Source organism: Streptomyces sp. NPDC000941 (genome assembly GCF_053599555.1).
Map to the genome: position 1 here is coordinate 1 of NZ_JBSFMM010000049.1, position 56139 is coordinate 56139.

A 56139-nucleotide genomic window follows, 5' to 3' on the forward strand; every position below is an offset into this window, starting at 1 on the left:
GCCAGCATCGCGCCGCGCTGGCTGACGCACCTGTGCGGGCCCGTTCTCGTTTCCAGGGACGGATCCCCCGCCCTCCCCAGCTGCCACCGCACTCCGGACGGTTGACGCGGGCTTTCGGTCTGACCTTTGATATGTTTCACGCATCAGCAGCCGGCAGAGGGGTTCCCCGCCGTGGACTTTGAGCTGACCGAGGATCAGGAGACCATCCGCAAGGCCGTCGCCGGTCTCCTGCGTGACTTCGATGACCGCTACTGGATGGAGAAGGATCGCGACCACGCCTTTCCCGAGGAGTTCTACGCGACCGTCGCGGGCGGCGGCTGGCTAGGCATCACGATCCCGGAGGCCTACGGCGGTCATGGCCTCGGCATCACCGAGGCCACGCTCCTGCTGGAGGAGGTGGCCCGCTCGGGCGGCGGCATGAACGCCGCGAGCGCGATCCATCTGTCGATCTTCGGTATGCACCCGGTCGTGGTGCACGGATCCGAGGAGCTCAAGCGCCGTACGCTCCCCCGGATCGCGGGCGGCGACCTGCACGTCTGCTTCGGGGTGACGGAACCCGGCGCCGGACTGGACACCACCAGCATCACGACGTACGCGCGCCGGGACGGCGACCACTACGTCGTCAGCGGCCGCAAGGTGTGGATCTCCAAGGCGGTGGAGTCGGAGAAGATCCTGCTGCTGACCCGGACTTCGAAGGTCGACGAGGTCGAGAAGCGCACGGACGGCATGACGCTGTTCCTCACCGACCTGGACCGCGACCACGTGGACATCCGTCCCATCCCGAAGATGGGACGCAACGCCGTCACCTCGAACGAGCTGTACATCGACGAGTTGCGCGTCCCCGTCGAGGACCGGGTCGGCGAGGAGGGCGAGGGGTTCCGCTATCTGCTCGACGGCCTGAACCCCGAGCGGATGCTGATCGCCGCCGAGGCACTGGGCATCGGCCGGGTGGCACTCGACCGGGCGGTGCGGTACGGCCGGGAACGCGAGGTCTTCGGCCGGCCGATCGGTATGAACCAGGGCATCCAGTTCCCGCTGGCCGACTCGCTCGCCCGGCTCGACGCGGCGGAGCTGGTGCTGCGCAAGGCGACCTGGCTGTACGACCAGGGCCGCCCGTGCGGGCGGGAGGCGAACACCGCCAAGTACCTGTGTGCGGACGCGGGGTTCACCGCCGCCGACCGGGCGCTGCAGACCCACGGCGGCATGGGCTACTCCGAGGAGTACCCCGTGGCCCGCTTCTTCCGCGAGGCCCGGCTGATGCGGATCGCGCCGGTCAGCCAGGAGATGGTCCTGAACTACCTGGGGTCCCACACCCTGGGGCTGCCGCGGAGTTACTGATGAGCCAGGTGACGAAGACGAGGAGTCAGGGATGGAGGGGTCAGGGATGACCGACCGTACGGGACTGTTCGACCTCACGGGCCGCTCGGCGCTGGTGACCGGCGCCGCGGGCGGTATCGGCTCGGCGGTCGCGGGGGCGCTGGCCCGCGCCGGGGCGGCCGTGCTCGTGACCGATGTCGACGGGGCGGCGGCCGCCGCCGTCGCCGGGAAGCTCTCCGCCTCGGGCCTGACCGCCGAGGGCGCAGCCCTCGACGTACGGGACCGGGCCGCGGCCGACAGCGCGGTGGCGCGCGCCGCCGCACTGGCCGACGGCCGTCTGCACATCCTGGTCAACAACGCCGGGGTCACCGCCCCGGCCATGTTCGACAAGCTCGAGGAGGAGTCCTTCCGGCGGGTGGTCGACATCCATGTGATGGGCGCCTTCCACTGCACCCAGGCCGCGCTGCCCTTCCTGCCGACGGACGGCACCGGGCGCGTCATCAACGTCACCTCGTCGGCCGGCCTCACCGGCACCCTGGGCCAGGTGAACTACTCCGCGGCCAAGGCGGGCATCATCGGCCTCACCAAGTCGCTCGCCCGGGAGCTGGCCAGGAAGCGGATCCTGGTCAACGCCCTGGCGCCGCTGGCCGCGACGCCGATGACGGAGACCATTCGCACCGACCCGAAGTTCGCGGAGCGGATGCTCGCCCGGATCCCGCTGGGCCGGTGGGCCGAGCCGGAGGAGGTCGCGGGGGCGTTTGTGTTCCTCGCCTCGGACGCCGCTTCCTTCGTCACCGGCCAGGTCCTGCCGGTGGACGGAGGCATGGTCATGTGACAGTCCGCGCCCCCGCTGTGTTCAATGGTTCAGCCAAAACGGTTGCCCGACGAGAGGCCTGAACCCGTGCCCAGCGCCGAACCCACCTCGCCCTTCCCCCGCTTCGGAACGCTCACCGTGCCGAAGGCGTCGGACGTGCTGGCCGCCGAGGTGCGCGAACGGATCCTGTCCGGGGAGTTCAGCGAGGGTACGGCGCTGCCGCCGGAGCGGCAGCTCGTGGAGCAGACCGGGCTGAGCCGTGCGACCGTACGGGAGGCGCTGCGCATCCTCGAGGTCGAGCGGCTGGTCCGGATCCGCCCGGGGCGCGGGGGCGGGGCCTTCGTACACCGGCCGGGGCGCGAGTCCCTGGCCAGCACGGTGCAGTTGGTCATCCGGGGGCAGCAGATCCGGCTGGAGGCGCTGCACGAGACCCGCGAGGCGATCGAGCCGGCGTGCGCCGCACTGGCGGCCCGGCGCCGCGGCGAGCAGGACCTGGCGGACCTGGACGCCGCCCATACGGAGCTGGTCGAGGCCGGCGACGACGTACAGCGGTTCCTGCGGGCCAACATCCGCTGGCACCACGCGGTGGCCAAAGCGGGGGACAACGAACTGCTCATCGGGTTCCTGAGCGCGCTCTCGGAGTCGATCCACGCGGCCACCAACCTTGAGCAGTTCATGGACGCCCGGATCCGCGAGCTCACGGCCCGCGCGCACACGCGGATCACCGAGGCGATCCGGGCGGGCGACGAGGCGGCGGCGCGGCGGCGGATGAGCCGCCATGTGTGCGGGTTCGCGCGCGCCGCGGCCGAGGTGGACCGGCGGGACCGGGTGGAGCTGACCGAGCCCCAGGGCTGACCCCCCGCGGCCCCGAGAACGCTCGAGAATGTGATTCTCCAATTCGCGCAACACCATTGACACTATCGGTCTGACCTTTAATACCATCGCGGCATGAGCGACGACGTGAGCCCCGTCCTGACCGTGGCCGCCGACGGCGACGTCCGTATCGTCACGCTGAACCGACCCGATCGACTCAACGGCGTCTCCGAAGCACTCCACCGCCGGCTGTCGGAGGTGTGGCGGGAGCTGGCCGAGGACACCAAGGCCCGGGCGGTCGTGCTCACCGGTGCGGGGCGGGCGTTCAGCGCGGGGGGCGACTTCGACCATCTGCGCCGCCACCACCACGACCCGGAGCTGCGGGAGCGGTCGATCCGGCTCGACCGGACCATCCAGACGGAGATGATCCGCTTCCCGCTTCCGGTGGTCGCGGCCGTCAACGGCCCGGCGGTCGGGCTCGGTTGCAGCCTCGCCCTGGGCTGCGACCTGGTCCTGATGGCCGAGGACGGCTATCTCGCCGACCCCCATGTGTCGGTCGGTCTGGTGGCGGGCGACGGCGGGGTCACCCTGTGGCCCCTGCTGACGAGTCTGCTGCGGGTGAAGGAGTACCTGTTCACCGGGGACCGGATCCCGGCGGCCACGGCGGTCGAGCTGGGCCTGGCCAACCGGGTCGTACCCACCGCGGACCTGATGCCCGAAGCGCTCGCGCTCGCCCACCGGCTCGCCGCCCAGCCCGCGGAGGCGCTGCGCGCCACCAAGGCGGCGCTGGCCGCGGTGGTCGAGCAGGTGACGCGCGGCGGCATGGAGGCGGCCCTGCTGGCCGAGCGGTCCACGATGACCAGCCCGGACCACATCCGCATCATCGACGAGCTCGCCTCCCGCGCGCACCGCCGACCGCCCGCCCCTGAGGAGGACTGAGCGTGGAGCCTGAGGAGTTCGCCCTGGTCCGCGCCATGCTGCGGTCTTTCGCGACCCGGTACCGCGTGGGCTCCGCCGACGAGGTGAAGCCGCGGACCCGCGCGGCCGCGCAGCAGGCGCTCGACGAACTCGGCCTCGCGGAGCTGCGCCGCACCGCCCCGCCGGCCGCCACCGTGCAGGAGTGCGCGCTGCTCGCCGAAGAACACGGCAGACAGCCCCTGACCACGTCCCTGCTCGGCACGAATCTGCTCGCTCCGGAGCTGCTGCGGCTGCTCGGGGAACCACCCCCGCCGGCACGGCCGACGATCGCCCTCGCCCAAGACCTGCGCTTCCCAGGGCCCACCACGTCCGCCCTCGTCGCCTGGGACTGCGAGGGCGCCGACTGCGCGCTGGCCGTCGCCCCCGGCGGAACCGTACGGAAAGTCGGTCTTGGCCCGCCCGCGCCGACCGCCGACCTGTTGCGCGGCGTACGGACCGCCTCCGCGGGCGGGGAGGTCGTCGGACGGCTCGCTCCCGAGGCACGGCAGCGCTGGCAGGCGTACGCCCTGGTCGTCGTCACCGCGGAACTCGTCGGCACGGCGGCCTCGTTCGTCGAGCTGAGCGTGGGCTACGCCCGCGACCGGCACCAGTACGGCAGGCCGATCGGCTCCTTCCAGTCGGTGCGGCACCTGCTCGCGGACGCGACCGTGCAGGTGGAGTCCTGTACCAGCGCTGCCCGGTACGCCGCCTGGTGTCTGGACCACGAGCCGCCGGACCGGGCGCTCGCGGCGGCCCGCGTGGCCAAGGCGGAGGTCAACACCTCTGCGGTCGAGGCGGTGTACGCCGGGATGCAGGTGTTCGGGGGCATCGCCCAGACCTGGGAGCACATCGCCCATCTGTATCTGCGCAGGGTCCTGGTGGGCGCGCGGCTGCTCGCGACCACGGCCGACCTGCTGCCCGCCCTGGCCACCTCGGAGGCCACCCGATGACGGACACCGTGACGGACACCCTCCTGGACTTCGGCGACCCGGCGGACCTGGACCGCCTGCGCCGCGACTTCCGCACCTGGCTGGCCGACCATCCGCTGCCCGAGCGGCGCGCGGACGAGCCGGCCCCCGTCTTCCTGCACCGCTGGCACCGTCTGCTGCACTCCGGTGGCTGGGTCGGTCTCGACGTACCGCGGGAGTACGGCGGACGGGGGCTTACCGCCCTCCATCAAGTCGCGATCAGTGACGAGCTGGGGGTACGGGGCGCGCCCGGGGTCCCGCGTATCGGCTATCTCGCCCACGCGCTGCTGGAGTTCGGCTCCGAGGAGCAGCGCGCCCGCCTGCTGCCGCGGATGCTCTCCGGCGACGACGTCTGGTGCCAGGGCTTCAGCGAGCCGGGCGCCGGCTCGGACCTGGCCGCCATGGCCACGTACGCCGAACGCGGCCCGGACGGCCGCTACACCGTCACCGGCCAGAAACTGTGGACGAGTTACGCGCAGTACTCGGACTTCTGCCTGCTCCTGGCCCGCACCGAGCGAACCGGTGCCCCGCACGCCTCGATCTCGGCGTTCGCCCTGCCCCTCGACCGCCCCGGGGTGACCGTACGGCCGCTGCGGGCCGCGAACGGCGACGACGAGTTCTGCGAGCTGTTCCTCGACGGCGTACGCCTTGAGGAGTCCGAGCGGATCGGCGCCGAGGGCGACGGCTGGCCGCTGGCCATGACGACGGTGTCGTACGAGCGCAACGCCCTGGACACCGGGCATCTGTCGAAGTACGGCCTGCTGATCGAACGGCTGCGCCGCCGCGCCCACGAGCACCGCGAAAGCCTCCCGGACGGGCTGCTGTCGGAGATCGGGCGGTGCGTCGTCGACTACCAGGTCCTCGTCGCCCACGCCCGCCGCCGCACCGCCGAACGGCTCGCCGGGCAGGCCGCGGGCCCCAAGTCGTCCGTCGACAAGCTGCTGATGACCCGGACCGAGCAGAGGCTGTACGAGACGGCGCTGAAGGTGTTCCCCGAGGAGCTGTACGGGGACGGGGAGGGCGGCGAGGTCTTCGGGGACTACCTCTACTCCAGGGCCGCGTCCGTGTACGGCGGGACGTCCCAGATCCAGCGGAACATCATCGCCAAGCGGCTGCTGGGCCTGCCCGGCGACGGCCGCCGTTGAACGGAGTCCCGATATGCGACACGACCAGGAGTTCCAGAGCATCCCGAACGTGGTGGCAGTGGCCGCGCGGCGGTTCGCGGACGCCCCGGCTCTCGTCGACGGCGAGCTGCGGCTGAGCTTCCGGGAGCTGGAAGCCCTGATGGTGCGATCCGTGAAGGCGGCGCTCGCGCTGGGCATCGGGCCGGGTGACCGGGTCGGCCTGTGCGGCCCGAACTCGGCCGAGTGGATCGTGGCGGCCCTCGGCATCCAGGGTGCCGGGGGTGTCGTCGTACCGCTCAACACGCGCTTCAAGGCGCGGGAGCTCTCCTACATCCTGCGCAGGTCCGGTGCGAAGGCCCTGTTCGCGGCCGGCTCCTTCCTCGGCACCGACTACCTCGCCGAGCTGAGGCGGGCCGACCCCGAGCTGCCCGCCCTGCGCACCACCGTGTCACTCCCCCAACCGGGGCGACCATGGGATTTTCTGTTGCTCGGGGACGAACTGCCGGCCGCGGCGGCCCACGAGTCCATCGACCGCCTCACCCCGGACCACATCAGCGACGTGATGTTCACCTCCGGCACCACCGGCCATCCCAAGGGCGTGATCCTCACCCACGGACAGTCGCTGCGCGCCTACGGCTGGATGTCCACGGAGTACACCTTCGACGCCTCCGACAGCTTCCTGGTCATCCCGCCGTTCTTCCACTGCTTCGGCTACAAGGCGGGCTGGCTGGCCTCCTTCCTGCACGGGGTGACCGTGATCCCGATGGCCGTCTTCGACGCCGGACGTGCGCTGGAGATCATCGCGAAGGAACGGGTCAGCATTCTGCTCGGCCCGCCCACCATCTTTCACGACCTGCTGAACCACCCCGACCGGCAGGCGTACGACCTGTCGTCCCTGCGCGTGTCCATGACGGGCGGTGCCACCATCCCCGAATCCCTCATCCACGCCATGAAGAAGGACCTGTCCTTCGACATCGTGCTGAGCGCCTACGGCCTGACCGAGTCGACCGCGCTGGTGACCACCACCCGCGTCGGCGATACGGAGGCGGCGGTGGCCCGGACCACCGGGCGCCCGATCCCGGACGTCGAGGTCCGTATCGCCGACGACTCGGGACGCGAGGTGCCACCGGGGCAGGACGGGGAGATCCTGGTGCGCGGCTACAACGTGACCCGGGGCTACTGGGACGACCCCGAGGCCACCGCCGGGACGATCGACGCCGACGGCCGGCTGCACACCGGCGACATCGGGCACCTCGACGCGGACGGCAACCTCGTCATCGTCGACCGCAAGAAGGAGATGTTCATTGTCGGCGGGTTCAACGCCTATCCGGCCGAGATCGAAAAGCTGCTGCTCGGCCACGAGTCCGTCGCCCAGGTCGCCGTGATCGGCGTACCGGACGCGCGGCTCGGCGAGGTGGGCTGCGCCTTCGTCGTACCGGGACCGGGCGCCGACCTCACCGAGGAGGGCGTCATCGCCTGGGCACGGGAGCACATGGCCAACTTCAAGGTGCCACGGCATGTGCGATTCGTGGCCGAACTCCCGCGCAACGCGAGCCAGAAGGTCCTCAAGCACGAGTTGCGCGCGCGGTTCGCGCCCGGGGCGCGCTGAGATGGGCGGCCCGCTGAGCGGGGTCACGGTGGTAGCGCTGGAACAGGCCGTATCGGCTCCCATGTGCACCCGTACGCTCGGTGACTTCGGCGCCCGGGTGATCAAGGTGGAGAACCCGGAGGGCGGCGACTTCGCCCGGCACTACGACGATGTCGTAGGCGGCCTCGCGGCGCACTTCGTATGGGTCAACCGGGGCAAGGAGTCGGTCGCCCTGGACCTCAAAGCCCCGGCCGGGTCGGCGGTGCTGCACCGGCTGCTGGACCGCGCCGACGTCCTGGTCTCCAACCTCACGCCCGGCACCACGGTCAAGCTGGGTCTCTCCCCCGCCGACCTGGAGGTGAGCCACCCCGGCCTGATCGCCGTCGAGATCGACGGGTACGGGCCCGGTGGCCCGCTGTCCCATAAGCGCGCCTACGATCTGCTCGTCCAGGCCGAGTCGGGGGCGTGTGCGGTGACCGGCGGCCCCGGGGCGCCGGCCAAGCCGGGCCCGCCGGTCGCGGATGTGTGCGGTGGCCTGTACGCCGCCCTGTCGGTCATGGCGCTGCTGTACGGCAAGGGGCGCGGACACCCGACCGCCTCCGTGGCGGTCAGCCTGTTCGACACCATGACGGAACTCATGGGGTATCCCCTGACGTACACCCGGCACTCCGGCGTCGAGCAGCAGCCGCTGGGCATGAGCTCGCCTGCCGTATCGCCGTACGGTGCCTACCGCACCGCCGACGGGCAGACGGTCGTGCTCGGCACCACCAACGACCGCGAGTGGCAGCGGCTGGCGCGGGAACTGCTCGACCGGCCCGATCTTGCGGACGACGAGCGGTTCCGCACCAACGCCCGCCGGGTGGAGCACCGGTCCGTCCTGGACGCCGAGATCGCGGCCTGGTGCGCGCGGCACGATCTGGCGTACGTCCAGGCCCGCGCGGATGCCGCCGGAATCGGCAACGCCCGCTACAACACCCAGCGCGATGTCCTGGCCCACCCCCAGCTGACCGCCCGGGACCGCTGGCGGCAGATCGACACACCCAGCGGGCCGGTGCCCGCGTTGCTGCCGCCTCCGGTCATCGCCGGTCATGAGCCGCCGATGGGCGCCGTACCCGCACTCGGGGAGCACACGGACGCCGTGCTCGCCGAACTGGGCTTCCCGGCCGAGGAGATCGCCGACCTGCGCGAACAGGGGGCGGTGCGGTGACCGTTCTGCTGACGAGTGACGCCGACGGCGTCCGGACCCTGACGCTGAACCGGCCGCACCGCAAGAACGCGATCGACGCCGAGCTGTGGGAGGCGCTGCGCGCGGCGCTTGTCGCGGCGGGCGAGGACCGCTCGGTGCGGGCGCTCGTGCTCACCGGCGCGGGCGGCGCCTTCTGCTCGGGCGCCGATATCTCCCAGGGGGTCAGCGGTGCCCATCCCCTGTATCGCATGCGGACGTTGACCGAGGTGACGCTGGCGCTGCACGAGCTTCCGGTGCCGACGGTCGCCAAGGTGACGGGAGTCGCGGTGGGCGCGGGCTGGAACCTGGCGCTCGGCTGCGATCTGGTGGTGGCCACCGAGGAGGCGAGGTTCGCGCAGATCTTCACGCGGCGGGGGCTCTCCCCGGACTGCGGCGGCTCCTGGCTGCTGCCGAGACTCGTCGGACTCCAGCAGGCCAAACGGCTCGCGCTGCTCGCGGAGACGATCGACGCCGAGGAGGCCCGCGCGCTGAACCTGGTGACCTGGGTGGTGGACGCCGGCACGGTGGACGCCTTCGTCGACGGCCTCACCGCACGTCTGGTGGCCGGCGCCCCGGTCGCGCTCGCCCAGACCAAGGCGCTGCTGAACGAGGGCGCCGACCACACCCTGCGTGAGGCGCTGGCGAGCGAGGCCCGGGCGCAGGCGGTGAACTTCGCCACCGCCGACGTCCCGGAGGCGTACGCGGCGTTCGCCGAGAAGCGCGACGCCCATTTCACCGGCCGCTGGGCGGGGCCGGGACGGACAGCCGGACGATCGGAGGACAAGACGTGACGCGGGAAGCGGTGATCGTGGGTGCGGTCCGCACCGCCGTCGGAAAACGCGACGGCGGACTGGCCGGCACGCATGCGGCGGACCTGTCGGCGGCCGTGCTGGGCGCGCTCGCCGAGCGGACGGGGATCGACCCGGACGTGGTCGACGATGTGATCTGGGGCTGTGTGTCCCAGGTGGGCGACCAGTCGAGCAACATCGGCCGCTACTCGGTGCTGGCGGCGGGCTGGCCGGAGACCATCCCGGGGACGACGGTCAACCGGGCCTGCGGATCCAGCCAGCAGGCGCTCGACTTCGCCGTGCAGGCGGTCCTGTCGGGCCAGCAGGACGTGGTCGTGGCGGGCGGGGTCGAGGTCATGAGCCGGGTGCCGCTGGGGGCCGCCAAGGCGGGCGGAATTCCGTACGGCCCGCGGGTCCTCGCCCGGTACCAGGACTTCTCCTTCAACCAGGGGGTCTCGGCGGAGAAGATCGCGCAGAAGTGGGGCTTCTCGCGGGAACGGCTCGACGCGTACGCCGCGCTCTCGCACGAGCGGGCGGCCGCCGCGCAGGACGCCGGGGCGTTCGAGGCACAGATCGTGCCCGTGGCGGGGGTCTCCGCCGACGAGGGGATACGGCGGGGCACAAGCGTCCAGACGCTGGCGAAGCTCAAGCCCTCGTTCCAGGAGGACGGGGTGATCCACGCGGGCAACGCCTCGCAGATCTCCGACGGAGCGGCGGCCCTGCTGGTCACCAGCGCCGAGAAGGCACGCGGGCTGGGGCTCACCCCGCTGGTCCGGTACCGCGCGGGCGCGGTCGTCGGATCCGACCCGGTGCTGATGCTCACCGGCCCTGTCCCGGCGACCGAGAAGGTGCTGCGGAAGGCAGGAATCGCGCTTTCGGAGGTCGGGGTCTTCGAGGTGAACGAGGCCTTCGCCCCGATACCGCTGGCCTGGCTCGCCGAGACCGGGGCCGACCCGAAGCGGCTCAACCCGCTCGGCGGCGCCATCGCGCTCGGCCATCCGCTCGGCGCCTCGGGGGCGGTCCTGGTGACGCGCATGATCCACCACATGCGCGCGCACGGCATCCGCTACGGCTTGCAGACCATGTGCGAGGGCGGCGGCACCGCGAACGCCACCCTCGTCGAACTCGCGGACTGAGGGGGTGGCTGACGTGCGACGCGATGTCTTCACCGCCGACCACGAGGCGTTCCGGGAGCTGGTGCGGGACGTGGTGGCGAAGGAGGTGGTGCCGCACTACGCGGAGTGGGAGAAGGCCGGGCGGCTGCCCCGCTCGTTCTTCGAACAGCTCGGCTCGCTGGGCCTGCTGGGCATGGCCGTCCCCGAGGAGTACGGCGGGGGCGGCCGGCCCGACTACCGCTACAACGTCGTGCTCCAGGAGGAAGCGGCCCGCGCACTGGTCACCCTGGGCACCGTACGCACCCAACTCGATGTCATCCTCCCCTACTTCCTCGCCTACGCCGACGCCGGACAGCGCGAGCGCTGGTTCCCCGGGCTCGCCTCCGGCAAGCTGCTCACCGCCATCGCGATGACCGAGCCCGGCACCGGCTCCGATCTGGCGGGGATCCGTACGACCGCCGTACGCGACGGGGACACCTACGTCCTCAACGGGGCCAAGACCTTCATCACCGGAGGACTGCTGGCCGACCTGGTGATCGTGGTGGCGCGCACATCGGCCGACCCCGGCGACCGGCGGGCGGGGCTGACGCTGCTGGTGGTGGAGGACGGTATGCCCGGGTTCACCCGCGGGCGGGTCCTGGACAAGATGGGCATCAAGGTGCAGGACACCGTGGAGCTGGCCTTCGACGACGTGCGCGTGCCGGTGGCCAACCGGCTCGGCGAGGAAGGCAGGGCGTTCGAGTATCTGGGGCGCAATCTGCCGCAGGAGCGGATGACGGTCGCGGTCGGCTCGGTGGCGCAGGCCCGGGCGGCGCTCGATGCCACGATCGCGTATGTCAAGGAGCGCACGGTGTTCGGGACGCAGGTCGCGTCCTTCCAGAACACGAAGTTCGAACTCGCCGCCGTGGCCACCGAGGTCGAGGCCGCGCAGGCCATGCTCGACCGTGCCGTGCTCGACCTGGTCGACGGTCGGCTCCGCGGCGCCGACGCCGCGAAGGTCAAGCTGTTCTGCACGGAAGTGCAAGCCCGTGCCGTCGACCGATGTCTTCAACTCTTCGGCGGATACGGCTACATGCTGGAGTACCCGATCGCGCGGCTGTACGCGGACGCGCGCATCACCCGTATCTACGCCGGGACCAGTGAGGTCATGAAGGTCATCATCGCCAAGTCCCTGGGGTTGTGAGCCATGTCCGTGCACGACTTGCACGACTTCGCCGACCGGCCGGGTGTCGCCCTCGTCGCGGGCGGCACCGGCGGCATCGGAGCGGCCGTCGTCCGGCTCCTCGCGGAGCGCGGCAGCGGCGTCGCCTTCACCTACCGGTCGAACAAGGAAGCGGCGGACGCCCTCGTCGGCGAGGTGACGGCGTACGGCCGCCACGCAGGCTCCGTGCGCGTGGACCTCACCGATGAGGCGGCCACCGCGCGGGCCGTCGCCGAAACCGCCGCGGCGGGCGGCGGTCTGCACACGCTGGTGTACGCGGCCGGGCCGCACGTCCCGATGAGGCATCTGAGCAGGGTCACGCCCGCTGAGTACCGTGCCCAACTGGAGGCCGACGCGGTGGGGTTCTTCAACCTCGTCCATCCCGCGCTGCCGCTGCTGCGGAAGAGCCGGGGCAGCGTCGTCGCCGTGACGACGGTCGCCACCCGCCGCTTCCCGGTCCGCGACGGGCTGTCGTCGGGCGCCAAGGGAGCGGTCGAGGCGGTGGCGCGCGCCCTCGCCGCCGAGGAGGGGCGGTACGGCGTCCGCGTCAACTGCGTCGCCCCCGGCATGCTCACGGACGGCATCGCGGCCCGGCTGATCGACTCCGGCGAACTCGACGAGGACGCACTCGCCGTCACCCGGCGCAATATCCCGCTGCGCCGGTTCGGCCGGGCGGAGGACATCGCGGAGGCGGTCGCGTTCCTCGCCTCGGAGCGCGCCGGGTTCATCACCGGCCAGGCGCTGGGCGTGGACGGCGGGTACAGCGTCTGAGGCGACGGCTCATGGGGTGATCTCTTGCCCGCCGATGTACGCGGCCCGTACGACATCGGCGGACAGCGCGTCCAGCGCCTCGCGCAGGGGTGCGCGGAGCAGACACAGGTCGGCCGCCGCGCCCACCCTCAACTTCCGTACGTGGGCGGGGTATTGCGCGCGACCGAGGAAGAGCCGCAGCGCGTTTTGAGGCTCGGTGCCCTCCCCGTCCTCCCGGGTGACCGCGGCCCGCATCACCGCCCACGGGTCGTGGGTGCCGTACGGCGCGTCGGTGCCGGCGGCGAGCGGGACGCCCGCCTCGGCCAGGGTGCGGCAGCGGTAGAGGTGGGCCCGGTCGTCGGCGTGGACATCGGCGGCGTACTCGCGGCCGCGCTCCACCGGGAAGTGCGGCTGGGTCACCACCGTCACGCCCAGCCGCCGGATCCAGGGGATCGTCTCCACCGGGATCACCGATCCATGCTCGATACGGTCGCCCGCGACCGGGTCCGCCTCGTCGAGGGCGAGCAGGGTCACAAGCAGCTGTACGCGGGTGACGCAGTGCACGGCGACCGGCCGGGGGCGTATCCCGGCCACCGTGGCCGCCAGGTCGGCGGGGGCCGGCAGGGTCGGGTCGTCGAGCACGATCTTCACCGGGGCGTCGACACCCGTATTCGCCGGGGCTTCGACGCCCATGACGACGAGCCGCTGCGGCAGCACCGACAGCGTCCGGGCCAGTCCGGGGGCGGGGTTCGGGTCGGCGTTGGTGAACCCGGTGACGCCGAGACGCGCGGCCCGTCGGCCCACGCGCTCCAGATCGAGCCGAACGGGCGGTACGGAGTCTCGCAGCCGCTCGTCCTCCCGCCACAACCGCCCGTCGCCGGCGTCGTCCAGCCCCGCCGCCCGCAGTGCCGGGCTGTTGAGGAACCACATGGCCCCGCTGCGGTGCTGCACCCGGACCGGCCGGTCGGGAACGAGGGCGTCCAGCGTCCGGCGGTCGAGCTCTCCCGCGACGCTCTCGTGGTAGCCGACGGCCCGCACCCACTGTCCGGGCGCCCCGCCCCGCAGCGCCTGGGCAAGCCTGTCGCGTCCGCGTACGTCGGCGGGGCCGACGCGGACGGAGGCGGCGTCGGCGGCCAGGGCGGCCAGGTGGACATGGTGGTCGTGCAGGCCCGGCAGCAGTGCCCCGCCCCGCCCGGCCACGCACTCCTCCCCCGCCAGCCGGTGCCCGATCTCGGCGATCCGCCCGTCCGCGCCGACGCGGACGTCCACTCCGGTGCGGCCCTCGACCTCGACGTCCCGGATCAGCACGGCCGTACGCGGGAGTCGGCGAGCGCGGCGGCGCAGGCCGCCATGGACACGCACAGCAACTCCCCGCCCCCGGCGGCGAGGGAGCGGGCGACGGCGTGGGCGGCGTACAGTCCGGTCACGGGATCGGCGAGCGCGTCGCCGAGGAACACGGGGTTGCCCCGTGCGTCCAGGCCGGTCAGGGCGCCCGCGACCGCCGCGTCGTCGCCGAAGGCGATCCGGCCGTCATCGCGGCCGTATCCGGTGATCCCCACCCAGACCCGGCCGGGACGCGCGGCCAGGAACTCCTCGGCGTGCACCCCGAGCCGTCTGAGGGCCCTCGGCCGCGAGGCTTCGATGACGATGTCGGCCTCGGAGACGACTTCGGCGAGCGCGCCGGAGGCGAAGTCCAGCACCAGGTGCCCGTGCCCGTCGTGCAGCCGGCAGTAGAACTCCGGCTGTCCGGACCGTGCCCCGTCAGGCCGTCCCGTACTCTCCACCTTCGTCACATGCGCCCCGGCCAGCCCCAGCAGCTGCGCGCACAGCGGCCCGGCCCACAGCGCGGACAGGTCGACGACGCGCAGGCCCGCGAGCGGGCGCGGCCGTCGCTCCCCGTGGAGCCGGGTGCGTACGGGGGCACGGTTGTCGCTGCCGTCCGATCCGAGTGCGGCCGCCGCGATGCCCACCGTCTGTGCGCTGCGGGCGAGTTGGCGGGCCGTGGTCTTCCGGGCGGCCGTGGGCAGGTCGGTGTCCGGTGCCGTCCGCTGCCGGTCGCCGAGGAGGGCGAGCAGGGCCGGGAGGGCGGTGTGGTCGTCCGGGCGGGCCAGGTTGACGGCGGCCCAGCCGTCGGCGGTTTCGAGGAGCCGACAGGTGCCGTTCGCCGACGTACGGCCCGGCGGCGTGAATCCGGCCAGGTGTGCACGGAGGAAGAGCGCGGTGGGCAGGTCGACGGGGACGCCGGTGCGGTCGGTCAGGTCCGCCACGACCGCGCGGAGCGGGCCGAGAAAGGGGTCCGCGTCGGCCATCCAGCGGCTGATGTGGCCGATCGTGACGTCGAGAGCGGCGTTCTTCATTCAGAAAACCCTCTTCTCTTCCAGCGTGACGCAAGATTACACTCCGGTGGTCATGGAATCGCCGTTCCGCCTGGTCGACCTCGACCTCAACCGCTCGACATCGCCACCACCCGGCCGGGACCGGGTACTGGTGGGCATGGCGGCACAGCCGAAGGCCGTCACCGGGGAGTTCGACGTCCTGCTGACCGCCGCCCCCGGCGCGCCACGGCCCTGGGTGTCGTGCCCGGATCCCCACGCCACCGCCCGGCGCCTCCGAGACAACGTCACCCGGCAACCCGCCGCCTGTATCGCCCTGGTCCAGGTGCTCCGCATGGGCGCCGTACTCCCGCCACCCGACCGGCTGCTGGTCGAATCCCTCGCCTACTCGACCCTCCAGGGCGGCGCCGGCTTCCGCGCCTGGCTCGCCTCAGCCCGCCGCCGCCCTCCCCGTCCCGCCACCGAGCCGGTCCGACTCCGGCGGGACGGCGACCGTCTGGCCGTCGCACTGGACCGCCCCTGGGTACGCAACGCCGTCGACGCGGCCACGCGTGACGCCCTGTGCGAGGCCCTGGAGGTCGCGGTGGCCGACCCGTCGATCGCCGGGGTCGATCTGCATGGCCGCGGGCCTGCGTTCTGCGGCGGGGGCGACCTCGCCGAGTTCGGCACCGCACGGGATCCCGCCGAGGCACACCGGGTGCGCGTACACCGCAGCCCGGCGGCTCTGCTCCAGCGGTGCGGGCCCAAGGTGACCGCCCATCTGCACGGCGCGTGCGTGGGAGCGGGCATCGAGCTGGCGGCGTTCGCGGGGCGTGTCCTGGCGGCTCCGGACACCGTGATCCGCCTGCCAGAAACGGGCATGGGCCTGATCCCGGGCGCCGGGGGAACAGCGAGCCTCCCGCCCCGTATCGGCCGGGAACGCACCGCCTACCTCGCCCTGTCCCGCACCCCTCTCACGGCCGTCGAGGCACTGCGCTGGGGCCTGGTCGACGAGACCATCGACGCCTCTCCGGCTGGACCGCGGGCCTCAGGTGCCCTTCGCTGACGGAGGCTCGGACTCGGGTTCAGGCTCAGGCTCGGCGAAGGCGCCCGCGGCTGCGGCGAGGACGGCGGTTCTGGCCGCGTGGCGGGGCAGTTGCGGGTCGTGTGGTGTGCGGAGGAGCACCAGCTGGTGGTACAGCGGCGCGGTGGCGGCGATGAGCAGCCGCCGGGCGTCGGTTCCCGGCGGGATGTCGCCGCGCCGGACGGCACGGCTGACGACGATCTCGCAGCGGGCGTACCGGTCCTCCCAGAGCCGCTGTTGGGCCTCGGCGGCTTTCTCCGAGCGGAACGAGGCGGCGATCAGCGCCGCCATGATCGGCGGCTGTGCGGCCATGGCTGTCTGGATCTCCTGGTTCAGCGCTGTCAGGTCGCCTTCCAGTGACCCGGTGTCCGGTGGCCGCCAGTCGTCGTCGCTCGCCGCGTCCAGAACGTCGGCGAGCAGGCCGCCGACATCCCCCCAGCGCCGGTACACCGTGGTGCGGTGCACGCCGGAGCGGGCGGCGACGGCGTCCATGGTGAGCCCGTCATAACCGTGTTCGCCGAGCTCCGCGCGGACCGCGTCGAGCACCTGCGTACGGACACGGGCGGTGCGGCCCCCGGGACGGCGTCGGGTCGGCGGCGGCCGGGTGTCTTCCGGTTCTGGTTCTGGTTCTGGTTCTGAGTCTGTGGGAGTGATCACTGGAAGTCCGTTTGCTCAGGGGACAGCCTTGTGGCAGCATCTTAATGCATCAGTTGTCGCACTAGTGGAGTGATCAATGCTCTTCCAAAGCGTTCGCCCGGCCGCGCGGCCCTCGACAGCCGCCTCCTCGTTCTCGAATGCTTTGGAGTCTCCGTATGCCTACACAGATCACCGCGCTCGCCGTCAGCAAGTCCTTCAACGGCAGGCTCGTTCTTGACTCGGTGACCTGCTCGCTCGCCGCGGGCGAGCGCACCGGGATCATCGGTGAGAACGGGTCAGGCAAGACCACCTTGCTGCGCCTGCTCGCCGGGCGTGAACGGCCCGATCAGGGCGAAGTCGTCGTCCAGGCCACCGGCGGCGTCGGCTATCTCGCCCAGAACGAGCGGATGGAGCCGCAGACCACCGTCCAGCAGATCATCGACCGGGCCCTGAGCGAGCTACGCACCGTCGAGCGGCGAATGCGCCGTCTGGAGGCCGCGATGGCCGACGGCGACGAGTCGGGCATGGCCGAATACGGCGAGCTGATGACGGTCTTCGAACTGCGCGGCGGCTACGACGCCGACGCCCGGGTGGAACGCGCTCTGCACGGTCTCGGCCTGGGTCTTGTGGGCCGTGACCGTACGGTGGGCAGCCTGTCCGGCGGAGAGCGGGTCAGATTGCGGCTGGCCGCCGTACTGGCGGCCGCGCCGGAGGTGCTGCTGCTCGACGAGCCGACCAACCATCTCGACGACGCCGCCCTGAGCTGGCTGGAAGAACACCTGCGCACCCGGCGGGGCACCACGGTGACGGTCTCCCACGACCGGGTCTTCCTCGAACGTGTCGCCACCAGCCTGCTGGAGGTGGACGCCGACCGGCGCCGCGTCGTCCGATACGGCAACGGCTACACCGGCTACCTCGCCGAGAAGGCCGCCGCCCGGCAGCGCTGGGCCCAGGCGTACGACCAGTGGCGGGCCGACATCGACCGGCTCCGCGAGGCCGCCGCGACCACCGCCCGCCAGGTGGCCCCCGGCCGACCGATGAAGGACGGCAACAAGATGGCCTACGACCGGGCGGCCGGCCGGGTGCAGCAGTCGCTGGCCGGCCGGGTGCGCAACGCCGAGGAACGGCTGCGCCGCCTCCTCGCCGACCCGGTCCCGCCCCCGCCGGAGCCGCTGCGCTTCACCCCCGTACTGCGGGCCCGCCGTCTGCAGGGCGCCGTACTCGACGCCGTCGACATCGCCGTCACGGACCGGCTCGACCGCACGAGCGTCACCGTCAAGGCGGGCGAGCGCCTGCTGGTCACGGGGCCGAACGGAGCGGGCAAGAGCACCCTGCTCCGCGTACTGGCCGGGGACGTCACCCCCGACAGCGGAAGCGTCACCCGCCGCGCCAGGGTCGGCTACCTCCCCCAGGAGCCGCGGCCCGGGAAGCCGGACGAGACCGTGCTGGCCGCCTTCGCCCGTGGACGGGCGGGAGAGCCCGCCGGACATGCCGAACGGCTGCTGTCCCTCGGCCTGTTCGACCGCGAACAGCTCACGGTGCCGGTCGGCCGGCTGTCCACCGGGCAGCTGCAGCGTCTCGCCCTGGCGCGACTGCTCAGTGAGCCGTCAGACGTCCTGTTGCTCGACGAACCCACCAACCATTTGTCGCCCGCCCTCGTCGAGGAGCTGGAAACCGCTCTGACCGGGTACGACGGCACCCTCGTCATCGTCAGCCACGATCGTCGGCTGCGCCGGCGCTGGCAGGGCACCCACCTGGCCATGCGGCCGACTCCGACGTCCGCCGCCAGGGCCTGAGGTCCACCGGACCCGCGGACACCCCTTCGGAAAGGAAGCGATTCGTCATGCCATCTGTCCCCGCCGACCCGACCGTCGTACATCCGATGCCCGAGCAGCCGCGGGTGGTGCTGTTGAAGCCGCTGATCACCTCGCCGCTGATCGAGGTCGGAGAGTTCTCCTACTACGACGATCCCGATGACCCGACCGCCTTCGAGACCCGCAACGTGCTGTACCACTACGGGCCGGAAAAGCTGGTCATCGGGAAGTTCTGCGCGCTGGGCGAGGGCGTGCGGTTCATCATGAACGGCGCCAACCACCGCATGGACGGCCCCTCGACGTTCCCCTTCCCCATCATGGGCGGCTCCTGGGCCGAGCACTTCGACCTCATCGCCGACCTGCCCGGACGGGGTGACACCGTGGTGGGCCATGACGTCTGGTTCGGGTACCGGGCCATGGTGATGCCCGGCGTCCGTATCGGCCACGGAGCGATCATCGCTTCCGGCTCGGTCGTCGTCGACGACGTCCCCGACTACGGGATCGTCGGCGGCAACCCCGCCCGTCTCATCCGCCGCCGCCACAGCGACGAGGACATCAACCGCCTCCTGACCGTGGCCTGGTGGGACTGGCCGCGCCAGCACATCACCGAACACATCCGCACGATCATGTCCGGCAGCGTCGACGACCTGGAGAACGCGGCGCCCGGGCACACACCGCCCGACAGGTCGACGGACCGCTGAACCGTCGCACGACCGGCTCCGCGGACGACCGGCCCTGCGGACGTCGGCATCGGCATCGGCAATCCATCCACGCTCCTGCGCCAAGAATCGAGCTGTCAGCATGCCTGCTTCGCCCCACCACAACCCGTTCGCCGACTGGCTTCGCGCCCATGCCGTCCCCCTCACCCACCTCGACCCCGATGCGCCGCTCGACGACCTGGAGCCGCTGCGCGCCATCATCGGCGAGGCCCGCGTCGTCGCGATCGGCGAAAGCTCCCACTTCATCAACGAGTTCGCCGTCCTGCGCGAGCGCATCCTGCGGTTCCTGGTCGAACGCTGCGGCTTCACCGTCCTGGCCTTCGAATACGGCTTCGGCGAAGGGTTCCTCCTCGACGCATGGGCCCAGGGCGAGGGGACGGACGACGACCTGACGGCCCACCTCGCCGCAACGATCCCCGTCGGAGTCGATGAGCCACTGCGCTGGATGCGCCGGCACAACCGCACACCCTCACCACCGGTGCGTTTCGCCGGTATCGACATCCCGGCGGCCGGTGGGTCCCTGCTTCCCGCCCTGGCCCCGGTCGCCGACTACCTATGCCACATCGATCCCGAAGCCCTGCCGATGGTCCAGACGGCGATGCGGATCGCCGAAACGTTCGCCGGTGGCTCCGCGGCCGACGCCGCGCCCGCGTGGGCCCGCCTCGCCACCGCCGAACAGGACACCCTCAGCGCGACCCTGATGCGCCTGCTCATCCGCTTCCGCTCCGTAGAACCGCTGTACGTCTCCCGCGGCGACCAGCAGAGCTACGACATCGCTTTGCGACGCCTCGAAGGCGCCTGCCGCGGCGACTACACCTTCCGCGCCATGGCCGGCCTCTTCGCCGGCAAGGGGCTGACCGCCGACACCTCGGCCCGGGACGTCTACATGGCCGAGTCGGTCCTCTGGCACCTGGAGCGCTTCGAGCCCGGCACGCGCGTGGTGCTGGCGGCTCACAACGCCCATATCCAGAAGACATCGGTCTCCTTCGACGGCCACCTCACGGGGCTCCCGATGGGACAGCACCTGCACCGAGCGCTCGGCGACGAGTACGTCGCCCTCGGCCTGACAAGCACCACCGGAGACACCGCGGACATGCGCCGCGACGAGAACGCACGCTTCGGTTTCGCCATCGACGCCACCGCGCTTGAGCCGCCCGAGCCGGGAAGCATCGAGGCCGCCTTCGCCGATGCCGAACTCGGGCTCAGCATCGCCGACCTCCACCAGGCACGCCCGGAAGCCCACGACAGCGCCGCCGTTGCCCAGGGCCCCGACCGCATCCGGATACAGAGCGCCTACCTGCACACCCCCATCCTCGAGGCGTTCGACGCCATCCTCAACACCCCGACCTCCACGGTGGCCGGGGGGTGATCGTTGGACTCTCCCACCGTGGGAGAGTCCACCATGGTGGCGTACAAAACGAAGGACCCGGCTGATCATCCCCACCCAGGAAAGCACGGCATGACCACGGTGATAGACATTGATGCCCGCCGTACGCAGCACTGCGAGACGACGGCTCTCGGGGTGCTGTTGCGGCACCAGGGACTCGATCTGTCCGAGCCCATGCTCTTCGGCCTCGGTTCCGGTCTGTCCTTCATCTACTGGGACAGCAAGAACATGGGCTTCCCCTTCCTCGGAGGACGGGTCAGGCCCTTCGACCTCACCACAAACCTGGCCACCCGGCTCGGGCTGGAACTCCTGGTCCAGGAGACCGCCTCCCCCCGCAAGGCATGGCAGAACGTGGTGTCCTCCATCGACGCCGGCCACCCCGTCGGACTTCAGCTCGACAGCTACCACCTGGACTATTTCGCCTCGAAGGTGCACTTCGGCGGTCATGTCGTCGCCATGTACGGCTACGACGACCGCGACGCCTATCTGATGGACACCGACCAGCAGGGCGGAACGGTATCCACCGGCCTGACCAGCCTTGCCCAGGCCAGGGCCGCGCGCGGCCCGATGACCGCCAAACACCGGTCCTTCACCCTCACCGTCCCGAGCGACCTGCCCTCCCCACAGAGCCAGATCATTCCCGCCATCACCGCCTGCGCCGACGCCTTCCTCCACCCGCCCATCGCCAACCTCGGCCACCGAGGCATCGAAAAGACCGGCAAGCTGGTACGCACATGGCTCCAGCGGACCGACAACCCACAGCGGGACCTGCCGCAGGCCGCCCTCTTGATGGAGAAGGCGGGCACGGGCGGCGCCCTGTTCCGTAACCTCTACCGCGACTTCCTCGCCGAATGCGCCCAACACCTCGACAGCAGCCACCTGCGCACCGGCCACGAGCTGTACGCCGAGGCAGCCACCCTGTGGACGGAAGTCGCAGCACTGATCACAAAAGCCGGTGAATCAGGCGATGCGCAGTGCCTCGTACAGGCGGGCACCGTCCTCCGCGATCTTTCACGCATCGAGCGCGAGGCCATGCATACGCTGAGCCGCCTGGGGCAGTAAGAGTGCCTCGGGCGGGACGTGGGTCACTATCCGCCCGAGCAGGACCGCCGTCGCCGACTCCCCCAAGGCCGGTCAGGTGACCGCCGCTCGTGCCCGGTGCCTGCGGACGGCGTCACGGTTGGCGCAGCGCTGTGAGCAGTAGCGCTGTCGTCCGGTGCGCGAGGTGTCGGCGAAGGCCGTATCGCACTCGGTCACCTCGCAGCGCCGCAGCCGCTGCATGCCCCGGCCCGCCAGATGCAGTGCGGTGCCGACCGCGAACAGCGTGAACAGTACGGAGCCGAGCGGCTGTTCCGCATCCCGGTAGTGCAGATGCCAGCCCGTACCGGAGTGGGAGGTCAGCCGGGGGTAGGCGGCGGCCTCGGCCAGCATCCGGTTCAGCAGCTCGGCGCGCTCCTGCTCCCCGGCGGCGTCGACGACCCGCTCCCAGGCGTTCAGTGCGGTCTGGGCGCGGTCGAGGTCGTCCTCCGTCACCGGGCACTCCAGTGTGAGCCCGGCGGCGCGGCAGCGGTCTGCCAGCTCATCCGCGCTCTCGGGCCGGCGGTTGGCAAGGTCCGCGGCCAGGTTCACCGCGTCCTCGCCGTAAGGGTTGAGCCGCATCAGACCATTACAGCAGTGTGGCCGGCATGACACAAGAAACCGCCGGACGCGCCAGATCCCAGGCCCCCGACCCGTGGCGTTATCGCTGGATCGTGCTGGGCATCGCCACCTTCACCCAGGCCGCGTCCGGCTTCTTCGTGGGCGGCATCGGAGCGCTCGGCGTCCACCTTCAGCGCGCCCTGGACCTGAGCACGGCGCAGCTGGGTCTGCTGGTCTCGGCGGCCCAACTCGTGCCGCTGGCCGGGCTGCTGGTGGCCGGCGAACTGCTGGACCGCTACAACGAGCGCTGGGTGGTCGGGATCGGGGCCGGCGTGGTCGCGCTGGCTCTGGGCGCGGGGAGCCTGGCGCCGGGATACGCGGCCCTGCTGGGCCTCTGCTGGTGGTCGGCGCGGGATACAGCACCGTCCAGCCGGGCGGGAGCAAGTCGGTGGCGTCCTGGTTCGACGCGTCACAGCGGGGCTTCGCGATGGGTATCCGGCAGGCCGGGCTGCCCCTGGGTGCGGCGCTCGCCTCGGCCGTACTCCCGCTCGTCGCGGAGGAGTTCGGCTGGCGGGCGACGCTGCTGACCAGTGGCTTCGTCGCTCTGTTCGGAGCCGCGCTCTTCATGGGCTGCTACCGTCGGCCGCCCGTACGTCCCGCACCGCCCGCACCGCCCGCACCGACGCAGGGCAAGGAGCCGTCGGACTCGCTCGCGGCGCAGCTCCGTGCCCGGCTGCGCATGCTCCGTGAACCGTCCACGGTGAAGATCATGCTGTCGGGGACCAGTCTGATCTCGGTGCAGTGCGGCGTGGGCATCCTGACGGTGCTCCACCTCCACCAGGCGTCATCGGTGGGCGCCGGGCGGGCGGCCCTGACCCTGGTGGCGTCCCAGGGTGCGGGCGTTGCGGGTCGGATCTGCCTGGCGGCCTGGAGCGACCGGAGCGGGACCGGGCGCTATGCCATCGTGCTGGTCTGCATGGTCGCCGTGATCGCCGGGCTGGCCGTGCTGATGACACCGGCCGGACGGACACCGGTCGTCGCTTCCATCGTCTTCGTCTGGCTGGGCTTCTTCGGTTTCGGCTGGTACGGCCCATGGGTCGCCTACGTCACCGAGGCGGCCCCACCGGGCAAGACCGGCTTCGCCCTGGGCCTGGCCATGTCCGTCAACCAGATCGCCATCGTCACGGTGCCGCCCACGCTCGGCCTGCTGGTCGACCTCACCGGCAGCTTCACCCCGGCCTGGGCACTGTTGTCCCTGCTGACCGCCGTCGCCCTGGCGGTCACGGCCAACGCGGAACGCCGCAGCCGCTGACCCGGGCGCCTCCCCAACGGCTACCGGGGAGGCGCTGCGAGATTCAGGAAGTGGCGCGCGGCCGAGGCGGGGGAACTTTCGTCCCAGCGGCCCGCGGCCGCGGTCTCGGTGACGAAGTTCTCGAAGGTCCTGGGCCGCCGGCCGAGGGCTCGCTCCACGTCGTCGGAGAGCGCGGCCCCCGAGCCGTTGCCGATGGCCACGAGGAGTTCGGTGAACAGTCGTGCGACATCGGGTGAGACACCTGCGGTGATCTGGCGCTCGCTGAAGGCATCTGGGGCGATGTCGACGTGTCGAATCGTGCGCCCGGTGGCCTTGGCGATGAGGTCGGCCGCTTCGCCGAAGCCGATCGCCCGTGGGCCGGTCAACTCGTAGATCTGGGTGTGGTGGCGGTCTTCGGTCAGCGCCGACGTGGCGACCTCGGCGATGTCCTCGGCGTCGATGAAGGGCGTGCGCCCGTCGCCGGTGGGCAGGGCCAGGGTTCCGTTGAGGATGCCGGGCGACCAGGGGCCGTCGCTGAAGTTCTGCGAGAACCAGTTGGGGCGCAGGATGGTCCAGTCGACACCGGAGCCGCGCACGGCCTGCTCGGCGGCATGCAGCGGGTGGCCGTCCTCGCCGGCGCGCGGGGCGGACAGCAGCACCAACCGCCGCACACCCGCGGCCACCGCCTCGGTCACGAACCGGGGGATGCGCGCCTGGCGGTCCGCGTTCATCTGCAAGTTGGGCTCCACGAGGTAGGCGGCGGTGACGCCGTCGAGCGCGGGCGCCCAGCTCGTCGGGCTGTCCAGGTCGAAGGAGATATCGCCGCTGGTGCGGGACGCCGTGCGGACCGGCCGGCCGGCGGCCTTCAGGCGCCGGGCGATGCGGCTGCCGGTCTTGCCGGTGCCGCCGAGGACGAGGATGTTGTTCATGCCGTCCAGAGAACTCCACGACGTCGTAGACGTTCCATGGGAGAACGTCGTCATCACCTTTGCGATCGTCTAATCTCACCTCATGGACGTCCTCAGCGATCTGCTGCACCGGGCCCGCGCCAGGAATGCGCTGGTCAGGCAGCTGATCCAGCGTCCTCCGTGGTCGCTGACTTTCGCCGACGCCCCACCGCTCACGGTGGTGACCACGCTCGTCGGCCACGCCTCGGTACGGCTCGATGACGCGGACACCGCACCGGTACGCCTCGCCGCCGGCGATATCGCCCTCATCACCGCACCCGGCCGGTACACAATCGCCGACGCCCCTTCCACCCCACCTCAGGTCGTGATCCAGGGAGGAAAGAAACACATCATCGACGGGGACGGAGAAGCGCCGGGCACTCACTGGAGCCTGGCGCCCCGTACGTACGGCGACGGTCTGCCCGGGGCCACCATCATGCTCCGGGGCGCCTACGAACTCCGCGGCGACGTGGGCGACCGCCTGCTGGACATGCTCCCACCGCTGGCAGTCGTGCCCTCCGGCCCGCGGACCCGGGCGGCGCTGGACCTACTGGCCGCCGAGGTCGCCCACGACGAACCCGGTCAGGACGCCGTCCTCGACCGGCTGCTGGATCTTGTGCTCGTGCTGGCTTTGCGGGCATGGTGTGCCGGCTCAGAGGGGGCGCCGGCCTGGTACCAGGCGCTGGCCGATCCCGCGATCGGCGACGCGCTGCGCCTGCTGCACGAGGATCCCGCCCATCGGTGGACGGTTGCCGAATTGGCCGCCAAGGTCGGCATGTCCCGCGCCGCTTTCGCCGCACGCTTCAGAGCCCTGGCCGGCGAACCCCCGCTCACCTATCTCACCGGCTGGCGAATGACTTTGGGGGCGGACTTGCTCCGTGACACCGAGGCGACCGTCTCCGCAGTGGCCCACGAGGTGGGGTACGAGGACGCGTTCGCCTTCAGCGTGGCATTCAAGCGCGCCCGAGGCGTCAGCCCCTCGCTCTGGCGCCGCCAGATCCGCGACCAAGGCGACCCGGACGCCGCGACCGACGAGGCCATCGGCTCCCCACCGCCGTCACCGTAACGCCGAGTTCAGATCCGTCGCGGCTGCTGCGCGACTCGTACGTCGCAAGGCCGAACTCGGCGATGACTACATCGCCGGCTGCGGCGACGCCGGCACCTGCGCCGCCACCGTCGTCGCGGGAGACACCGCCTACCTCACAGACCTTCAAAGCGCCGTGCCGACGGCAAGGCGCTGATCGCACTCCAAAAGGAGAGACACCAGGGGCGGCGTTCAGGCGCGGACCAGTTCCAGTGTCTTCTTCAGGTTGTACTCGGCGATGCCGGCCATGAACGCCCGGTCGGGGAAGTCCCCGTCGAGCAGCCGCAGTGGCCCCGCCGTCAGCGAGAGCCGCTGTGCCAGCATGTAGAGCTTCAGCCGGTCCTCGTCGAGTCCGTCCACCGCCAGCGGTCGGTAGGCGTCGTGCAGGCGGATCTGCAGAAAGACGTGCTCCCACTCGACGTCGAAGTACATCGAGCCCTCGATATCGATTGCCACGGGGTCCCCGCCCGCGTCCACCAGCACATGGTCGGGCCCCAGTTCGCCGTGCACGACTGCGTACTCCGCGCGCGGCCGCACCGCGGCCGCCAGGCTCAGCAGTCGCTCCTCCAGCCGGTCGCGGGCTGCCACGATCCGGGGATCACGCGACGCCCCCTCGGCGAGGTCCCGCAGCGCACGGTCCAGGACGACTCCCTCACACGACGTCCCGCGCGACGTTCCTCCTCCGTCCACCACGGCCACCTTGCCGTACGTGGGGACCCGATGACGCCGCATGGCCTCCAGGGCTTCCCCGAGCCGGGCCATGACCGGGGCAGCCGCGTGTGGGTCGCGCGCGAGTAGTTCCTCCAGGTTCTCGCCCGGGATGTCCTCGACGATCGCGAGGTCGGCCGGACAGTGGGCGCCGTCGCGGTCGACGAGACGGATTGCCGGGACGCGGATGCCGAGTGCATCCAGCCGTGCGTGCGCGGCCTCGAACAGGCCGAGCCCGAGACCGGGCGAGAACGGGTCGGTGAGGTCGTCGTCGCCCTCGGCCGTCGGCCAGTAGTTCTCGGCGTCGTCCCACAGGTAGGCGATCGCCGTCGTCGCGTCGTCCATCACCAGGCGGTAGACGCCCTTCTTACTGCCGCCCGCCACCCGCGGGGCCGCCACCAGCCGCCGCCCGCCGCCCAGCGCGGCCCGCGCCGCACTCGCCAACTGCTCCCTCGTCACTGACCTGGGTGCCACGTTCCGAACTGCCTCTCCCCCACCACAGCCCGCGCATCCTACGGGAGCATCGGCGCGGAAGCGATGGGTTTTCCGCATCCGAGGCGCCGAGCCAGACCTCAACCCAGGCCTCGGCCGTCGATCTTGCATGCCGACCGAACGTTCGGTTAGTGTCGCCTCACGTCTGTTCCCAGTGATGAGGTGGCATATGGGCCAGCAGGATGCAGCCGGTACGGTCGGCGATGACGTCTCTTTTGCCCAAGTCGCGGACGTCATCCGCCGGTTGGCGCTCGACGAGAAGCTCAAGGAGCAAGTGCCGTCCGATCCGACGCTGGGCCCGCTGGCGCGGCGCATCGCCCGCCGGTACGTGGCCGGCGAGACGGTGGCCGAAGCGCTGGCGCAGGTTGCCGAGACCAACCAGCGCGGACATCGCGCCACCGTGGACTACATGGGTGAGAGCTGCCGCGACGCCGACCGCGCCAACGCCGCGACAGACGTTTTCGTGGACGTGAGTGAGCGCCTGGGCGCGGCCGGGCACGACTGCTCCGTCTCGCTTGACCTGTCCCACATCGGGCTCGCCATGGACGCTGGGTTGGCGCTGCGCAACGGCCGGCGGATCGCCGAGGCGACGGCCGCCGCGGGCCAGGAGATGGTCATCTCGATGGAGGGATCGGACCGCACTGATGCGGTCCTCGACATTCACGGGGCGCTGTGTGAGCAGTTCGACCACGTCGGGATCACCATTCAGGCGCGGCTGCACAGGACTGTCGACGACATGCCTGTCCTGCTCCGCCGCCCGGGGCGGATCCGGTTGGCCAAGGGATCATTCTTCGAGCCGGAGACGATCGCCTATCCACGTGGCAGCCGCGAGCTGCACGAGGCGTATCTGAGCTACGCCCAAGCCCTGGTCGACAGTGGCCACCTGTGCTCCTTCGCCACCCACGACTGGACAATGCTCGATGCGCTGGAGCCGATGCTGGCCGGCCGTGCGCACGACCAGGGCGCGCCGTGGGAGGTCGAGACCCTGCTCGGACTGGGCCCCGATCGGGTTGCCGCCATGCGGGACAAGGGCCACCCCACCCGGGAGTACATCGTCTACGGCACCGAGTGGTGGCTGTATGTGTGCAACCGGATCGCGGAAGAACCGCAACGGTTCTTCCGCGCCGTCACCGACGCCGCCGGCTGGTAGGGGCCGGTTCGGCCGAGGAGTCAGGAGATGAGCGAGCGGCCCGTGGGCGCCAGGCGCAGTGTCCGGGGGGCCGCTGTCTGTTCGCTCTCGATACCCGGCAGAAACTCCCGGGTGAGGGGGTGGTCCTGCACTTCGGCGAGGTGCCGGCGATACGCACTTTCGTCGGGGTACGAGGTGAAGACCGCGGCGACGTTCTCTCCGGTGCGGACCGGCAGCCTGGCGAACGTGTTGTGCGCCGTCTCGGTGGTCAGGACGGCGAGTGGCGCGGGTCCCGTCTTGTGGAGCACGGGGAGGAGGCCGTCCCGGATGAGTGCGATGCCGTCGGGCCGTCCGGGAGGGAAGGACCACACGGTGGCGGACACGAACCGGTCCGGTGCCGGAGCACCGGCCCGGGGCCGCTCGGGCGGGCAGACGGCGAAGCCGCTCCCGTCCGACAGGGGCCGCAGCAACAGGACATCGTCGGAGTCGACCATGGTGTCGTTGGCCTGGGGACCGTGCTCGGCCCAGACAGGTCCGCCGTAGAAGGCCGTCAGCGCACGGTGCCGTACCGTCATGTCCGGGAACCCGCGCAGCCAGACGAAGCGGTTCGGATCGTCAAGGTCCCGGAACTGGCCGAGCACGACCATCCCGGTCTCTTCCTGCGTTTCGACGAACTCCCGGTCGAACAGCTCGATGAGCTCATCACGTCGGCCGGGACGCAGCGTGTACTGGCGAAGCTCGATCACAGCTGGGCGGCCGACGAGGTCGGTGGGTGACACGGCGGAACTCCTGTTCGGTGCTCTTCTTCGGGTGTTCGGGTGTGGCTTTCCGGCCGGCCCTTCGGCCGAGCCGGATGTGCATTGACGCTAGAGGAGCCGTGTGCCAGGGGCTGTCAGGGTTTCCGGGGAGAATGCGCCCATGTCTGCGGGTCGATTGCTGTCGCTGCTGTTGTTGCTGCAATCCCGCGGCCGCATGTCCGCGCGCGGGGTCGCCGATGAGCTGGGGGTATCCATCCGGACCGCCTACCGTGACCTGGCACGGCTACAGGCCGCCGGGGTCCCGGTCTACGCGGAGCCGGGCCGCGGGGGCGGCTATCAGCTGCTCGACGGCTATCGCACCCGCCTGACCGGGATGAGTGAGGGCGAGGCACGGGCGCTGTTCTTCGCCGGACTGCCCGGGCCCGCCGCCGACCTGGGCCTCGCGGCGGAGGTGACGGCGGCCCGGCTGAAGCTGCTGGCCGCGCTGCCGACGGGACTGCGCGAGGAGGCGGCGCGGACCGCGGCGGTGTTCCACCTGGACGCTCCCGGCTGGTACCGGGAGCCCGAACAGACGCCGCAGCTGCCCTTGTTCGTCGACGCGGTGCTCACCGGGCGTGCGGTGGATGTGCGCTATCGCCGCTGGCGCGCTCCGCAGGAGGTGAATCGCCGCCTACGCCCCTATGGCCTGGTGCTCAAATCCGGAACCTGGTATTTCGTGGCCGCCGCCACGGACAGCCGGATCGCGACCTACCGGGTCGCCCAAGTCCTCGACGCGGTGCTGACCGACGAACGGTTCGACCGGCCGCAGGGATTCGACCTGGGCGCGTACTGGGCCTCCTACCTCGACGATTTCCAGGCACGCCGCTACACCGGCACCGCCACCATCCGTCTGTCCCCACAGGGACGCCGACGCCTGCCCGACAACGTCCCCCCGGAGGTGGTACGGGCCGTCGACTCCACCGCGACCGCCGTCGGCGACGACGGATGGGTCGAGGCCGTCATCCCGACCGAGAGCACCTACCACGCGTGCGGCGAACTGCTGCGGCTCGGCGTCGACGTCGAGGTCGTCGCGCCGGCCGAACTGCGCCAGGCCATGGCCACCACCGTGGGCGTACTCGCCCGGGCCTACGGACTCCGCTGACGTCAGGACGCGCGTCCGGCGGTCGTGATAGCTCCTCGGTCTGCCTGGTCAGGCAGTAAGTCGGCGGACGGCGTTCACCAGGCCGTCGACGTCCTCCCGTGTGGTCGCGAAGGAGGTGACGAAGCGGACGACTCCCGGCTCCCAGCGGTCGTGGTAGAAGGCGTAGCCCTCGGACAGGAGTCCGTCGATGACGCGCTGGGGCAGGCGGCAGAAGACGATGTTGGCCTCGACCGCGCCGGGGAAGCCGATGTCCGGCAGGGCCTTGAGTCCTTCTTGGAGGTGGGCGGCCATGGCGTTGGCGTGGGTCGCGTTGTGCAGCCACAGGTCGTCGGTCAGGTAGGCGGCGAGCTGGGCGGCGTGGAAGCGCATCTTGGAGGCGAGTTGCCCGGCGCGCTTGGCGCGGAAGGCGAGTTCGGGGGTGAGGGAGCGGTCGAAGACGACGATGGCGTCGGCGGTCATGGTGCCGTTCTTGGTGGCCCCGAAGGAAAGCACGTCGACGCCGGCCTGCCAGGTCATCTCGGCGGGGGTGCAGCCGTGGGCGGCGACGGCGCCGGCGAAGCGTGCGCCGTCCATGTGGAGGCGCAGGCCCGCTTCCTTGGCGATGGATCCGAGGGTGTGGAGTTCGTCGAGGGTGTGGACGGCGCCGGTCTCGGTGGCCTGGGTGATGCTCACCACGGAAGGCTCCACACTGTGTACGTCCCCCCGCTTGTGCCGGGCGGCCGCCCGTAGCGCCTCGGGGTCGATCTTGGCGTCGTCGCCGGGGAGCGGGACGAGCTTGGCGCCCGCGGTGTAGAACTCGGGCGCGCCGCATTCGTCGTTGTTGATGTGGCTGTCGCGGTGGCACAGCACGCTGCCCCAGGGCGGAGTGAGGGCTGCCAGGCTCAGGGCGTTGGCCGCGGAGCCGGTGGAGACGAGCAGTACGTCGACGTCACGGTCGAATATCTCGCACAGGCGGCGCCGTACGTCGGCGGTGAAGCTGTCCGCGCCGTACGGTGCGGCCGGTCCGGCGGCGGCCCGGGCCATGGCGTCGATGATCTGCGGTGCGGCCCCGGCGACGTTGTCGCTGGTGAAGGCGCGAGCGTCGGGGGTGGTCGTGCTCATGGTGTGTGCCTGACTTTCGGGGTGGTTCTCAGCTGACGATGGGCGAGGCGATGACGACGGTGACGTCCGCCGGTTCGGTGTCGGTGCGGTAGACATGGGGGGCGTCGCCGGCGAAGGCGAGCAGATCGCCCGCCCCCAGCAGGCGCGGGCTGTCGGTGGGTCCGGCGGTCAGCCGGCCCGTGGCGACCAGCAGGTGCTCCACGGTGCCGGTCGCATGCGGCACGCCCGCCAGCTCGGTGCGGGCGGGCATCCGCAGCCGCCAGATCTCCAGGCTGTGGCCGCTGCTGATCCGGCGGAGCAGTTCCCGGCCGACCTCGTCCTCGGCGAGGCCGGTGCCGGCGACGAACACCGGGCCGGGGTCGGTGTCGCGGGTCAGCAGGTCGGTCAGCGGGATCCTGAGCGCGATGGCGAGCGCGTCGAGCGTCTCGATCGTCGGATTCCCCTTACCGGCCTCCAGCTGCGACAGCGTCGCCTTGCTCAGGCCCGCGCGCCTCGCCAGTTCGGAGCCGCTCATCCCGCGCTGTTCACGACGCCGACGGATCTGCGCTCCCACCGCCGCGGCGGTGCCACTCGTCGACTGCCCGGACGGCGGGGCCATCACCACACCTACTCTCCATAGCGTTAAACGTTATGTTCACTATAACGAACGAAGCTGATGAAGGAAGTGCGCCAGGGGCCTGTCCGGCGGATCTTCCCGGACAGGCCCCCGGTCCCGAGGAGGGCTCAGCGCTTGAGCGTGAAGGTGAAGTGGCCGGAGTGCTTGCCGCTCAGCCGGACTGCCGAAACGAGTTTCCCCTCCGTGATCAGTCTCTCGACCTCGGCCCGCGAAAGACCGCAACCTTCAGCGATCAGTCGCACCGGCCGGACAGGAATCCGCGCCGCAAAGCGGACCGAGACGTCGATCACCTCACGGTCCAGGTGATCCGATCCGCCGGTGTCGAGACGCCAGGCGTTGTCCCAGTCGAGGGCGATGCGATTACGGCGCTGCACGACCGGATCCTGGAGCAGCTCAGCTGTCAGGCCAGGGTCGTTGTCATGCAGCCGGTCCAGCAGCTCAGGTCGTACGGAGCGCACATTCATCCGCTCCAGGACCGTGAGCTTTGCAGTCTCCCCGCAAGCGGTACAGAGCACGAGGAGCCAGGCGTCGATGAGCTTGTGGTTCGCGTTGACGCGAAATTTACCGCTTGCCCGGAAGCGCTCGGACGCGCACGCGTGGCAACGGCGGCGAACGAGCGGCAGGCAGGTGGGCACGACCACCCAGTGGTTGAGCACAGAAGTACACCGGTTTCAGTGAGAAATCCGCAGCAAAAAGCAGCGCGGCGCATATGCGCGACGCGCGACAAATCAGCGCTCGGGAGGTCTCACACGGTGTACAACGGCACATCCTTGACCAGACGACTTGGTTCGGCAGGACGGTAGTGGCGCACAGCGGCACCGGTCCACTGGTTTACCCAGGGACGGACGCATACCGGCCCCCGCCTACCCCGCCCGTCTCAGCGCCACGGCGAAAGGGCACGGCCAGGTGTCTGTAGTCCCGCGGGGTCATCTCGTAGGTGGCCCGGAAAAGGCGGCTGAAGTGTGCCGGGTCGGCGAAGCCCCAGCGGGCCGCGATGGTCTGTATCGGTCGGCTCTTCAGACTCGGGTTGGCCAGGTCGTCGCAGCAGCGTTCCAGACGGCGGCGGCGTATCCAGGCTGCTGGTGACGTGTCGCTCTCGGCGAACAGCTGCTGGAGGTGGCGCAGAGAGATGTGGTGGGCGTCCGCGATCGTCTGGGGAGTCATATCCGGGTCGGTGAGATGCTGTTCGACGAAGATGTTGATCTGGGTCCGCAGGGCGTTTCTGCGGGTCTCCGGACTCAGCGCCGCCTCGGCATCCGTGCAGCGGGCGAGTGCGGACGCCAGGAGGTCCAGGGTGACCGAGGCGAGGGTGGGGATATCGGCCGGGGTGAACTCGCCGGCGCGCGCATTGAGGTCGGTCAGCCAGCGGGTGAACACCCCGCCCATGCCGCGGCGCCCGTTGATCGGGACGCCGAGGACAGACTGCGCCGTCTTTTCCGGCAGCGGCAGCAGTTTCCGAGGGAACTGCACGGTCATATGCGACCAACCGCCGCGGACGGCGTGAACATCGCCGTGATAGGGCCGGCTCGTATCCAGCACCACCAGGTCACCGACCTGCAGCGCGGTGTCACGTCCGGCCAGGGAGAGAGCTCCCTCCTGACCGAGAAGACAGTTGATCTGGTACGCATCGGGATCGTACTGCCGGATCAGCTTCGCCGTTCGCACGACCTCCAGATGCGAAAAGGAAATCGCGGAGACCTCCAACTCCCCCAAATGCAGAACTCGCATACTGGCACGGAAGTCATCCCGATCGTTGCTGCGTAATCGGTTGGGCACGTGCGATTGCGCGGTCACTTCACTGAACAGCTCAAACCGCTCCGGCGGCGCCACAACCTCCGTGCTGAACTCGGTCACCAACATGCCCCACGCCCCATATCCCCCGGTCACACCTACGGTTCTTCGGTGGTGGAACGACCATGCACGGCCGGGCTTACCGAGGCCTGTCATAAACCTTGAATCCGCTGGTGGCAGCGCGACGTCCCGCTGGGCGAGAGGCCGGCGGTCAGCAGAGCCTCACACGACCTCCTACCGTGGCGCCACGGCCACGAATACGCCCCGGGCAGCCGTTCCGTTCGGCCAGGCCCACCCGGCGACGAGGTGTCCGGACGACCTCTGCGCGGCCTCGGACTCCGCCTCCGCCTCGGCCTCCGCCGGCCGCAGGACGCGGTTGACGTGAACGTCAAGCCCGTCATCAGGGTCAGCGCCATGCACGGTGACGGTCGGGTCAGGGGTGTCGCTCTTGCTCTGGTGCTGCGGCACCGCCTCGCCGCGCAGGAGCGCGCCCAACTGCGCCATCACCACCGGGTCGTGGACGCCATCGTAGATCCACCGGGTACCGAGCACCCCGTGCTCAGAGGTGCCGATCAGCGCCTCGCCCGGGGCGCCCTCCAGCGCCGCACCGCGGTAGCCCATCGGCACCAGATACGCCACCGGCTCCTGCGCGGCGCCGTCCACCACGACCATGAACTCGATCCCGACCGCGCCCTGCGGGTCGTCCAAACGGAACCCACCGGCCTTCACCAGTTCCGGCGTTTCCGCGTTGCCCACGTACCAGCTCTGCTTCGGCAGCCACTCGCTGAGCAGTTCCAGCTTGGTGGGCGTCATGGTGGTGTGGTGGATGGAGGCCATACGAGCTCCCTCATACGTAGATCTGGACCCGTCCCCCAACGGGACGTGTCGAACCTACAAGAAACGGCTGTCCTTTCTCATGGGCCAACCGGGAGCAGCAGTCCCCCCGTGAGCCGGACGAGTTCACCGGCCGTGGTGGGGAAGATCGTGTGGGGAGTTCCACCGGCGGCCCAGACCCGGGAGTAGTCGGCCAGGGCTTCGTCGACCACGGCGGGAAGGGCGCGGGGGTGGCCGACGGGCGCCACGCCTCCGATCGCCTGTCCGGTGGCCTGACGCACCTGCTCGGCGGTGGCGCGCCGGAGCCTGCCACGTCCCCATCGGGCGGCGAGTGCGGTGGTGTCCACCCGGTGTCGGCCGCTGGTCATCACCAGCACGGGCTCATCGTCGGAGATGAACACGAGGCTGTTGGCGATCGCGCCCACGTCGCACCCCAGGGCTGAAGCGGCCTCGGCAGCCGTGCGCGCCGACTCCGTCAGCTCGCGTACCTGGCCGGCGATGCCGGCCGCGGCGAGGACGCGGGCCACCTGCATGCTGCGAACGGGCAGGGACGTACTTTCCTGGGGCGTCATGTGATTCCTCCGTGCAGCGTCGCACCATCGTGCGTTCCATATACAGAACGTTCTGCATGTGGAACGATAGATCTCGCGGGGCACCAGATCAACCGAGCCTCGGCGGCGAGAAGGGGTAGCCATGGATCTAGCCGCTCGCGTCGGCTTGCGCCTGCGGGAGTTGCGCGAAGCGCAGGATTTGTCACTGTCCGAGCTGGCGCGCAGGTCCGCCATCGGCAAGGGAACACTGTCCGAACTGGAAGGCGGACGGCGCAACCCCACACTGGAAACGCTCTACGCCCTCACGACAGCGCTCAAGGTGCCCCTCAGCACAGCGCTGCACGGGCTCGCGCTTCCCGCCGAGATCTCCGGTCGCGCCGTGGACGCCGTCCTCACCGAGCGATTCGAAGATGCCTCCGCGGTCACGGAAACCTACCGAATACGCATCCGCGCCGGAACGACACAGGAGTCCGCCGCCCACTCCCCCGGCACCACAGAGCACATCGTCGTACTCGCGGGCACCGCACGAGTCGGTGACCTATCCGCCCCTGTCTCGATCGGCCCCGGTATGCACGGGAGTTGGGCCGCGGACGTACCACACCTGTATCAGGCACCGTTCGGAGACGTCGAGGCACTGCTGGTCGTGCGCTACCCGCAGTGATGCACCAATCGACCGGGTCCGCTCTCGTTATCCCTCATGTCCACAGACGCAGTCATCGAGCAGGAGAGCACATTGGCCACCACAGCCCCACAAGGCGCCCCCTCCCCATCACCCAGGCCCGGTGCCATGCCCCTGCCCCCTGAGCTCGCTCCGGAGGCCGTCAAGAAGTGGCACTCGACCTCGGGGGCAGTGGTCGACCTGCTGGCCCAGGCGCGCGAGCTCGGCGGGGTCAGCGCGGTGCGCCTCGGTCCGCGCCCCACAGTGCTGGTCACCGACCCGCAGGCGGTGCATCACGTCCTCGCCCTGCACCCTGACCGCTACGTCAAGCGCTCCCATCGGGCCCGTGTGCTGGTGGGAGACGGGGTGCTCTCCGCCGTCGGGGAACCGTGGAAGCGTCAGCGCCGCCTTCTCCAGGCCCAGTTCACCGGAGCGGGGATCCGCCGCTACGAGCAGCGGATCGTCGCCGCCGCACGCCGCGCCGCCGACCGCTGGGCGGAGTGCGCACGTACCGGCACGCCGACCGATGTCGGCGAGGACATGCGCTTCTTCGCTCTGGACACCATCTGGCGCTCCCTCACCGGCCACCCCCTCGACGAGACCACGAACCGCGAACTCGCCGCGGTCGAGGCGGTGGGGGCCGCCCTACCGGCCACCCCCTCCGCGTCGGCCGACGTAGCCGAGCTGCGCGCCGCCGTGGCCGCGGACCTCGCGAGGATCGACGCCGTCGCCGAACACGCGATCGCGGCCGCCCGCCGAGGAGAGGCGGGGCCGGAAGGCCCCGGCCTGCTGCGCGTTCTGGTGGACGCCGGCCGGAACCACCCCGAGTACACCGACCAGCTGATCCGCGACGAGCTGGTCACCCTGCTTGCCGCCGGTCACGAGACCACTGCCACGACGCTGTCCTGGCTGTATCTGCTGCTCGACCGCCACCCCGAAGCCCGCCACTGGGCCCTGAACGCGGGCCCCGCGGGCTCACCCGAGCGCGAGAGGGCCATCCGGGCCCTCGCCTCGGAGACCCTGCGGCTCTATCCGTCGGGATGGCTGATCCCCCGTCACGCCACCGAGGACGACACCCTCGCCGGCTACCACATCGCGGCCGGCACCGACATCTTCGTATGCCCGTACCTCACCCACCGCGACCCGGCGCTCTGGCCCGAGCCCGAGCGATTCGCCCCCGAGCGGTTCACCACCCCGGACGAGGGCTGCCCCTCCGCCCGGCACGGCGCGTACTACCCCTTCGGCCTCGGCGCACGAGCGTGCCTGGGCGCGCAGTTCGCCATGCGCGAGATGACCGTGCTCCTGGAGCATCTGCTGCCCGCCTTCTCCCCCTCCTTCCACGCCACCCCGGCCTCGCCGGTCTTCGGGCTCACGGTCCGCCCCGACGGCCCGATGCCCGCCACCATCACACCCACTCCGGACGGCTCATAGAGCGCCCGGTCACCCGCGGGCCGGTTGGGCCGTCGGGTGTCGGGGCGTGCCTCGGCCGCGACGACCTTCCGGCCGTCCGTGGCGTGCTCACGTTCAAGGCGTTCGGCGTCGCCGGTCTGCCCGTGCACCTGGAGCAGCTGCTCCATGGAGGTGTAAAAGGGCTCGAGATCGTCATAGCTGAAAGGCCAGGCGCGCGAGACACCCATACCTGAGCCGAGGATCGGCCGACCTTCGCGCCACCCGTGACCAGCGAAACCCAGGCGTACCGCTCCGGTAGCATGTTCGGACTCACGACGATCGCCCTCATCGCCCGTCCCGCACCGGAAAACCGCACCATCCAGCACGATGAGTAACCTACTCAACCAAAACCTATCAAATCGGCCAAACAATTGACATCGACACCATCGCGGATATTTTCGCGAATAAACAACAGAATTACGTTCGCCGCGTTGCGTCAACCACGGGCGATACTGTGGGCCACGGCGGCCGTGGTGACCCTCGGATTCCTCATCACGCTGGAGATCGCCGCGCGTCACTACGGCCTGCCGGGCCCGATGACCACCCAGGCGCAAGAGGTGATATTCGCCCCCAAATCGGGGCCGCTGCTGTACGCCAGTATGGCATTGATGATGGTGGTGCTCACCTGGCGGCAACGGTTCATCGCGGCTGGTGTCGCGATCGGCATCGACGTCGTCTTCGTGCTGGTGCGATGGGCGGTTGGCGCCAAAATCACTGAGGGCCACCCCTTCGGCAACGGCGCGTTGTGGGTGATGCTGGGCTACGGGGTCATCGCTGTCACGCGCCGCACCGGCCGGGAGCGTGCCCTGCTGCTGAAGGGCGTCGGGCTTGGCCTGCTGCTGGTGGCCGGCCGCAAGACCGGCGACACCTGGCTCCTGATCACGTCGAAGACCCGCCCGACCGTGCTCGACGAGTACGTGGCAACCGCCGATCACGCGCTGGGCAACCCGTCGTGGGTGGTAGGCCGGATTGTCAGGGCCACCGACCCGATCGGCACCCACCTTCTCGACTGGGTCTACATACAGCTTGCGGTGGCCGCGGTCGTCGTCTCGCTGTACCAGCTGCGCCATGTGGCGGTCGAGCGCCGCTTCCCGGGCCACTATCTGGTGCGTACCTTTCTGGTGATCGGCCTCGTCGGGCCGGCCATCTACATGATCTTCCCCGTGGTCGGACCGATCTTCGCCTATGGCCCGGGCGCCTACGGCACCGGCGGCCTGCACTGGGCGGTGGCCGATCTGTGGCCGGACACGCCGCCGCCGATCGCCACCCCGCACCCGGTGCCGTACGACGCGATCACCCCGCGTAACTGCATGCCCAGCCTGCACACAGCGTGGGCCACCGCCATCTTCATTCACTCCCGCAAGGGCCCACGCATTCTGCGATTCGCGGGCACCTTCTGGCTGATCGCCACGCTCGGCGCAACACTGGGATTCGGCTACCACTACGGCGTGGACCTCATCGCCGGCGTGGTGTTCACGCTCACAATCGAGGCAGCTCTGCGCTCGCACGAACGCGGCTGGGACCGGTCAGGAATCCAGCTGGTCGCTTATGGCACAACGGTCTTCGCCGCGCTCTTGCTGTCGTATCGCTATCTGCCGATGGAGATGGCCGAATATCCGTGGGTGTTCGGACCACTTCTCATTCTGGCGATGACCTCAGTGATCTACGGCTACGTACGGACCACCAAACGGTGGGAACCGAAGGCCGCACCAGCGCCGCAACCGGAACGGCAACCCGAACTGGTCTGAGTCGTATCGCCGTTCAGCCCCAGGTGAGCGGGTCGAGATGAAGGTAGAAGCGCAGGCGGTCGTGGTCCAGCGCGATGCCGTACCGCTCGGCGAACGCCACGTCCGCTGCCCGTGCCTGCTCCTCGTCCGTCCATGTCTCCCGCGCATTGGCGAGCAGCAGTGCCAAGTCGGCGTAGCGGTCGGCCAGCCCGAGGCGGCCCAGGTCGATGAAGCCCGACACGTCCAGGGTCCGCGGGTCGAGGATGATGTTCGGCAGGCACAGGTCCCCATGGCAGACGACCGTGTCGGCGGCCTCCTGTTCCCGTCGCCGGGGTACCTGCCGGGTAACACGGGTCAGCAACTCCGCGGCGGGCGTGTGCTGCTGCTCGACTGGAAGAAACTCCGGGTTCACGGCGTCACGGGCCACAACGTCGCTCGCCACGGCGACCATGGCGTCCAGGCCCCGGCGGAATGGGCACTCCGACACGGGCAGCTCGTGCAGATGGCGGACCGCGTCCGCGATGCGTCCCCAGGAGACTCGCAGATCCCCAGCGGATATCTGATCGGCAGATATGCCGGAGACGGCACTGGTCACCAAGCAGGCGCCCGCGTCACCGGAGTACCAGTCGAGCACCCGCGGGCCCGGTACGCCCTGACCGCTCAGCCACGCGATCCGGTCGCGCTCGGCCTCCAGGTCGGCCGTATCCGCAGCGGGTACGCACTTGGCGTACCGGGTGGCGCCCGCACTGCGAAAGACGGAGGCTCCCGACTCGCCCGCGGTGACAGGCAACCAGTCGCCGCCACCCACGCCGAGCAGCACCGGCGATACGACCTGGGATCCGGAGTGATCGCTCATGGCGGCCACTCTAACCAGCCCGGCATGCCGGCGGCCCGGGACAGTTCCATGAGCCCGTCCACCGCCTCGGCAACCGGCAGTCCACCGAGCGCCGCGGCCTCCTCAGCCCCGAAGTGCGCACCGGGATACAGCGACAACAGCCGGAACAGCCGGGCCTGTCCGGCCGGCAGTCGGCTGTAGGACCATGCGAATACCGGTCGGACAGGGTCCGTCCGCAGATCCAGCGCCGACGGTCGCGGGGTGTCCTGCAGCCGGTCGGCCGGTTTTGACACCGGCATCCGTCGGTCCGTCACCAGCTGGCCCACGGCCAGGTCCAGCGCGAGCGGGAGCCGACCGCAGGCCATGGACAGCGCGCGGACCGCCTCCGGGTCGGCGGCCGCCCGACGGTCGTGCTCGTCCGCGGCCGCCAGCGCACGCTCCACGAACTCGACGGCCTCCGAGGGTTCGAACAGGCCCAGATCGTGATGACACGCCCCCGCAACCGCGCCGCCCGTCAGCCGGTGCCGGCCGACGACGACCGCGCAGTTACGGGGATGCGGCGGCAGCAACGGTTCCGCCTCGGCCGGCGAGGAAACGTTGTCCAGCACCACCAGCACCGGCTTCCCTCGCTTGGCGAGCGCGCTCACCGCGGACCGGTACTGGGCCACGCGGCCGTCGGCCGTCGCCGCGAGCTGCGACGCGGACACTCCCAGCGAGTGCAGCAGACCACCCAGCGCGGTGAACACAGCGGTCTCCGCCGAAGTTTCCGCGGCGCGGCCGAGATCCACGTAGATGCCCTTGACGTACCAGTAGCGCCCGACCGCCTCCCCGGCAGCACGCAGCCGTGCGCGTGGTACGCACATGGGGAGGCGTTCTCGAGGCCGTAGGAGCCTTAGGGGCCTTTCGGGGGCTGAGTCCGCCAGCAGCGCCTCAAGTTCGCGTACGCGGCCGACGAAAACACCGGCCCGGGCGGCAGACCGTCGGCCTCCCGGGAAGAAGCCGGGAAGGCGGTGACGAGAACACTGCTGGTGCCGCCCGTCTGAACGACCGGGCCAACGGCGCTCGGCGCGGCCCCGATCGCGCCCTGATCACCGCCTCCACGCACTCACTGTGTCGGGGCACCGCCCTCCCTCCCGGCGACGAAGACGCTGTCCACCGTGGCGAACTCGACGAAGTCGCGCGCCGTGAGGCCACCGTCCAGACCGCGCCGCACGGCGAACGCCGTACACATGGTGGCGAACATGTCCCCGCCCGCGGTCACGCATGTCCGCGATCGGGCGGCTGCCACGAGGTCCGGGCCCGGAGCGAGCAGACGATCAACCGCATCGAGCCGCCGCGCTGCAGCTGACGGGACCCGGCGTGTGGGGGGCGCCGAAGGATCCCGAGGACGCTCGGGCCAACAACACCCTGGTCGCCACGGAATACGGAACGACGCGTTCACGCCGACGCGCTGCGTCCGCCTTTGCGGACGCCGTTGCGCGGAATGCCAAAGGTCTGTGCGCCGACGGTCAATGACAGTCCGGAACTCCGGGGCGGAGAATCCTTGCCGTGGGTCGCACAGGGGGGACGCACAGCCACACACAGCCGCACACAATCCCGCCAAACCGCTTTCTTTGATTTCCCGAACCACGATCACCACACCCTGGCGCGGTCTTGTCGATGCCCCCTGGCCCGTGGCACGACTTCCACGGTGTCGCAGCTGAAGGAAGTATCGATGACGGACACTCCGGCTCTGATCGCAGAAGAATACCCGCTCGACGACAAACTCGCTCAGGTTCAAGAACAGCTAAAAGAAGACTTGGCGCAGGTCAGAGAGCGACTACGCGCTTTGGTAACCCCGCCACATCATAAAATTCAGGACCCGATCATGTATGCCGTGGAGCATACGGGTCGCCTTCTGCGGCCCACTCTCGTTCTGCTCTCCTCATATCTCCTCGAAGGTGAGACCGGCGCGGCCACGCACCACCGCGTGATCGATGCGGCCGCCGCCGTCGAGATTCTGCACATCGCGACTCTCCACCACGACGATCTGATCGACGATGCGCAGATCAGGCGCGGGCGGTCCACCACGAACGCGAAATACGGGGACGCCATCGCACTGCTCACCGGCGACTATCTCCTCGCCCGCTGTATGCAGGCCGCAGCCTCCCTCGGCACTTCGCGCATGATGTCCATGGCTGAAACGCTGATCGACGTATGCGTGGGGCAGATGCTCGAGTCCAGTCAGCTCTTCGACCCTCTTCGCACCGAAGAGGACTATCTCACCGCCGTCTCGGGAAAGACCGCGCGCCTGATGCGGACGGCCACCACGATGGGCGCACTGCAGTGCGATGCGAACAACGACGTCCACGATGCCTTGGAGAGTTTCGGTCACAACCTCGGCATGGCGTTTCAGATCTGGGACGACATCCTCGACATCTGTAGCGAGGAAACCGGAAAGCAAGTCGCCAAAGATCTGCTCAACGGCGTGTACACACTCCCGGTGATCTATGCCATCGAGGATTTTCCGGATCGCTTGCTTCCGACATTGCGCGAGCAGCCACTCTCCGCCGACCGGTGTCAGGAAGTTCTTTCCCTCATACATGAGTCCGGAGCGATCAGCCGGGCCGCGGATGTGGCACAGCGGCATGTGACGGACGCCCTGCGCGCTGTGGAGTCACATCCGTCCTTTGTCCATCGAGCGCCGATCATCGGGCGCTATTTGCGCAACCTGGTCGACCGGCTCGCATCCCAGCACCCCGCACTGCTGGCACAGCCCGACACCGCTCGTTCCGGTACCGCTCGTTCCGGCGGCGTTCGTTCCGACTCGGAGGCCCTTCCTTCGTATGGCACGACGAAGGCGCTGATCCACGACTGGCTGAACGGATACATCGCCCAACCGAACGACCGTCTCGGACGAGGCGGGGCCGTGTGCCCGTTCGTGGCGCCGTCGCTGCGGGCGGGGTCGTTGGAGATCCGGGTGCGAACGGTAGGGTCGGCCCCCGTCGTCGGGACCGTCATCGACATGGTCCGCCACACGCTCGACGAGTTCGAGCTGATCGAGTGGGAAGGCTCGAACCCGGCGTTACGGAGCCTGCTCGTGGCCATGCCCGATCTGGCGCCGACCGAGTGCCATCTGCTCGATGAAGCACATCGGGCCGTCAAGTCGGCGGCGGTGCGCCGAGGCATGATGATCGGTCAGTTCCACCCTCTCTGCGAGGAGCCGGCCGCGAGGAATCCCGGGCTTCCGGTCAATCGCTCACCGGTGCCGCTGGTGGCGATCCGGCCCATGGCCTTGCACGACGTTCTGTTCCTCAAAGACCGGAAGGAATGGTTCGAGGAGTATCACCGGCGCTTCGCCAGTCGTTACAAGCCCAGCAGCGACGCCATAGAGCCACTGTTCGTCGAGCTGTTTCAGCGCGCATGCGCGGAACACGGGGTCGGCGCATGAGCAACGGCAACAGCTACCCGGGCTTCAGCCGCGCGGATCTCGACCGGGAGTATTCGCCCAGCTCCGTCATCCCGAGCCTGCGGTTCTATCTGAACGAGTACGCCACCCTCAGCGCCACCGCGCACCACGAGCACACCCCGCTCACCGACCTCCGCTACGGCGCGTCTCCCGAAGCGCGGCTCGATCTGTTCCCCGTGGAGGGCGGCGCATCGGCTCTCGAGGTGTTCGTACACGGCGGCTACTGGCAGGAGGTCACGAAGGAGCAGTCAGCCTTCGCGGCCCCGGACTTCATCGCCGAGGGCATCGCGTTCGCGGCGCTCGGGTACGGGTTGGCGCCCGCTTACTCCCTGGATGAGATCGTCACGATGGTGTGCGAGGCCGTGGCATGGCTCCACGCCAACGCCCCTCGTTTCGGAATCGATCCACGGCGGATCCATCTCAGCGGAAGCTCCGCGGGCGCACACCTCGTGGCGATGGCGCTCATCCGGGACGACGCGCGGCGGATCGCGGGCGCCACTCTGCTGAGCGGCATCTATGACCTGGAGCCGCTGCGCCATACGTATGTGAACGACGCCCTGGGGCTGGATGCCGATGCCGCGCTGCGCAACAGCCCGATCCATCATCTGCCCGAGCGGCTTCCGCCGATCGTCATCGCCCGCGGCGGGGGTGAGACGGGGGAGTTCATCCGCCAGCACGACACCATGACGGCCTTGCTGCGGCGGCACCACGCAATCACCGAGCTCGTATGCCCGACGCGCAACCACTTCGACCTCCCCTACGACCTGGGGAATCCGCACACCGCACTCGGCAAGGCCGTGCTGACGCGCATCCATGACATCGAGGAGGGATAGCGTGCGCCCGAACGGCCACCAGCCCGCAAGCGACGGCGAGACCCCCTATGCGGCGTACGCCCGCATGGACACCCTGCTGTCGCTGCAGCATCCCAGGACCGGCGCCGAAACCGAGCCCGGCTTCATCATCCTGAGCCAGGTCAAGGAACTGCTGTTCAAACTCTGCCATACGGAGTTCAGCACGGCCCGCGACCACCTCGCGGCAGACCGGCTCGACCAGGTGCGGTGGACACTGCGTCGCGCCCGGCGCGTACAACGGCTGCTGCTGTCCTGCTGGGACGCCCTCGGCGCACTCACCCCCGGAGAGTTCGCCTCGTTCCGGGACGCGCTCGGCCCCGCGTCCGGGTTTCAGTCCGTGATGTACCGCCGGCTCGAGTTCCTGCTCGGCAACAAGAACCCCCAACTCCTCGGGCCCCACCAGAACACGTCGAGGTACGGCGAGGTGCTGGCCCAGTTGCATGAGCCGAGCCTGTACGACGAGGCCATCCGCCATCTGGCCCGGCGTGGCCTGGACATCCCGTCGGTCCACGCCGACCGCGATTTCTCGCTGCCGTACCAGCCGGACGAAAGGGTTGCCGCCGCCTGGCGGCTCATCTACGAGCAGCCCGGCCGCCACCCCGATCTGTTTCTGCTCGCCGAGGCGCTGATGGACACGGCCGACTTGTTCGCGCGCTGGCGCTACACCCATCTGGTGACGGTGCAACGGCTGCTGGGGAACAGGCCGGGCACCGGCGGGACCGAGGGGTCACCGTGGCTCGCCGCCATCGCGGAACACCGGTTCTTCCCTGAGCTCTGGTCGATCAGGTCCACCGGTGAGTGAGGGAGGTACAACGGCATGAGCACAGAGACCAAGGTGGCACGCGACACGGCCGCGGACCTCGATGCCGCCGACCCACTGCGGGCGTTTCGGCACGAGTTCGTCTGCCCCGAGCCGGAGACGATCTATCTCGACGGCAACTCACTCGGCCGACTGCCGACCGCCACCGCCGGTTTTCTGGGGCAGGTGGTGCGCGACGGCTGGGGTGCCGGGCTGGTGCGCTCCTGGGAAACCTGGATCAACTGGAGCCGGCGACTCGGCGACCGGCTCGCGGCCCACACACTGGGCGCCCGACCGGGCGAAGTGGTGATCTCCGACTCGACATCGGTGAATCTCTACAAGCTGGCCGCCGCGGCGCTGGACGCCAGGCCGGGGCGCCGGACGATCGTGGCCGACATCGACGACTTCCCCACCAACCGCTACATCCTGCAAGGCCTGACCGAGCAGCGGCGGCTCCGTCTGGTGACCTTGCGCTCCGATCCCGACCAGGGGCTCGACCTGGACGTATTGCGCCGGGCGCTGAGCGACGACGTGGCCCTGGTGGTGCTGTCGCTGGTCTCGTACCGTTCCGGAGCTCTCCTCGACATGGCGGCGGTGAACGGCGCCGCCGAGCGCGCCGGGGCACTCGTCCTGTGGGACCTCAGCCACGCCGCCGGTGTGATTCCGGTGCGACTCGGGGCGGCCCGGGCGGATCTCGCCGTGGGCTCCACATACAAGTATCTGAACGGCGGGCCGGGATCACCCGCCTTTCTCTATGTGCGGAAGGACCTCCAGCGACAACTGCGGCAGCCGGTCTGGGGATGGTTCGGACAGCGCGACCAGTTCCGGATGGGTGAGGTGTACGACCCGGTGGGCGACATCGACCGCTTCCTGGTCGGCACTCCCCCACTGCTCTCCCTGGCCGCGATCCAGCCCGCGCTGGACGTCATCGAGCGGGTGCCGATCGGCCGGCTGCGCGAGAAGTCCGTCCAACTGGGCGCATTCGCCGTCGAGTTGGCGGAGGAGTGGCTGGCGCCGCACGGCTTCCGGCTCGCCTCTCCACGCGACCCGGCCCGGCGTGGTTCACATATCGCGCTGGCGCACCCCGAGGCGTCCCGTATCTCCCGTGGCCTTCGCTCGGAGAAGAAGGTGATCTGCGACTTCCGTCCGCCGGATCGGCTGCGGATCGGGTTCGCCCCGCTCTACACCCGCTTCGTCGACGTCTGGGACGGCCTCGACCGGCTGCGCGCCCTCGTCGAGAGCCGCGGCTATGAGCAACTGCCCGTCGACATGTCCCGTGTGACCTGAGAGGGATGATCGGTGACCACCAAGAGCCCACTGACGAAGGACGACCTGGTCGGCATCCTGTTCGGCGCGGGCGCGTTCCAGATGCTGCACGCCGGCTGTGAGCTGGGGCTGTTCAGGCTGCTGCGACGGCGACCCGCGCTGTCCCCGTCACAGGTGGCGAAGGAGCTGGGCCTGGACGCGCGGCCGGTGCAGATCCTGCTGCTCGGAACGACCGCCCTCGGCCTGACCGTCCGGACGGACGGCCGGTACCGCAACGGCGGGCTCGTCGAGGAGCTGTTCCAGCAAGGCACCTGGGACATCTTCGAGGACCTTGCCGAGTTCCAGCAGAAGGTCACCGGCCCCGCCGCCCTCGATTTCGTAGCCTCGCTCCGGCAGAACACCAATGTCGGGCTGCGCCACATCCCCGGCGACGGCGACGATCTGTACCGGCGGCTGACCGGCCACCCCCAGCTGTCGCGGCTCTTCTACCGCTGTATGAAGTCCTGGTCGACGCTGTCGAATCCGATCCTGGTGGAGAACGCAGATCTCTCCGGGGTCGGAAACGTCCTCGACGTCGGCGGCGGTGACGGTGTGAACTCGATCGCGCTGGCCATGGCCAACCCCGGTGTCGCGTTCACCGTCTTCGATCTGCCCGGGACGGCGGCCATCGCACAGCACAAGATCCAGCTCGAGGGTCTGAGTGATCGCGTCGGCGTCGTCGAGGGCGATATGTTCGCCGATCCCTTCCCGACGGGACACGACTGTCTGCTGTTCGCCAACCAGCTCGTCATCTGGTCGCCCGAGGAGAACCGCTCGCTGCTGCGCAAGGCCTATGAAGCGCTGCCGGACGGCGGGCGGGTGCTGATTTTCAGCGCCATGTCCGACGACACCGGGGACGGCCCGCTGTACGCCGCACTCGACAACGTCTACTTCGCCACGCTGCCGACGGGGAACAGCGTGATCTACCACTGGGCGCAGTACGAAGAGTGGCTGGCCGACGCAGGGTTCTGCGAGGTGATGCGGCTGCCCGGGAAGACCTGGACTCCGCACGGCCTGATCGCGGCGAGGAAAAGCACGCCCGGCGCACCCGGAGGGGTGAAATGATGGACGTTGGCCTGGCTTTCTTCCCTGATGTCGACGAACGCGACCGCGGCGCCGCCGAGTATTACGCGCGCTGCCTCGACTTCGTCGAACTCGGCGACCGGCTCGGTTTTCAGCATGTGCGGATCGTCGAGCACTACTTCCGCAGATACGGCGGATACTCCCCGAACCCGATCGTCTTTCTCTCCGCCGCCGCTCAGCGCAGCCGTCGGCTGAAACTGATCACGGGTGCGGTGCTGCCCGCCTTCAATCATCCGCTCAAGCTGGCCGGCGAGATCGGAATGCTGGACGCCATCTCGGGGGGCCGTGCCGAGATAGGGTTCGCGCGGGCCTTTCTCCCCCATGAGTTCCAGCGGTTCGGCGTGGACATGGACGAGAGCCGGGGCCGCTTCGACGAAGGCATACGGGTCGTCCGGGAGCTGCTGGCCGAGGAGGAGGTCGCCCACCACGGAAGGTTCCACCACTTCCCGCCGACCACATCCCTCCCCCGGCCCACGCAACGGCCTCATCCTCCGCTGTGGATCGCCGCGCTGTCCTCGAAGGAGAGCTTCCGGCTCGCCGGTGAGCTCGGGTACGGCATCATGGCCCAGCCGGTGGTTCCCCATTCGCTCCGCGAAAACCTCGATGTCTACCGGAGCGCGTGGAAGGAGGCCGGGCACCCCGGCGACGGTCGCGTCATGCTCGCGTTCCATATGCTGTGCACGGCCGACGGCGAAACCGCGCGCTCCCTCGCTCGTGAACCGATCAATCGCTATCTGCGGATGCTGGCGGAGGCCGCGAGCGAATGGACCACCGGAGTCCGGAGCGCGGATTATCCCGGCTACGAGAAGATGATCGAAAAGCTGCGCCAGGACGACTTCGACCGGCTCCATGAGCGCGGCTCCGCGCTCGTCGGCTCACCCGACGAGATCACCACGATGCTGCTCGACTATCACGCGGCGTGCGGGGGTTTCGAGGCGGCCAGTATCCAGTTCTATTTCTCGGATATCGATCCCGAACTCGCACGCGGCTCGCTCGAATTGTTCGCCGAACATGTCATGCCAAGGCTTCAGCAGGCTTAGCCTGCGCCCTCCCGGATGGTGATCGTGTCAGGGCTCCGAAGGAATTTCATCACCGACTACGACAGTCTCGCCGATCGATGGTGGGACCCTCGGGGACCGCTTGCCCCGCTCGGCTGGATCGCCCGTGCCCGGGCCGATTTCGTCCCCGTACCCCAGAACAAACAGGCCCTGCTCCTCGATGTCGCCTGTGGGGGCGGCCTGTTCGGCCCGCATCTGGCCGGCAAGGGATACCACGTGATCGGCGTGGATCTGTCGGCCGCTTCGCTCTGCGAGGCCCGCCACCATGGCTTCCACGCGGTCGCCCAGGCCGATATCGCCGTGCTCCCCTTCGCCGACGAGTCGTTCGACGTGGTCACGGCGGGGCAGTGCCTCGAACACGTACCGGACCCCTTCGCGGTGGTGGGTGAGCTGTGCCGGGTCCTGCGCCCCGGGGGCACCTTGATCGTCGACACCATCGCCGACACCAGGGTGGCCCGGCTGGTGTCCATCACGATCGCCGAGAACCTGCCCGTTCCGGGCCGGCCGCCGCGTGGCACCCACGATCACCGCCTCTTCGTCAACCGGGCGCGGCTGACCCACGTCGCGCGAGCGCATGGCGTGGAGCTCGAACTGCTCGGTCTGCGGCCGCACTTCGGGGACGGGATCCGCTTCCTGGCGCGGCGGCGCGAGGAGGTCCGTATGGTCCGCACCAAATCCACCGCCGTTCTCTTTCTGGGTGTGGGGACGAAATGGTGACCGCTCAGCGGCGGCCGTCCCGAAGCGCCGTACGCAACTGGCTGATCGGGGCCCGGCTGAAGACCCTGCCCGCGACCTTCGCGCCGATCGCGGTGGGCACGGCGATCGCCCATTCGCTCGGCCAGGTGAGCTGGTGGCGCGCCGCGCTGACGGTGGTGTTCGCGCTCTGTTTCGTCATCGGCACGAACTTCCTCAACGACTACAGCGACGGCGTCCGGGGAGCCGACACCCACCGGGTGGGACCCGTTCGGCTGGTCGGATCCGGGCAGGCGGCGCCACGGCAGGTGCTGCGCAGCGGCATGGTGCTGTACGCCCTGGCGGCCCTGACCGGGGTGCTCATGGCCGTGACGATCTCGTGGTGGCTGCTGGCGCTGACGGCGTTCTGCGCGCTGGGCGGCTGGTTCTACACCGGCGGCTCCCGGCCCTACGGCTACCGGGGGCTCGGCGAGGTGAGCGTGTTCCTGTTCCACGGGGTCATCGCCGTATGCGCCACGGCCTATATCCAGCTCGGCCGGGTGCCGCTGCTCGCGCTCAGCGCGGCGATCCCCATCGGGCTGCTCGTATGCGCGCTGCTGGTGACGAACAACCTCAGGGACATCCCGACCGATGCCGCCGCGGGGAAGATCACCCTGGCGGTGCGGCTGGGCGACCGGCGGACCCGCAGACTCTACGTGTTCTGCGTCGAGACCGCCTTCGCGTGGGGGCCGGCCCTGGCCATGACACGGCCCTGGGCGCTGCTGGTGTTCGCCGCCGTTCCGTTCGCCGTCTTCCCCCTGCGCCGGGTGGTGACCGGGGCGCGCGGAGCCGACCTGATCGCGGCGCTGGAGCACACCTGTCTGCTGCTGCTCGCCTTCGGGGCCCTGCTGGCGATCGGCCTCGCCCGATGACCGCCCGGAGGGGAACACCGGTGGCGCCGGTGACTCCGGAGCACGAAGTGGTGGTGATCGGCGCCGGGTTCGCCGGTATCGGCGCGGCGATCGGACTGCGGCGGGCCGGTATCGACGACTTCGTGGTGGTGGACGAGCAGGAGGGTGTCGGTGGCACCTGGCATACCAACAGATATCCGGGTGTGGCCGTGGACATCACCGCGTTCTCCTACTCTTTCGCCTTCGAGCCGGTCCCGTCGTGGTCTCGGGTCTTTCCTCCCGGAGCGGAGCTGAAGGCGTACGCGGACCACTGTGTCCACAAGTACGGCATCCGGCCCCATCTGCGGTTGAAGGCGAAGGTCACGCGGGCCGAGTACCGCGGGTCGGAACACCTGTGGCAGCTCTTCCTGGGGGACGGCACCTCGATCACGGCGCGGTTCATCATCTGTGCCACCGGGTGGCTCACCCGGCCGAAGGCGCCCGATATCGAGGGACTGGACCGGTTCAAGGGCGATGTCGTACACACCGCGGCATGGGATCCGTCCTTGGACCTGGCCGGCCGGCGCGTGGGCGTGATCGGCACCGGGGCATCGGCGGTGCAGGTGATCCCGGCGATCGCGCCTCGGGTGGCGCGGCTCCATGTCTACCAGCGCACCCCGATATGGCTGTTCCCGAAGCCGGACTTCGCGCTGCCCGCGGCCGTCCGCCGGCTGTTTCGGACCGCTCCGTGGACGCAGCGGACGGTACGGCTGCTCACGGATGCCGTGACCGAGCTCAGCTTTGTGATCGCCATGGTTCACCACCGTCAGTTCCCCTTTCTGGTGCGGGCCGGGGAGGCGGTGTCCCGGCTCTATCTGCGCAGCCAGGTCAAGGGCGACCGTGCGTTACGGAAAAAGCTCACGCCCGCGTACGCGCTGGGCTGCAAGCGACCGTCGTTCGCCAAGGGCTATTGGCGCACCTTCACCCGCCACAATGTCGAGCTCATCACCGAAGGCATCGAGCGGATCACCGAGACCGGCATCCGCACGGTGGACGGCGGAGAGCGAGCACTCGATGTGCTGGTGCTGGCCACCGGATTCCATGTCCTCGAGAATCTGCCGCCCTTCCCGATGCACGGCACCGATGACCGTGATATCCGGGAATTCTGGCGGACCGAGCGTTTTCAGGCGTACGAGGGAAGTTCGGTCAAGGGCTTCCCGAATCTGTGGTTCATCGTCGGGCCGTACTCCTTCACCGGTGGGTCCTGGTTCGGCGCGATCGACTACCAAGTCATGCATGCGCTGCGAGTGATTAAGGAGGCCCGGCGACGGCGCGCCACGGAGGTGGTGATCCGGCCGGAGAAACATGACAGGTCGTTTGAGGAAACGCTCCGCCGACAGCGGAACACCATCTTCGCCAGCGACAGATGCAGGGGGTCGAACAGCTATTACTTCGACGGGCGCGGAGACGCACCGGCCGTCCGGCCGGCGACGACGTACGAGGCCGCTCGGCGCGCCAGACGCTTCGACCTCGACGACTACCGCTACGACGTGGTCGGCTGACATGCGTGACAGGGACCGCGCACTGTGCCTGTTCTACGGGCTGTTCACCGTCGGCGGCTTCCTGGTCATGACTTCGCTGATCGTCGCCTTCGTACTGGAACACCGTGAGGACGGCCTGTTCGGGGTCGTGGAGGACTTTCTGCGCGACGCGATGACCAATGCGGCGTCCCGGCTCATCTACGCGGATCTGACGCTCGTGTGGATCGCGCTCGCGGGATTCATGGTCGTCGAAGCGCGGCGGCTCGGGATCCGGTACGTCTGGGCGTACATCATCGGCGCCCCGCTGCTGGCGCTGTGCGTGAGCTTCACGCTCTTCATGTTCATCCGCCAGTTGAAAATCGCGTCCGCGGCGAAGGGCGCCCCAACCGCATCCGCACGGCTGTCCGCGGAATCACGAGAGAAAGGCAGCGATGACCACTGACGCCATCGAGTTCACCGAATTCACCGAAAATATCGAACGCTCCCTGGCCCTGGCCGTCGGCGCGCTCCAGCGGCGCCAGGACCCCGCCGGCTATTGGAAGGGGGAGTTCGAGACCAGCCTGATCGGCGAGGCCGCCGAGGTCATACTGCAACATTTTCTACGGCTGTCGGATGACGCTGTGACCACCGCCGCCGCGAAGACGATCCTCGGCGAGCAGTCGGCCACGGGCGGCTGGGCGAGCTATCACAAGGGGCCGGACGAACTCCTGCTGTCCGTCTTCTGCTATGTCGCGCTGCGACTCGCCGGTCATGACCCCGACGAACCGGCGATGCGCGCGGCGGCCGAGTCGATCCGTGGCAACGGCGGCGTCGAGGCGGTCGACAATCCGACGATGCTCGCGTGGCTGGCCCTCATCGGGCTGTGGCCGTGGCGCGACATCCCGCTCATCCCGCCGGAGCTCGTCCTGCTGCCCAGCAGATTTCCCGGGAACATCTACCAGATCGGCGCCGCCGCCCGTGGCGTCGTCGTCGCCAACAGCCTGTTCATGGCGCACCGCCCGGTCACCCCGGCCGGATTCGACATCAAAGAGCTGTTCGCCCGGCCCGTGGCCACCGCCCGGCAGCTGCCGAGGCCCCGCGCGGTACGGATCGCGACCACGCTCAGCCATTGGTACGCCCGCCATCCGATCGGCTTCCTGCGCCGCCGGGCGATCCGCAAGGCCGCCAAGTGGCTCGTCCGCGCCCAGGAGCGGGACGGCAGCTGGGGCGGCAACTGGCCGCAGACCGCGAATGTCGTGGTGGGCCTGGACGCCGTCGGCTACCGGCAGGACCATCCGGTCGTCGAGTCGGCGATGGCGGCGCTCGACCGGTACGTGGTCACCAGGAACGGGCAGCGCCGGCTGGAGATGTGGACCTCGGTGGTCATGGACACCTCCCTCGCCATGTCCGCGGCCGCCATGACGGGCGACCCCGACGCGAGGTCCGCCGCCGAGCGGTCGGTGCGCTGGCTGCTCACCAGCCAGGTCACCGAGCTGGGCGACTGGGCCGTGCTGACCAAGGACCCGGTCCCCGGCGGATGGCCGTACGAGTTCACCAACGACGCCAACCCCGACACCGACGACACTTCTTTCGCGGTGGCCGCGCTGCGCCGGCTCCACCCGCGCGGCACCAACCCGGCCGTCGACGACGCCTGTGCGCGCGCCTGCCGGTGGATGCTGTCCCAGCAGAGCAAGGACGGCGGCTGGACGGCCTTCGAACCGATGCGCTGGCAGCTGCCGGGACGCGACGCACTCGCCCGGATCGGATTCCTCGAAGCACCGTCCGCCGATATCACCGGGCATGTGCTGGAGGCGCTGGGCGCCGATGGCAGGGCGCACACTCCCGCCGCCCGCCGCGGCGTCGCATGGCTGCGCCGCAACCAGCGTCCTGACGGATCGTGGCCCGGCTGGTGGGCCTGCTACCACCTGCACGGTACGAGCGCCGCGGTCACCGGACTCACCGCCTGCGGGGTCCCGGGCACCGACCCGACCGTGACCCGGGCGTGCGCCTGGATCGTCGCACACCAGCAGGACGACGGCGGCTGGGGCGAGGACATCCGCGCGCTGCACGATCCTGCGTGGATCGGGACCGGCGACAGCACCCCCTCCCAGACGTCCTGGGCGCTGCTGGCGCTGATCGCCGCCGGACGTGCCGACAGCGAGCCGGTACGCGCCGGCCTCGACTTCCTGATCCGCACCCAGCAGGTCGACGGTGACTGGGCAGAACCGTGGCACACCTGGGTCGTCCACCACGACGGCCTGTACTGGCGGGACACCCTGCTGCGCCTTGTCTATCCGGTCATGGCCATGTCGGCCTACCGGGCCGGTATGGGCGGATCGGCCCGCATCGATGGAACATCCAGCGCCGACGGAACGGAGTGGCGATGACGAGTGTGACCGTGATCGGGGGCGGCCTCGCCGGGATGACGGCGGCGTGGACCATCCGCAGGCTCGGAGTGCCGGTGCGGCTGCTGGAAGCCGCACCGGAACTCGGCGGAATGGCCGGATCGCGAGTGATCGACAACCGGGTCGAGGACCACGGAGTGCATATCTTCCCCGCCTGGTACGGCAATGCGCTGCGCCTCGTCGAGGAGCTGGGCATCGTCGACAACCTGCGCGAGTGCGACAACTTCTACCAGTTGATGCCGGGTGAGTTCCCCACCTTCCGCACCTTCCGGTCGCTCTTCACACTGGAGGACTTCGTCAAGGACATCCGGTCGGGGGTCACACCGGCCGCCGACCGGCTGCTGTTCTACTACGGGCTGATCGATCTGCTCGCCCAGCGGTACGAGGGCCACGACGAATCCTTCCACGACTTTCTCCACAGCCGCTGGTATCTGACCGACACGGCCATCGCCGACATCGAGCACCTGTTCGTCGCGTCCAGCGCCGCGGAGAGCCGGGCCTCGTCGGCGGCGGCCTTCCGCGGCAGCATCGCCGCGTTCTCCGGGCAGCCCGGTCGCATACGGATGCCGAAGGGCGATCTGCACACCTGGTTCATCGGCCCCTTCCGTCGGCGCCTGGAAGCCGATGGCGTCGAGGTCCGCACCGGTGTGGAACTGCTCGAGGCCTCCGTGGCCGGCGATCGTCTGGACACCATCACGGTGCGCGACGGGGACACCGCGGTCGAGGAGGTCAACGGACACCTGGTGCTGGCGGTCCCACACGGGCGCCTGTCACGGCTCGGCCCCGACGTCACCGGTACGTTGCAACCGCCTCATGGGGTCAACGAGTTGCGCTCCCGTCCGCTCGGGGCGCTGCACATATATCTGCGGCGGCGATTGCCGGGGCTGCCGGACGAGCACATACGACTGGTCGGCTCGCGCCATGCCATCACCCTCATCGACGTCGGTCAGGTCTGGGAAGGCCACCGCACCACCCTCCTCAACTGCGTGGTCGGCCGTGTCGCGCGGCTCGCGGAGCTGTCCGAAACCGAGGCGGTCAAGGTCCTGGTGGAGGAGCTGATGAGCTATGTGCCGACGCTCACCTGGGACGACATCGAGCATGTCTGCTATCAGCCGCACTTCGCGGAGCCGTTCTTCGCCCCGGGGCCGGGCTCCGACCAGTACCGGCCGGTGAGCTCGACCGCACTGGCCAATCTGCACATCGCCGGGGACTTCTGCGCCGCCCCGCCGGGCGTGGCCGGTATGGAAGGCGCGGTCCGGTCTGGGCTGGCCGCCGCCGAGTCGGTCCGTCGGGCGCTGCGTCCCGACGCCCCGCGGGTGCGGATCCACGACATCAGCACGGTCAACCCCTCGGCCGCCCGTGGCCTGCGGGTGGCGCTCGCCCCGGTCGCCGCGGCCGTCCGGTTGCTGGCCAGGCGGCCACGGGGACGTGGGTCGGCGGCCACCGCCGAGCACGACCTCGGCGGGCAGCCGTAGACCTCAGATCGCAGGGCCAGGTGGCGGCGGCTCGTCCGCGGGGTGCTCCTGGGCGGGGGGTGGTGGCGGCTCCGCTGCCGCCAGGGTGGCCGGCATCATGCCGGGTTTGCTGTTGACGTAGGTGGTGAGCCGGTGGACCTGCCGTTCCAGGGCCCTGATCCGGTCCACGATGTCCTCGGGCAGGTTCGCCATCAGTCTGTCTCCTCCAGATACAGATCGGCGGTCTCCGGGCGTCCCCGCTCGGGGGCGGTGACCTTGATGCCGACCACGCGATAGCGGGCGTCCAGGCCCTCGGAGAACCACACGTCCTTGATCCGCAGTCGCACGGTCGTGCCGAGCAGCGCGGGCGTGGTGTCGGAGCCGAGACGGATCCGGACCGAGGGGATGACCACCGGGCCGCGCAGGGCGGCGAGTTCGGAGCGGGCGAACGCGTCGAGCGTCGCCCTGTCGGTGACGTTGCTGTGGTCGGAGGTGGTGTCCAGCCGGGGGAACCCGGCCGCGATCAGGTCCTGGGCCACCTGCTCCCCGGACAGGACCGGACCGCTCGCCCCGCCCTCCGGGGTACCGCCCCTGGCCCGCGCGGTCGTCCCGCCGCGCGTGGCGTCGCGGGGGAAGGCGTACGACAGCACATCGCCCGGCAGGTCCAGCATCACGGGCTGGCTGCCCACCTGGATCTTCGGCGAGCCGAGCTGGAGCAGCTTCACCCGCCGTCCCGTCACCGGATCCCGGTACACCGCGATCCGGTACTCGAAGCCGGGCTCCATCGCCGCCAGTTGCCCGATCGCCTCCTCCACCAGGGTCTCGTCCCCGTCGCGGTAGGCCACCGTACGGGACACGGTCGGGGCCGTCGTCTCGTACTCCACCCCGATGCGGCCGCCCTCGGCCCCCTGCATGTACTCCCACAACCCACGGACGATCTCCAGATGGTCGACCGCGGAGAAGTTCAGGTTCGCGCGGATATAGCGGCGGCCCGCGTACGAGTCGAAGGTGGCCGCCTGCAGCCCGACCGTCGTGCTGCCCCGGTCGTCCGTGGCCGGGGTCAGGGTCCATACGATGCCACCCCAGCACACCTCGTCCCCGCGCTCCAGATAGACGGCGGTGCGCCCCTCCACCAGCTCCCGGACGCGCCGGGCCATCCGGGCGTCGGGCACCGGCAGGGTCGCGCTGAGCGATCCGGGTTTGCCGAGGTAGTCGTCGTACTCCACGCCTTGCAGCGGCAGCACATCGATGGCCTGGTCGGTGCGCAGATCGGTGAACACGGCGCGGTAGCG

54 protein-coding genes and 1 pseudogene (1 of these 55 only partly in view) are annotated in these 56139 nt (G+C 70.0%); 37 read left to right on the forward strand and 18 right to left on the reverse strand.

Annotated features, from left to right (window positions below; genetic code table 11):
- Nucleotides 1-171: 171 nt before the first annotated feature.
- From ACWDSL_RS17955 to ACWDSL_RS18010, 12 genes are all read left to right on the forward strand, one after another.
- On the forward strand, nt 172-1338 hold the full coding sequence (locus ACWDSL_RS17955; protein ID WP_450486388.1) for an acyl-CoA dehydrogenase family protein: 1167 nt from the start codon (nt 172-174) through the stop codon (nt 1336-1338).
- Nucleotides 1339-1384: 46 nt separating this feature from the next.
- Nucleotides 1385-2152 (forward strand): SDR family NAD(P)-dependent oxidoreductase, encoded by a 768-nt coding sequence (locus ACWDSL_RS17960; RefSeq protein ID WP_450486390.1) that lies wholly within the window; start codon nt 1385-1387, stop codon nt 2150-2152.
- A 66-nt stretch (nt 2153-2218) separates the two neighbouring features.
- Complete coding sequence (locus tag ACWDSL_RS17965) at nt 2219-2986, forward strand: FadR/GntR family transcriptional regulator (protein WP_450486392.1); 768 nt, start codon at nt 2219-2221, stop codon at nt 2984-2986.
- 93 nt (nt 2987-3079) lie between these two features.
- A complete protein-coding gene (locus ACWDSL_RS17970) occupies nt 3080-3883 on the forward strand; it encodes an enoyl-CoA hydratase/isomerase family protein (protein WP_450486394.1) in 804 nt (267 codons plus the stop codon).
- Between the two features lie 2 nt (nt 3884-3885).
- The gene (locus ACWDSL_RS17975) at nt 3886-4851 is read left to right on the forward strand and encodes an acyl-CoA dehydrogenase family protein (RefSeq protein WP_450486396.1); all 966 of its coding nucleotides are present in this window, start codon (nt 3886-3888) and stop codon (nt 4849-4851) included.
- Nucleotides 4848-6014 (forward strand): acyl-CoA dehydrogenase family protein, encoded by a 1167-nt coding sequence (locus tag ACWDSL_RS17980; RefSeq protein ID WP_450486398.1) that lies wholly within the window; start codon nt 4848-4850, stop codon nt 6012-6014. The genes ACWDSL_RS17975 and ACWDSL_RS17980 overlap by 4 nt, the downstream gene beginning before the upstream one ends.
- A 13-nt stretch (nt 6015-6027) precedes the next feature.
- On the forward strand, nt 6028-7602 hold the full coding sequence (locus tag ACWDSL_RS17985) for a FadD3 family acyl-CoA ligase (protein ID WP_450486400.1): 1575 nt from the start codon (nt 6028-6030) through the stop codon (nt 7600-7602).
- A 1-nt stretch (nt 7603) separates the two neighbouring features.
- Nucleotides 7604-8788 carry a CaiB/BaiF CoA transferase family protein gene (locus tag ACWDSL_RS17990; protein WP_450486402.1) on the forward strand — a complete coding sequence of 395 codons (1185 nt, stop codon included), beginning with the start codon at nt 7604-7606 and terminating at the stop codon, nt 8786-8788.
- The gene (locus tag ACWDSL_RS17995; protein ID WP_450486404.1) at nt 8785-9597 is read left to right on the forward strand and encodes an enoyl-CoA hydratase/isomerase family protein; all 813 of its coding nucleotides are present in this window, start codon (nt 8785-8787) and stop codon (nt 9595-9597) included. Before ACWDSL_RS17990 ends, ACWDSL_RS17995 begins: the two co-directional genes overlap by 4 nt.
- Nucleotides 9594-10730 (forward strand): thiolase family protein, encoded by a 1137-nt coding sequence (locus tag ACWDSL_RS18000; RefSeq protein ID WP_450486406.1) that lies wholly within the window; start codon nt 9594-9596, stop codon nt 10728-10730. The genes ACWDSL_RS17995 and ACWDSL_RS18000 overlap by 4 nt, the downstream gene beginning before the upstream one ends.
- A gap of 13 nt (nt 10731-10743) precedes the next feature.
- The gene (locus ACWDSL_RS18005) at nt 10744-11892 is read left to right on the forward strand and encodes an acyl-CoA dehydrogenase family protein (protein WP_450486490.1); all 1149 of its coding nucleotides are present in this window, start codon (nt 10744-10746) and stop codon (nt 11890-11892) included.
- Between the two features lie 3 nt (nt 11893-11895).
- On the forward strand, nt 11896-12681 hold the full coding sequence (locus ACWDSL_RS18010) for an SDR family NAD(P)-dependent oxidoreductase (protein ID WP_450486408.1): 786 nt from the start codon (nt 11896-11898) through the stop codon (nt 12679-12681).
- 9 nt (nt 12682-12690) lie between these two features.
- Here ACWDSL_RS18010 and ACWDSL_RS18015 read toward each other — a convergent pair whose 3' ends face one another.
- Nucleotides 12691-14022, reverse strand: coding sequence for an amidohydrolase family protein (locus ACWDSL_RS18015; RefSeq protein WP_450486410.1), 1332 nt, complete (start codon nt 14020-14022; stop codon nt 12691-12693).
- On the reverse strand, nt 13962-15017 hold the full coding sequence (locus ACWDSL_RS18020) for a CoA transferase (protein WP_450486412.1): 1056 nt from the start codon (nt 15015-15017) through the stop codon (nt 13962-13964). The genes ACWDSL_RS18015 and ACWDSL_RS18020 overlap by 61 nt, the downstream gene beginning before the upstream one ends.
- 25 nt (nt 15018-15042) lie before the next feature.
- On the opposite strand from ACWDSL_RS18020, the gene ACWDSL_RS18025 reads away from it, so the two are divergent.
- On the forward strand, nt 15043-16038 hold the full coding sequence (locus ACWDSL_RS18025) for an enoyl-CoA hydratase/isomerase family protein (protein ID WP_450486414.1): 996 nt from the start codon (nt 15043-15045) through the stop codon (nt 16036-16038).
- Here ACWDSL_RS18025 and ACWDSL_RS18030 read toward each other — a convergent pair.
- The gene (locus ACWDSL_RS18030; RefSeq protein ID WP_450486492.1) at nt 16021-16710 is read right to left on the reverse strand and encodes a TetR/AcrR family transcriptional regulator; all 690 of its coding nucleotides are present in this window, start codon (nt 16708-16710) and stop codon (nt 16021-16023) included. The two genes, ACWDSL_RS18025 and ACWDSL_RS18030, sit on opposite strands and share 18 nt — an antisense overlap.
- A 158-nt stretch (nt 16711-16868) precedes the next feature.
- Here ACWDSL_RS18030 and abc-f point away from each other — a divergent pair, with 158 nt between their 5' ends.
- The 4 genes from abc-f (at nt 16869) to ACWDSL_RS18050 (ending at nt 21674) form a co-directional block, all read left to right on the forward strand.
- Nucleotides 16869-18488, forward strand: a complete 1620-nt coding sequence (gene abc-f, locus ACWDSL_RS18035) for a ribosomal protection-like ABC-F family protein (protein ID WP_450486416.1) — start codon at nt 16869-16871, stop codon at nt 18486-18488.
- 47 nt (nt 18489-18535) lie between these two features.
- Complete coding sequence (locus ACWDSL_RS18040; RefSeq protein ID WP_450486418.1) at nt 18536-19207, forward strand: CatB-related O-acetyltransferase; 672 nt, start codon at nt 18536-18538, stop codon at nt 19205-19207.
- A 100-nt stretch (nt 19208-19307) separates the two neighbouring features.
- Nucleotides 19308-20594: an erythromycin esterase family protein gene (locus ACWDSL_RS18045; protein WP_450486420.1), complete on the forward strand. Its 1287-nt coding sequence runs from the start codon at nt 19308-19310 to the stop codon at nt 20592-20594.
- Between the two features lie 90 nt (nt 20595-20684).
- Nucleotides 20685-21674 carry a BtrH N-terminal domain-containing protein gene (locus tag ACWDSL_RS18050; protein WP_450486422.1) on the forward strand — a complete coding sequence of 330 codons (990 nt, stop codon included), beginning with the start codon at nt 20685-20687 and terminating at the stop codon, nt 21672-21674.
- Nucleotides 21675-21746: 72 nt separating this feature from the next.
- On the opposite strand, the gene ACWDSL_RS18055 is transcribed toward ACWDSL_RS18050, so the two are convergent.
- Complete coding sequence (locus tag ACWDSL_RS18055; protein WP_450486424.1) at nt 21747-22271, reverse strand: CGNR zinc finger domain-containing protein; 525 nt, start codon at nt 22269-22271, stop codon at nt 21747-21749.
- 26 nt (nt 22272-22297) lie between these two features.
- On the opposite strand from ACWDSL_RS18055, the pseudogene ACWDSL_RS18060 reads away from it, so the two are divergent.
- Both ACWDSL_RS18060 and ACWDSL_RS18065 read left to right on the forward strand, forming a co-directional pair.
- A pseudogene (locus ACWDSL_RS18060) lies at nt 22298-22579 on the forward strand (MFS transporter); the annotation flags it as partial.
- Nucleotides 22580-22698: 119 nt separating this feature from the next.
- Nucleotides 22699-23562, forward strand: coding sequence for an MFS transporter (locus ACWDSL_RS18065; RefSeq protein WP_450486426.1), 864 nt, complete (start codon nt 22699-22701; stop codon nt 23560-23562).
- Between the two features lie 20 nt (nt 23563-23582).
- Here ACWDSL_RS18065 and ACWDSL_RS18070 read toward each other — a convergent pair whose 3' ends face one another.
- Nucleotides 23583-24470 (reverse strand): NAD(P)H-binding protein, encoded by an 888-nt coding sequence (locus ACWDSL_RS18070; protein ID WP_450486428.1) that lies wholly within the window; start codon nt 24468-24470, stop codon nt 23583-23585.
- An 82-nt stretch (nt 24471-24552) separates the two neighbouring features.
- Between ACWDSL_RS18070 and ACWDSL_RS18075 the strand changes: the two genes are divergently transcribed.
- Nucleotides 24553-25554 carry an AraC family transcriptional regulator gene (locus ACWDSL_RS18075; protein WP_450486430.1) on the forward strand — a complete coding sequence of 334 codons (1002 nt, stop codon included), beginning with the start codon at nt 24553-24555 and terminating at the stop codon, nt 25552-25554.
- 210 nt (nt 25555-25764) lie between these two features.
- Here ACWDSL_RS18075 and ACWDSL_RS18080 read toward each other — a convergent pair whose 3' ends face one another.
- Nucleotides 25765-26739, reverse strand: coding sequence for a phosphotransferase family protein (locus ACWDSL_RS18080; protein WP_450486494.1), 975 nt, complete (start codon nt 26737-26739; stop codon nt 25765-25767).
- Between the two features lie 202 nt (nt 26740-26941).
- On the opposite strand from ACWDSL_RS18080, the gene ACWDSL_RS18085 reads away from it, so the two are divergent.
- Nucleotides 26942-27922, forward strand: a complete 981-nt coding sequence (locus ACWDSL_RS18085) for a proline dehydrogenase family protein (protein WP_450486432.1) — start codon at nt 26942-26944, stop codon at nt 27920-27922.
- Nucleotides 27923-27942: 20 nt separating this feature from the next.
- Here the strand turns inward: ACWDSL_RS18085 and ACWDSL_RS18090 are convergent, their stop codons facing one another.
- Nucleotides 27943-28680, reverse strand: a complete 738-nt coding sequence (locus ACWDSL_RS18090; protein WP_450486434.1) for an NIPSNAP family protein — start codon at nt 28678-28680, stop codon at nt 27943-27945.
- Between the two features lie 139 nt (nt 28681-28819).
- Here ACWDSL_RS18090 and ACWDSL_RS18095 point away from each other — a divergent pair, with 139 nt between their 5' ends.
- The gene (locus ACWDSL_RS18095; RefSeq protein WP_450486436.1) at nt 28820-29800 is read left to right on the forward strand and encodes a helix-turn-helix transcriptional regulator; all 981 of its coding nucleotides are present in this window, start codon (nt 28820-28822) and stop codon (nt 29798-29800) included.
- 48 nt (nt 29801-29848) lie between these two features.
- Here ACWDSL_RS18095 and ACWDSL_RS18100 read toward each other — a convergent pair whose 3' ends face one another.
- The 6 genes from ACWDSL_RS18100 to ACWDSL_RS18125 form a co-directional block, all read right to left on the reverse strand.
- Nucleotides 29849-30901 (reverse strand): threonine aldolase family protein, encoded by a 1053-nt coding sequence (locus tag ACWDSL_RS18100; RefSeq protein ID WP_450486438.1) that lies wholly within the window; start codon nt 30899-30901, stop codon nt 29849-29851.
- 28 nt (nt 30902-30929) lie between these two features.
- Nucleotides 30930-31499 carry a helix-turn-helix domain-containing protein gene (locus ACWDSL_RS18105; protein WP_450486440.1) on the reverse strand — a complete coding sequence of 190 codons (570 nt, stop codon included), beginning with the start codon at nt 31497-31499 and terminating at the stop codon, nt 30930-30932.
- Between the two features lie 125 nt (nt 31500-31624).
- On the reverse strand, nt 31625-32173 hold the full coding sequence (locus ACWDSL_RS18110) for a DUF1062 domain-containing protein (RefSeq protein WP_450486442.1): 549 nt from the start codon (nt 32171-32173) through the stop codon (nt 31625-31627).
- Nucleotides 32174-32348: 175 nt separating this feature from the next.
- Nucleotides 32349-33377: an AraC-like ligand-binding domain-containing protein gene (locus ACWDSL_RS18115; RefSeq protein WP_450486444.1), complete on the reverse strand. Its 1029-nt coding sequence runs from the start codon at nt 33375-33377 to the stop codon at nt 32349-32351.
- Between the two features lie 165 nt (nt 33378-33542).
- Complete coding sequence (locus tag ACWDSL_RS18120; RefSeq protein WP_450486446.1) at nt 33543-34145, reverse strand: maltokinase N-terminal cap-like domain-containing protein; 603 nt, start codon at nt 34143-34145, stop codon at nt 33543-33545.
- A 77-nt stretch (nt 34146-34222) separates the two neighbouring features.
- Nucleotides 34223-34714: a YbaK/EbsC family protein gene (locus tag ACWDSL_RS18125; protein ID WP_450486448.1), complete on the reverse strand. Its 492-nt coding sequence runs from the start codon at nt 34712-34714 to the stop codon at nt 34223-34225.
- Between the two features lie 121 nt (nt 34715-34835).
- Here ACWDSL_RS18125 and ACWDSL_RS18130 point away from each other — a divergent pair, with 121 nt between their 5' ends.
- The 3 genes from ACWDSL_RS18130 (at nt 34836) to ACWDSL_RS18140 (ending at nt 38548) form a co-directional block, all read left to right on the forward strand.
- Complete coding sequence (locus tag ACWDSL_RS18130; RefSeq protein WP_450486450.1) at nt 34836-35354, forward strand: helix-turn-helix domain-containing protein; 519 nt, start codon at nt 34836-34838, stop codon at nt 35352-35354.
- A 126-nt stretch (nt 35355-35480) separates the two neighbouring features.
- Nucleotides 35481-36782: a cytochrome P450 gene (locus ACWDSL_RS18135; RefSeq protein WP_450486452.1), complete on the forward strand. Its 1302-nt coding sequence runs from the start codon at nt 35481-35483 to the stop codon at nt 36780-36782.
- Between the two features lie 434 nt (nt 36783-37216).
- Nucleotides 37217-38548, forward strand: a complete 1332-nt coding sequence (locus ACWDSL_RS18140) for a phosphatase PAP2 family protein (RefSeq protein WP_450486496.1) — start codon at nt 37217-37219, stop codon at nt 38546-38548.
- A 13-nt stretch (nt 38549-38561) separates the two neighbouring features.
- Here the strand turns inward: ACWDSL_RS18140 and ACWDSL_RS18145 are convergent, their stop codons facing one another.
- From ACWDSL_RS18145 to ACWDSL_RS18155, 3 genes are all read right to left on the reverse strand, one after another.
- On the reverse strand, nt 38562-39383 hold the full coding sequence (locus tag ACWDSL_RS18145) for an APH(3'') family aminoglycoside O-phosphotransferase (protein WP_450486454.1): 822 nt from the start codon (nt 39381-39383) through the stop codon (nt 38562-38564).
- Nucleotides 39380-40225, reverse strand: a complete 846-nt coding sequence (locus ACWDSL_RS18150) for a hypothetical protein (protein ID WP_450486456.1) — start codon at nt 40223-40225, stop codon at nt 39380-39382. The genes ACWDSL_RS18145 and ACWDSL_RS18150 overlap by 4 nt, the downstream gene beginning before the upstream one ends.
- Before the next feature lie 242 nt (nt 40226-40467).
- Nucleotides 40468-40623, reverse strand: a complete 156-nt coding sequence (locus ACWDSL_RS18155; protein ID WP_450486458.1) for a hypothetical protein — start codon at nt 40621-40623, stop codon at nt 40468-40470.
- Between the two features lie 453 nt (nt 40624-41076).
- Here ACWDSL_RS18155 and ACWDSL_RS18160 point away from each other — a divergent pair, with 453 nt between their 5' ends.
- From ACWDSL_RS18160 to ACWDSL_RS18215, 12 genes are read left to right on the forward strand one after another with little or no spacing between them, the layout of a single operon-like run.
- A complete protein-coding gene (locus ACWDSL_RS18160) occupies nt 41077-42792 on the forward strand; it encodes a polyprenyl synthetase family protein (protein ID WP_450486460.1) in 1716 nt (571 codons plus the stop codon).
- A complete protein-coding gene (locus tag ACWDSL_RS18165; protein WP_450486462.1) occupies nt 42789-43643 on the forward strand; it encodes an alpha/beta hydrolase in 855 nt (284 codons plus the stop codon). Before ACWDSL_RS18160 ends, ACWDSL_RS18165 begins: the two co-directional genes overlap by 4 nt.
- 1 nt (nt 43644) lies before the next feature.
- Nucleotides 43645-44463 carry a tryptophan 2,3-dioxygenase gene (locus ACWDSL_RS18170; protein WP_450486464.1) on the forward strand — a complete coding sequence of 273 codons (819 nt, stop codon included), beginning with the start codon at nt 43645-43647 and terminating at the stop codon, nt 44461-44463.
- Nucleotides 44464-44478: 15 nt separating this feature from the next.
- The gene (gene kynU / locus ACWDSL_RS18175; protein WP_450486466.1) at nt 44479-45747 is read left to right on the forward strand and encodes a kynureninase; all 1269 of its coding nucleotides are present in this window, start codon (nt 44479-44481) and stop codon (nt 45745-45747) included.
- A gap of 12 nt (nt 45748-45759) precedes the next feature.
- On the forward strand, nt 45760-46830 hold the full coding sequence (locus ACWDSL_RS18180) for a methyltransferase (protein WP_450486468.1): 1071 nt from the start codon (nt 45760-45762) through the stop codon (nt 46828-46830).
- Entirely contained in the window at nt 46830-47888 is a 1059-nt protein-coding gene (locus tag ACWDSL_RS18185) for an LLM class flavin-dependent oxidoreductase (RefSeq protein ID WP_450486470.1), read from the forward strand. Before ACWDSL_RS18180 ends, ACWDSL_RS18185 begins: the two co-directional genes overlap by 1 nt.
- A 24-nt stretch (nt 47889-47912) precedes the next feature.
- Nucleotides 47913-48623, forward strand: coding sequence for a bifunctional 2-polyprenyl-6-hydroxyphenol methylase/3-demethylubiquinol 3-O-methyltransferase UbiG (gene ubiG / locus ACWDSL_RS18190; protein WP_450486472.1), 711 nt, complete (start codon nt 47913-47915; stop codon nt 48621-48623).
- Nucleotides 48617-49510, forward strand: coding sequence for a 1,4-dihydroxy-2-naphthoate polyprenyltransferase (locus ACWDSL_RS18195; protein WP_450486474.1), 894 nt, complete (start codon nt 48617-48619; stop codon nt 49508-49510). The genes ubiG and ACWDSL_RS18195 overlap by 7 nt, the downstream gene beginning before the upstream one ends.
- A gap of 20 nt (nt 49511-49530) precedes the next feature.
- Nucleotides 49531-51030, forward strand: a complete 1500-nt coding sequence (locus ACWDSL_RS18200) for a flavin-containing monooxygenase (protein WP_450486476.1) — start codon at nt 49531-49533, stop codon at nt 51028-51030.
- Nucleotide 51031: 1 nt separating this feature from the next.
- Complete coding sequence (locus ACWDSL_RS18205; protein WP_450486478.1) at nt 51032-51451, forward strand: DUF2834 domain-containing protein; 420 nt, start codon at nt 51032-51034, stop codon at nt 51449-51451.
- Entirely contained in the window at nt 51441-53375 is a 1935-nt protein-coding gene (gene shc / locus ACWDSL_RS18210) for a squalene--hopene cyclase (protein ID WP_450486480.1), read from the forward strand. Before ACWDSL_RS18205 ends, shc begins: the two co-directional genes overlap by 11 nt.
- On the forward strand, nt 53372-54868 hold the full coding sequence (locus ACWDSL_RS18215) for an FAD-dependent oxidoreductase (protein ID WP_450486482.1): 1497 nt from the start codon (nt 53372-53374) through the stop codon (nt 54866-54868). Before shc ends, ACWDSL_RS18215 begins: the two co-directional genes overlap by 4 nt.
- A gap of 3 nt (nt 54869-54871) precedes the next feature.
- Here ACWDSL_RS18215 and ACWDSL_RS18220 read toward each other — a convergent pair whose 3' ends face one another.
- Together ACWDSL_RS18220 and ACWDSL_RS18225 are read right to left on the reverse strand one after the other, a co-directional pair.
- On the reverse strand, nt 54872-55060 hold the full coding sequence (locus ACWDSL_RS18220) for a hypothetical protein (protein WP_450486484.1): 189 nt from the start codon (nt 55058-55060) through the stop codon (nt 54872-54874).
- Nucleotides 55060-56139, reverse strand: the 3' portion of a protein-coding gene (locus ACWDSL_RS18225; protein ID WP_450486486.1) for a hypothetical protein. Its footprint extends 18 nt past the window's final position; the window shows 1080 of its 1098 coding nt (coding positions 19-1098); the start codon falls outside the window, past its right edge — the gene reads right to left on this strand; its stop codon occupies nt 55060-55062. Before ACWDSL_RS18225 ends, ACWDSL_RS18220 begins: the two co-directional genes overlap by 1 nt.

Excerpts from the sequence above, each read along its gene's own strand:
- ACWDSL_RS17960 (WP_450486390.1), top strand. The coding sequence starts at position 1,385 with ATGACCGACCGTACGGGACTGTTCGACCTCACGGGCCGCTCGGCGCTG.
- ACWDSL_RS17970 (WP_450486394.1), top strand. The coding sequence starts at position 3,080 with ATGAGCGACGACGTGAGCCCCGTCCTGACCGTGGCCGCCGACGGCGAC.
- ACWDSL_RS17980 (WP_450486398.1), top strand. The coding sequence starts at position 4,848 with ATGACGGACACCGTGACGGACACCCTCCTGGACTTCGGCGACCCGGCG.
- ACWDSL_RS17985 (WP_450486400.1), top strand. The coding sequence starts at position 6,028 with ATGCGACACGACCAGGAGTTCCAGAGCATCCCGAACGTGGTGGCAGTG.
- ACWDSL_RS17990 (WP_450486402.1), top strand. The coding sequence starts at position 7,604 with ATGGGCGGCCCGCTGAGCGGGGTCACGGTGGTAGCGCTGGAACAGGCC.
- ACWDSL_RS18010 (WP_450486408.1), top strand. The coding sequence starts at position 11,896 with ATGTCCGTGCACGACTTGCACGACTTCGCCGACCGGCCGGGTGTCGCC.
- ACWDSL_RS18020 (WP_450486412.1), bottom strand. The coding sequence starts at position 15,017 with ATGAAGAACGCCGCTCTCGACGTCACGATCGGCCACATCAGCCGCTGG.
- abc-f (WP_450486416.1), top strand. The coding sequence starts at position 16,869 with ATGCCTACACAGATCACCGCGCTCGCCGTCAGCAAGTCCTTCAACGGC.
- ACWDSL_RS18040 (WP_450486418.1), top strand. The coding sequence starts at position 18,536 with ATGCCATCTGTCCCCGCCGACCCGACCGTCGTACATCCGATGCCCGAG.
- ACWDSL_RS18045 (WP_450486420.1), top strand. The coding sequence starts at position 19,308 with ATGCCTGCTTCGCCCCACCACAACCCGTTCGCCGACTGGCTTCGCGCC.
- ACWDSL_RS18050 (WP_450486422.1), top strand. The coding sequence starts at position 20,685 with ATGACCACGGTGATAGACATTGATGCCCGCCGTACGCAGCACTGCGAG.
- ACWDSL_RS18055 (WP_450486424.1), bottom strand. The coding sequence starts at position 22,271 with ATGCGGCTCAACCCTTACGGCGAGGACGCGGTGAACCTGGCCGCGGAC.
- ACWDSL_RS18070 (WP_450486428.1), bottom strand. The coding sequence starts at position 24,470 with ATGAACAACATCCTCGTCCTCGGCGGCACCGGCAAGACCGGCAGCCGC.
- ACWDSL_RS18075 (WP_450486430.1), top strand. The coding sequence starts at position 24,553 with ATGGACGTCCTCAGCGATCTGCTGCACCGGGCCCGCGCCAGGAATGCG.
- ACWDSL_RS18085 (WP_450486432.1), top strand. The coding sequence starts at position 26,942 with ATGGGCCAGCAGGATGCAGCCGGTACGGTCGGCGATGACGTCTCTTTT.
- ACWDSL_RS18095 (WP_450486436.1), top strand. The coding sequence starts at position 28,820 with ATGTCTGCGGGTCGATTGCTGTCGCTGCTGTTGTTGCTGCAATCCCGC.
- ACWDSL_RS18100 (WP_450486438.1), bottom strand. The coding sequence starts at position 30,901 with ATGAGCACGACCACCCCCGACGCTCGCGCCTTCACCAGCGACAACGTC.
- ACWDSL_RS18105 (WP_450486440.1), bottom strand. The coding sequence starts at position 31,499 with ATGGCCCCGCCGTCCGGGCAGTCGACGAGTGGCACCGCCGCGGCGGTG.
- ACWDSL_RS18115 (WP_450486444.1), bottom strand. The coding sequence starts at position 33,377 with ATGTTGGTGACCGAGTTCAGCACGGAGGTTGTGGCGCCGCCGGAGCGG.
- ACWDSL_RS18120 (WP_450486446.1), bottom strand. The coding sequence starts at position 34,145 with ATGGCCTCCATCCACCACACCACCATGACGCCCACCAAGCTGGAACTG.
- ACWDSL_RS18125 (WP_450486448.1), bottom strand. The coding sequence starts at position 34,714 with ATGACGCCCCAGGAAAGTACGTCCCTGCCCGTTCGCAGCATGCAGGTG.
- ACWDSL_RS18130 (WP_450486450.1), top strand. The coding sequence starts at position 34,836 with ATGGATCTAGCCGCTCGCGTCGGCTTGCGCCTGCGGGAGTTGCGCGAA.
- ACWDSL_RS18135 (WP_450486452.1), top strand. The coding sequence starts at position 35,481 with ATGCCCCTGCCCCCTGAGCTCGCTCCGGAGGCCGTCAAGAAGTGGCAC.
- ACWDSL_RS18145 (WP_450486454.1), bottom strand. The coding sequence starts at position 39,383 with ATGAGCGATCACTCCGGATCCCAGGTCGTATCGCCGGTGCTGCTCGGC.
- ACWDSL_RS18150 (WP_450486456.1), bottom strand. The coding sequence starts at position 40,225 with ATGTGCGTACCACGCGCACGGCTGCGTGCTGCCGGGGAGGCGGTCGGG.
- ACWDSL_RS18160 (WP_450486460.1), top strand. The coding sequence starts at position 41,077 with ATGACGGACACTCCGGCTCTGATCGCAGAAGAATACCCGCTCGACGAC.
- ACWDSL_RS18165 (WP_450486462.1), top strand. The coding sequence starts at position 42,789 with ATGAGCAACGGCAACAGCTACCCGGGCTTCAGCCGCGCGGATCTCGAC.
- kynU (WP_450486466.1), top strand. The coding sequence starts at position 44,479 with ATGAGCACAGAGACCAAGGTGGCACGCGACACGGCCGCGGACCTCGAT.
- ACWDSL_RS18185 (WP_450486470.1), top strand. The coding sequence starts at position 46,830 with ATGGACGTTGGCCTGGCTTTCTTCCCTGATGTCGACGAACGCGACCGC.
- ACWDSL_RS18195 (WP_450486474.1), top strand. The coding sequence starts at position 48,617 with ATGGTGACCGCTCAGCGGCGGCCGTCCCGAAGCGCCGTACGCAACTGG.
- ACWDSL_RS18205 (WP_450486478.1), top strand. The coding sequence starts at position 51,032 with ATGCGTGACAGGGACCGCGCACTGTGCCTGTTCTACGGGCTGTTCACC.
- shc (WP_450486480.1), top strand. The coding sequence starts at position 51,441 with ATGACCACTGACGCCATCGAGTTCACCGAATTCACCGAAAATATCGAA.
- ACWDSL_RS18215 (WP_450486482.1), top strand. The coding sequence starts at position 53,372 with ATGACGAGTGTGACCGTGATCGGGGGCGGCCTCGCCGGGATGACGGCG.
- ACWDSL_RS18220 (WP_450486484.1), bottom strand. The coding sequence starts at position 55,060 with ATGGCGAACCTGCCCGAGGACATCGTGGACCGGATCAGGGCCCTGGAA.